The organism is Streptomyces ziwulingensis (assembly GCF_039542605.1).
Lineage (GTDB): Bacteria > Actinomycetota > Actinomycetes > Streptomycetales > Streptomycetaceae > Streptomyces > Streptomyces ziwulingensis.
The window spans coordinates 1-55,511 of record NZ_BAABIG010000038.1 but is presented as its reverse complement, the minus strand read 5'-3'; the positions used below and the strand labels follow the sequence as shown (position 1 = coordinate 55,511).

Genomic DNA, 55,511 nt, shown 5'->3' with positions numbered 1-55,511 from the left:
GGTGACGCGGTCCTGCACCCCGCGGAGATAGCGGTCGACGTCCATCTGCTGGAAGAGCGACCCGGTCGCGGCCGCGCCCAGCTCACGCACCGACACCGCGGGCCCGTCGGGCAGCGCGTCGCCGTAACCACCGGTGAGCAACTGCCACGCGTACGCCACCGCCTGGCAGACGGTGACGAAGGAGCGCACCGCGGAGACCGGCACCTGGGCGGCGGCCCAGGTGAACTTCCCCAGGACGTTGCTGGTGCGGAACCGGTGGGCCGTGCGGTCGGCGTCCTGGAACTCCGTCCGCAACGGCATCAGCACATGCGGCGCGATCTCCAGCATGAGCATGCGGCCCTGCGTGTGGACGCGCACGAAGACGGTGACGACCAGTTCCTCCTCCCAGCCGCCGACGCGCACCCGCAGGAAGTGGCGGCGCTTCTCGGCGCCCTCCTCCACCGCGTGGGTCCGGTGCGTCTCGAAGGCGTCCCGGTCGTAGGGGGCGTCCGCGCGCCGGCTCAGCCCCTCGGCGGGGAGGAACACGCACTCGTCGATCTCCAGCCGGCGCAACCGGTCGCGCACCGGGTGGCCCGCGTACTCCGAGGACAGCCGCAGCCCTTCGAGCAGCGGTCGTACGGTGTCCAGGACCGTCCGGTTGCTCAGCGGCCGGGTGGGGCTCCCGTCGGCGGGACGCATCTCCACGGCGAGGACCCAGGTGTCGTAGGCGCGGCCGGCCCCGCAGAACGGCCGGGCCGCGTGGTACATGATCAGCGGCTCGTGCTGTTCGCGCCGGATACGGTCCCGCACGTACTGGAAGCGCTCGCCGGCCGCGTGTTCCGCCTCGTCGTTCAGGGCGTCCGGGAACCGCCGCGGCGACAGTTCGCCGGCCAGCGCCCGCGCGAACTGGCTGCGCTGGGCGCCCGCGCACAGCGCGACGGCGAGGAACAGCACGAGCGCGAGCCACGCCTGCCCCGCGGTGACGGTGCCGTCGCCGCCCGCCAGCGCCGACGCGGCCGGCAGCGCGGTCCGGATCAAACCCTCGACGTCCGGCCCGCCGTCCGAGGTGGTCCGCACGTCGTCGGTGCCGGAGAACGCGACGAGCAGCGTGGCGGCGAAGAAGACGGCGAACACGACCCGTCCGGACCAGCGGAACAGCAGTGCCGCGAACCGCCTGGCGAACGGCGGACGTTCCTCCGTCCCGCGGACGGCGACACCCCCCGCGAGCAGCAGGCTCGGCAGCAGATAGCCGGCCAGCACCCGGTCGGTCAGCGGCAGCCCGACCACGCACAGCACGACGATCGCCGCGGCCCAGGCCACCTCCAGGCGCCGGGCCCGCAGCGCGTGCGCGAGCACGCGGGCCGCGTCGAAGCCGAGCGAGGGCGCCACCAGGCGCTCCTTGTTGAGGTGGAGTTCCTCGATGACCCGGTCCCGGTACACGGGATCGAGGTAGGTGCCCGCGCACAGCAGCCGGGTGGCCTCACTGGCGTAGGGCGGCATGGACGGATCGGGCGTCGGTGGTACGGCCGGCGGTGGGCCCGAAGGGGCCCACGACGGCTGCTGCGGCACAGTGCTCAACTGTCTCCCCCGAGGTGCCAGGGATGATCCCTGAACGGAACATCCCTGAACCCATCAGCCTAAGACGGCCGCGGGTTCACCGCCGGGCCGCAGCCGGTGAATACGGCATCCGTGCCGCCGATGGGGGAGGCGCCCGGCAGCGGGTGTCGTAGCCGCCCTGCGCCTCCCGCGTCCCCCACGCCGTTCCTCGGCCGGGCCGTCACCGTCACCGCCACCGTCACCGCCACGCGCCGAGCCCTCAGGCACGTATCCCGGCGGCACCGCCCCGCGGCGGCGCGGTCGACGCGCGCAGCACCGGCCGGGCCGGCAGATGCGTCGCGACCGTGCGACGGCGGCCGGCCAGGAGGTCGAGCAGCCGGGTCACGGCGAGCGCCCCGGCCTCCTCCAGCGGTACGTCGAGCGCGGTGACCGGCGGGGTCGTCGCGCTGAGCGTGCTCAGGTCGTCGGCGGCGGCCAGGCTGACGTCCTCGGGCACCCGGCGGCCGGCCACGCCCAGCCCGTGCAGCAGGCCCAGCGCCAGGTAGCTGTTGTAGGCGAGGACGGCGGTGGCCTGCGCCGGGATCGATCCGGCCACCGCGATGCCCGCGTCGAAGGTCGGCGGCAGCGGACCCCGCACCCGCAGCCGGGCCCCGGCCGCCGCGGCCTGCTCGGTCAGCACCGCGCACCGCTGCCGGTCCGCCCACGAGCCCGCCGGACCGGAGACGTAGGCGATCTCGCGGTGCCCCAGCTCCAGCAGATGGCCGAGCAGCTCGGCCAGTCCGGAGGCGGTGTCGGCCACCACGGCGGGCAGCCGGCCCACCTGGCGGTCCACGAGCACCAGGGGACGGGCGCGGAACCGCTCGCGCAGCGCCGTGTCGGACCCCACCGGCGTCACCATGATCAGCCCGTCGGCCTGCTCGGAGAGCCGGTCGGCGAGCGCGGCCTCGCGCGCGGGGTCGTACTCCGAGACGGCCAGCAGCAGATGGCTGTGGGTCTCCTCCGCCGCCCGCTGCGCCCCCATCACCAGCGGCGCGAAGAACGGGTTGGAGAGCGTCGGCACGATCAGACCGATCAGGCCGGTGCGGCCGGTGGTCAGGGCGCGGGCGGCGGCGTTGGGCCGGAAGCCCAGGCGCTCGGCGGCGTCCCGCACCCGCTCCCGCGTCGCCTCCGCGACCAGCTCGGGGCGTTGCAGCGCCCGTGAGGCCGTGGCCTTGGACACCCCCGCCGCCCGTGCCACGTCCATCAGCGTCGCCATCGCCCCGTCCCCTGCCTGGCCTGCCCGCCGAGAAAATCACCGGGTTCTGTTCACTTTCGCATTACGGCATGTCATGATACCTGCAACCCGTTTCTGCAACCGGTTTCAGTACCCGGTTGCAGAGACGGTCTCCAGGCCAGGCGCACCCCCGCCCCCACCGCGCCCGAGCCCGTGCCCGCCCCGCGCCGACGACGCCGCAGGCTGCCCTGCCCGTCCCTCGAACTCCCCGCCGAGGTCACCGTCATGTCCCGTACCGCCCCGCCGACCGGCGAGCAGGCCGACGCCCCGGCGCCGCCGCAGCCCTCGTCACCGATCGAGCGGCTGTTCGGCCTCCGTGGCCGCGGCAGCACCCACCGCACCGAGCTGATGGCCGGCGCCTCGATGTTCATGGCCGCCGCCTACGCGGTCGTCGTCGTCCCCGGCCAGCTCGCCGACGCCGGAGTGCCGCACGGCGCGGCCACCACCGCCGTGATCATCGCGATCGCCCTGGCCACCCTCGCCATGGGCCTGATCGCCAACCTGCCGTTCGTCGTCGCCCCCGGCCTCGGCGGCGTCGCCCTCGTCGCCTTCACCATCGTCGGCCAGGACCACGTGCCCTGGGACACCGCGCTCGGCATGGTCTTCTGGTCCGGCGTGGCCTTCCTGCTGCTCACCCTGTTCGGTATCCGGGACCTGGTCACCCGGCTGATGCCGATGAACCTCAAGTACGCCGTCAGCGGCGGCCTCGGCCTCTACATCGCCCTGATCGGCTTCCGCGACGCCGACCTCGTCGTCGGCAACGCGGACAAGGCGGCGCTCGGCGTCGGCGACCTCTCGCAGCCCGCCGCGCTGCTCGCGCTGGGCGGCGTCCTGGTGCTCACCGCGCTCGCCTCGCGCAAGGTGCCCGGCGCCTTCCTGATCACCATCGCGGCGGTCACGCTGGCCGGCATCCCGCTCGGCGTCACCGAGATCCCGGACAGCCTCTTCGCGGCCCCCGACTCACCCGGCCCGCTCTTCTTCCACATCGACGTCCTCGGCGCGCTCAAGCCCGAGTACTTCCCGTACATCTTCGCGTTCTTCGTCTCCGAGTTCTTCTCCATGACCGGCACCCTGCTCGCCGTCACCGGCCGGGCCGGACTGCTGGACAAGGACGGCAACATCCCCGGCGCCCGCCGCCCCTTCCTCGTCGACTCCGTCTCCGTGATGGGCGGCGCGGCGGTCGGCGCCCCCTCGATGACGGCCTACCTGGAGTCCTCGGCGGGCGCGGACAGCGGCGGCCGCACCGGCCTGGCGTCGGTCTGGGCGGCCTGCGGCTTCGCCCTGCTCCTGCTGGTCACCCCGTTCGCGACGCTGATCCCCTCGGCGGCCACCGCGCCGGTGCTGATCTACATCGGCCTCAACATGCTCGGCGCGCTGAAGAACGTCGACTTCAAGGACCCGACCGACGCGGTGCCCGCGGCCCTGACCGTGGCGACCACGCTGTTCTTCGGCAACTTCGGCACCGGCATCGCGGTCGGCCTCGCGGCCCATGTGCTGGTCAAGACGGTCAGCGGCCGGATCCGCGAGGTGGCCTGGCCACTGTGGATCGTGATGGTCCCGCTCGGCTACTACTTCTACACCCTCGTACCGTGACGTACGCCGCCGCCAAGGAGCGCGACCAGATGAGCGAGCAGCAGCACGACCTGCGGATCAGCGGGGGGCGTGTGGTGTCCACCTTCACCGGCGAGGAGTTCGCCGCCGACGTGCTGGTGACGGGGGAGACGATCAGCGCCGTGCTGCCGCCCGGCACCCCCGCCGAGGCGCGCGAGGAGTACGACGCCACCGGCCTCCTCGTGGTGCCCGGGTTCGTCGACGCCCACATGCACATCGAGAGCGCGTTCCTGACCCCGCGGGAGTTCGCCGAGGTGACGCTGGCCCGGGGCACCACCACGGTCCTCGCCGATCCGCACGAGATCGTCAACGTGGCCGGGCGGGACGCCATGCGCTGGATGATCGAGGCCGGCCGCGGCACCGCGCAGACCCAGCTCTGGGGCGTGCCGTCCTGTGTGCCCGCGCTGGAGGGGCTGGAGCACGCGGGCGCCGCCCTGTCCGCCGAGGACATCGACGAGATGCTGGGCTGGCCGGGCGTGGTGGCGCTGGGCGAGGTGATGGACTACCGGGCGGTCGTCGCCGGGGACGCCCGGATGGCCGCGGTCACCGCCGTGGCGCGCGCCCGCGGGACGATCCTGGACGGCCACTGCCCCAACCTGACCGGCGCGGAACTCAGCGCCTACCTCGCCACCGGCGTCGACTCCGACCACACCAAGAACCGCACCGAGGTGGTCCTGGAGAAGGCCCGCCTGGGCATGACGATGATGCTCCAGGAGAAGTGCCTCGACGCGGAGGTGGCCGCCGCCCTGCTCGCCCTGCCGCAGCTCCCGCCGCTCTGCCTGGTGACGGACGACCTCGCCGCCGACCACATCGTCGCCAAGGGCCACCTGGACCACATCGCCCGCGTCGCGGTCGCGGCCGGTTTCCCGCCGCACGTCGTGCTGCGGGCACTGACCTGGACCCCGGCCCAGCGGCTGCGGCTGCCCGACCGGGGCGTCGTCTCGCCGGGCAAGCGCGCCGACCTGGTACTGCTGCGCGGCCCGCTCGCCGCCTTCGAGCCGGCGCTGGTGCTGGCCGGCGGCAGGGTCGTGGGCCGGGACGGGGCCCCCGTCGCACCGCCGCGGGCCGCCGGTACGGACCCGGACACCGGCTCCCGGCTGGCCGGCCGCGTCGACGTCGAACCGCAGGACGCCGACGGTTTCCGCTGGCGGGTGGAGCTGCCGGACGGCACCCACCGCTTCCGCGCCATGCGGGTCAACCCGCGTGACACCTACACCGAGGCCGCCGAGATCGCACTCCCCGTCTCCGGGGGCGAGGTGGACTGGGAGGGCCGGACCACCCTGGTCCGCGTCCGCAACCGGTACGGCCGCGACGGCGTGGTCTTCGCCCCCCTGCTCGGCCGCGAGCTGGGCGCGGGCGCGGTGGCGACGACGTACGCCCACGACAGCCACAACCTGCTCACGATCGGCACGACGCGCGCGGCGATGGCCGCCGCGGCCGCCACGGTCGTCACCGACGGCGGCGGGGTCGCCGTGGTGCGCGGCGGCGCGGGGGAGACGGTCGCGGCCCGGATGCCGCTGCCGGTCGGCGGCGTCCTGTCGGCCGGCCCCGCCGAGCGGGTCGCCCACGAGGCCCGGACCGTCCGCGCCGCGCTGGAGGAGTGGGGCTGGGACCACCTCAACCCGTTCATGAGCGTCTCGACCCTGACCCTCGCGGTGTCGCCCGCGCTGAAGATCACCGACCGGTCGTTGATCGACGTGACGCGACGGGAGGCGGTGGCGGGGACGGTGGGCTGACCTCTGCACCCCGGGCCGCCCGGTGCCCGCCCGGTGCCCGCCCGGTGCCCGCCCGGCGGTACCCGGCCGCTGTCCGGTGTCCGTCTGCTGGGCGTGAACGCGTAGGCGGCGTGAGGCGTGGTAGGCGTGGGGACGGGTGGGCGCCGGGTCGGAACGAGGGCCCGACACGCCCGATGCGGAATCGGGCAGTCTACCCACCCGTTACGACCCGTATGCGTCCGGCGGCCGGTTTTTCGTCCCCTGAGAGGTTGAAGTTTTGTTGATCTCGGGGCAGTTGACCGCCCGGGCGTCCTACCCTTCAGAGGGTGAAGCAACTGATGTCATTGGAGTCCGAAGCCGCCGCCCCCGGGGAAGCGACGCTGCCCGGCACCCTGCCGGAGGCGCTGCACGCCGAACTCGTCGCGTTCCGTCGCGACCTGCACATGCACCCGGAACTGGGCAACCAGGAGTTCCGCACCACGGCCGCGATCAAGGAGCGGCTGGAGCGGGCGGGGCTGCGCCCGCGCGTACTGCCCGTGGGCACCGGACTCCTCTGTGACATCGGCGTGGGCCCCGGGGGCCCGCCCGCCGAGGGCGTGCTGGCCCTGCGGGCCGACATCGACGCCCTGCCCATCCCCGACACCAAGAACGACTGCGCCTACCGCTCGACCGTGCCGGACCGCGCCCACGCCTGCGGCCACGACGTGCACACCACCGTCGTGCTCGGCGCCGGCCTGGTCCTCGCCGCGCTGCACGAGCGCGGGCTGCTGCCGCACCCGGTCCGGCTGGTCTTCCAGCCCGCCGAGGAGGTGCTGCCCGGCGGCGCCAAGGACGCCATCGAGGGCGGGGCGCTGGACGGGGTGCGGCGCATCCTCGCCGTGCACTGCGACCCCCGGGTGGACGCCGGGCGGATCGGACTGCGGGTGGGCCCCATCACCTCCGCCTGCGACCGGCTGGAGATCGCCCTGGACGGCCCCGGCGGCCACACCGCCCGCCCCCACCTGACCACCGACCTGGTCACCGCCGCCGCCCGGGTCGCCACCGACGCCCCCGCGCTCCTCGCCCGGCGTGTCGACAGTCGCAGCGGGCTCTCCCTGACCTGGGGCCGCATCGAGTCCGGGCACGCCCCGAACGTCATCCCGCAGCACGCCGAGCTGTCCGGGACCGTGCGCTGCCTGAACCTGGACACCTGGCGGCAGGCGCCCGACCTGGTGGTCGCCGCCATCGACGAGGTCGCCAACCTGTACCGCGCCAAGTCCGAGATCACCTACGTCCGGGGCGTCCCGCCGGTCGTCAACGAGGTGACCAGCGTCGAACTGCTCCAGACCGCGATGATCGCGCGGCGCGGCACGGACTCGGTGGAGGCCACCGAGCAGAGCCTGGGCGGCGAGGACTTCTCCTGGTACCTGGAGCGCGTCCCCGGCGCGATGGCCCGCCTCGGCGTCCGCCCACCCGGCGAGCGCGCGGTGCGTGACCTGCACCAGGGCGACTTCGACGTGGACGAGTACGCCATCGCCGTCGGCGTGGAGATGTTCACCGCGGCAGCCCTCCTGGACGACGCGCCCCTCGCCGGCACCCACTGACGCCGGCGAGAGCCCGAGCCGCCGGCCCGGACCACTGACCGCTGTTCTGCCGACAGCGGTCACTCGACCGGCCGCAGCCCCCTGTGCCCGGTCCACGCCCGACACGCCCCGACCATGGCCCTCAGCCGGTCCTCCCCGGGCAGCGGAACCGTTGCGCCTTCGCGGCCTGGGTGTGCCGTCTCATGACATTGGTTCTTCCGCAGCCGCGTTCCGGCATCGTTCCGTCGCGTTCTTCGCCGCCCACGACATCACGCCGATCCGCCGCGTCCACACCGACAACGGCTCCTGCTACCGCTCTCGCGCCTGGGCCGCTGCCCCGGTCGCGACGGGAACGAAGCACAAGCGCACCAGGCCGTACACGCCACGGACAAACGGGAAGGTGGAGAGGTGCAACGGGACACTGGCCCGCGAGTGGGCCTACGTGCGCGCCTACACCTCCGAGCGGGAACGCGGGGCCGCGCTCGCTTCCGGCTCGGGGTACTTCGATGGCAGGCCCGGACGTCCGGACGCCCAGGTGAACGGAGCACGTCCGCGCCCCGGCCCGCGCACCCCTTTCCACCCCTTCGAACCACTGGTTCACCAGCACGTAACCAACCCCCGGCACGAATGGGTAACGGCGCCGAGGAACCCCGTTCCCAGGAGTGTCTACGCGCGTTAATGTGCGCCGAACCGAGCGCCCGCTGCGGGGTGTTGGAGAATGGGGAACTTCGGATGCGTCGGATTTCGAGACTGACCCGCGCCGCGGTGGGGGTCGCGTCGCTCGCCCTCGCCGCCACCGCCTGCGGCGGCACCAGCAGCGAGGACGGTGGCGGCAGCGACGGCGGCGGGGGCGGGAGCAAGGACGCCAAGGGTCTGGCCCTCGCCTACGACATCGGCGGCAGGGGCGACCAGTCCTTCAACGACGCCGCCTTCGCCGGCCTGGAGCAGGCGAAGAAGGAGTACGGCTACGAGACGGCCGACATCGAGCCCACCGAGGGCGAGACCGACGCCGACAAGGAGCAGCGGCTCGCCTCGCTGGCCAAGCAGGGCTACAACCCGGTGATCGGCGTCGGTTTCGCCTACGGCCCCGCGATGGAGGCGGTGGCCGCGAAGTACCCGAAGACCACCTTCGGCATCGTGGACTCCGTGGTCGAGGGCGACAACGTCGCCTCCCTGGTCTTCGCCGAGAACGAGGCGTCCTACCTCGCCGGCGTCGCCGCCGCCAAGGCCACCAAGACCAGGACGGTCGGCTTCGTCGGCGGCGTCGACGTCCCGCTGATCCACAAGTTCGAGGCGGGTTACGAGCAGGGCGTCAAGGACACCGACCCGGACGTCGAGGTGATCGGGCAGTACCTGACCCAGACCGCCGAGGAGGGCGGCTTCTCCAGCCCGGACAAGGGCAAGGCCGCCGCCGAAGGGCAGATCGAGAAGAAGGCCGACGTCGTCTACCAGGCGGCCGGCCTCTCCGGGCAGGGCGTGATCGAGGCCGCCGCCGAGGCCGGGGTCTGGGCGATCGGCGTCGACTCCGACCAGTACGAGCAGGAAGCCCTCGCCAAGTACAAGGACTCCATTCTCACCTCGGCGCTGAAGGACATCGACGGCGCGGTGTTCGCGCTGGCCGAGTCGGTCGAGAGCGGCAAGCCGCTGACCGGCACCAAGACCTTCGACCTGAAGTCGGACGGGGTCGGCCTGGCGGCCAGCAACCCGAAGTTCGCCGAGGTCCCGGGCGTGACCGACGCCGTGGCCAAGGCCAAGGAGGGCATCGTCTCCGGCTCCATCAAGGTCCGGACGGAGTAGCCGTAACGACTCACCGCGGCGGGCGGGCGCCACCGGCTCCCGCCCGCCGCGGCGTACCCTCGAAACGCCGTACGCGCGTCACTCACCGCCACCCTCCGTTCGCAACCGGCAAGGGTTGCGCACACCTGCGGCGCCACGTTGGGCACGGGCGGATAACAAGAAGGACAGAAGGGGTTTTCAGGCAGGTCTACGCGCGTTAATCTGCGGCGAAGCCAGCGCCGTAGCCGAACCCCCGTCCGGCGCTTGTACGACAGGAGCACCACACATGCGCCGGATTTCCCGGATCACGGTCGCAGGCGCAGCGACCGCGTCCCTGGCCCTCGCCCTCGCCGCCTGCGGTGGTACCTCGACCTCCTCCGGCTCCTCGGAGTCCAAGGACGCCAAGGGCCTCGCCATCGCCTACGACGTCGGTGGCAAGGGCGACCAGTCCTTCAACGACGCCGCCTTCGCCGGCCTGGAGCAGGCGAAGAAGGAGTTCGGCTACGAGACGGCCGACGTCGAGCCGACCGAGGGCGAGACCGACGCCGACAAGCAGCAGCGCCTGGAGTCCCTGGCCAAGCAGGGCCACAACCCCGTGATCGGCATCGGCTACGCGTACGCCGCCGCCATCAAGGGCGCCGCGGCGAAGTACCCCGACACCACCTTCGGCATCGTGGACGACTCCACGATCGAGGCGAAGAACGTCGCCGACCTGGTCTTCTCCGAGGAGGAGGCGTCCTACCTGGCCGGTGTCGCCGCCGCCAAGAGCACCAAGACCGACGTGATCGGCTTCGTGGGCGGCGTGGACGTCCCGCTGATCCACAAGTTCCAGGCCGGTTTCGAGCAGGGCGCCAAGGACACGAACCCCAAGGTCAAGGTCCTCTCCCAGTACCTGACGCAGACCGCCGAGGAAGGCGGCTTCGCCAGCCCCGACAAGGGCAAGACGGCCGCCGAGGGCCAGATCGAGAAGAAGGCCGACGTCGTCTACGCGGCCGCCGGTCTCTCCGGTCAGGGCGTCATCGAGGCCGCCGCCGCCAACAAGGTGTGGGCGATCGGCGTCGACTCCGACCAGTACCAGCAGGCCGCCCTCGCCAAGTACAAGGACTCGATCCTCACCTCGGCGATGAAGGGTGTGGCCAAGTCGGTCTACACGCTCGCGAAGTCGGTCGAGGACGGCAAGCCCGAGACCGGTATCGTTCGGGGCGATCTGAAGAGCGGCGAGGTCAGCCTGTCGGACTCGAACCCGAAGTTCGCGGACGACGCAGCCCTCCAGGAAGCCATCAAGACGGCCAAGGAGAAGATCGTCAGCGGCGACATCAAGGTCAAGAGCGACTGACCGAGCAGCACCAGCCGATCCGCGTGCCAACGCGGTCGCGCCACCGTTCGGCGGGGTACGGGGAGGACGCCTCCCCGTACCCCGCCGGAGCAGGTACGCCACCGCTTCCCATGCCGTAGGGGCGCTACGCGCGTAGACGACCCCCGTCCCCAGGAGCGTGCGCCATCAACGCGTCCAGCAGCCCTCCGGCCGGAGCGGCGGGTGGTCAGGCGACCGCCGTCGAACTCGCCGGCATCACCAAGCGTTTCCCCGGAGTCGTCGCCAACCACGACATCCACCTCACCGTCCGCCGGGGCACCGTGCACGCCCTGGTCGGGGAGAACGGCGCCGGCAAGTCGACGCTGATGAAGATCCTCTACGGCATGCAGAAGCCGGACGAGGGCACCATCGCGGTCGACGGCGAGCAGGTGGCCTTCTCCTCGCCGGCCGACGCCATCGGCCGCGGCATCGGCATGGTCCACCAGCACTTCATGCTCGCCGACAACCTCACGGTCCTGGAGAACGTGGTCCTCGGCAGCGAGAAGCTGTACGGCATCGGCGGCCGGGCCCGCCGCCGGATCAAGGAGATCTCCGAGCGCTACGGCCTCGACGTCCGCCCCGACCTGCTGGTCGAGGAACTCGGCGTCGCCGCCCGTCAGCGCGTGGAGATCCTCAAGGTCCTCTACCGCGGCGCCCGCACCCTCATCCTGGACGAGCCGACGGCCGTCCTGGTCCCGCAGGAGGTCGACGCGCTCTTCGACAACCTGCGCGAGCTGAAGTCCGAGGGCCTCTCCGTCATCTTCATCTCCCACAAGCTCGGCGAGGTCCTCTCCGTCGCGGACGACATCACCGTCATCCGGCGCGGGACGACGGTGGGCACGGCCGTCCCGTCCGAGACGAGCCCGCGCCAGCTCGCCGAGATGATGGTCGGCAGCGAACTGCCCACCCCGGAGACGGCCGAGTCCACGGTCACCGACCGCCCGGTCGTCACGGTGGAGAAGCTGCGCCTGGCGGCCCCCGGCGGCAAGGCCCTCCTGGACGACGTCACGTTCACCATCCACGCGGGCGAGATCCTCGGCATCGCGGGCGTGGAGGGCAACGGCCAGACCGAACTGGTCGACGCGCTCATCGGCCTGCGCGCCCCCGACTCCGGCACGATCCGCCTCGCCGAGGAGGAGATCACCGGCTGGACCACCCGCAGGCGCCGCGAGCGGGGCGTCGGCCACATCCCCGAGGACCGCCACCGCCACGGCCTGCTCCTGGAGGCACCCCTCTGGGAGAACCGCATCCTCGGCCACGTCACCGAGCAGCCCAACGCCAAGGGCGTCTGGCTGGCCCCCAAGGCCGCCCAGGAGGACACCCGCCGGATCGTGGCGAAGTACGACGTCCGCACCCCCGGCATCGACGTCACCGCCGCCTCCCTGTCCGGCGGCAACCAGCAGAAGCTGATCGTCGGCCGCGAGATGAGCCACCGGCCGCGCTTCCTGATCGCCGCCCACCCCACCCGCGGTGTGGACGTCGGCGCGCAGGCCGCCATCTGGGACCACATCCGCGAGGCCCGCCGCGAGGGCCTGGCGGTGCTGCTGATCTCCGCCGACCTGGACGAGCTGATCGGCCTCTCCGACACCCTGCGCGTGATCTACGACGGAAAGCTGGTCGCGGACGCCGACCCGGCCGCCGTCACCCCCGAGGAGCTGGGCACCGCGATGACCGGCGCCGCCACCGGCCACCTGGAGCACGAAGAGACCCCCGCTGACGGCCCGGGTACGGAAGACGAGGCCCGCTGATGAAGAAGTTCGACAAGGAGCGCGTGCTCCTCGCGGTGGCCGGGCCGGTCATCGCGCTCGCCGTGGCCTTCGTGCTCAGCGCGATCGTCCTGATCGCCTCGGGCAAGAACCCCGTCGAGCCGTTCGCCCTGATGTTCGAGCAGGCCGGGTTCTCCGACATCCAGGTCCTGATCGTCAACCAGGCGTCGATGTACTACATCGCCGCCCTCGCGGTCGCCATCGGCTTCCGGATGAACCTGTTCAACATCGGCGTCGACGGCCAGTACCAGCTCGCCGCCATGATGACCGCGATCGTCGGCGCCCACGCGAACCTGCCGGCCGTCCTCCAGGTCCCGCTGCTCCTGCTCACCGCCGTCTGCACCGGCGCCTTCTGGTCCGGCATCGCCGGTGTCCTCAAGGTCACCCGGGGCGTCAGCGAGGTGGTCGCGACGATCATGCTCAACGCCATCGCCACCTCCGTCATCGGCTACCTGTGGCTGCCCGACGTCTTCGGCGTCAAGATCGGCAACAACAACACCACCGGCGAGATGCACGACTCCGGCCTGATCCCCGGCCTCGACATGGGCGCGGCCGGCGAGGTCTACGGCCTGGTCTTCCTCGCCGTCCTGCTCGGCATCGGCTACTGGGTCGTCCTCAACCGCACCCGCTTCGGCTTCGACCTGCGCGCCTCCGGCGCCTCCGAGTCGGCCGCCGCGGCCAGCGGCGTCAACCCCAAGCGCATGGTCCTCACCGCCATGCTGATCTCCGGCGGCCTGGCCGGCCTCGCGGGCCTGCCGATCCTGCTCGGCGACACCCACACCTACAGCCTCAACTTCCCCACCGGCATCGGCTTCCTCGGCATCGGCATCGCCCTCCTCGGCCGTAACAGCCCGGTCGGCATCGCCTTCGCCGCCCTGCTCTGGGCGTGGCTCGACAAGGCCAGCCCCGAGCTGGACTTCCACGGCTACGACAAGGAGATCGCCGTCATCATGCAGGGCCTGATCGTGCTCTCGGTCGTCGTCTCCTACGAGGCCGTCCGCGAATGGGGCCTGCGCCGCCAGCAGCGCCGGGTCGGCGCGGAGCTGGCCGCCGGTCACGTCCTGGGCGCCACCGACAACTCCACGAAGGAGGTGGCCGGCCGATGACCACCGTGACCGACCTCAACCAGCCCACGCTGCAGCCCGCCGCGCCCACCGGCCGCCGCCTCTCGCTGCCCGTGCTCCTGCTGGTCATCGCCGGCGCCCTGGCGCTGACCTCGCTGGTCCGCATCATCACCGGCGCCGACGGCATCACCAACGTCAGCCAGATGTCCACCGCCCTCCAGCTCGCCGTGCCCATCGGCCTCGCGGGCCTCGGCGGACTGTGGGCCGAGCGGGCGGGCGTCGTCAACATCGGCCTCGAAGGCATGATGATCCTCGGCACCTGGTTCGGCGCCTGGGCCGGCTTCCAGTGGGGCCCCTGGACCGGCGTCCTGGTCGGCATCATCGGCGGCGCCCTCGGCGGCCTGCTGCACGCGATCGTCACGATCACCTTCAACGTCAACCACATCGTCTCCGGTGTGGCCATCAACATCCTCGCCCTCGGCGCCACCCGCTACCTCGCCCCGCTCGCCTTCGAGGGCCACCCGGGCGGCTCCGCCAAGCAGTCCCCGCCGGTCGACTCCCTCGGCCACTTCACCATCCCCGGCCTCTCGGACGGGCTGAAGTCGCTCAACGAGCACGGCTGGTTCCTGGTCTCGGACCTCGCCGGCCTGCTCGGCGGCCTGGTCACCGACGTCTCCTGGCTGACCCTGATCGCCGTCGCCCTGATCCCCGCCACCTGGTGGATCCTGTGGCGCACGCCCTTCGGCCTGCGCCTGCGCTCCTGCGGCGAGAACCCGGTCGCCGCCGAGTCCCTCGGCGTCAACGTCTACAAGTACAAGTACCTCGCCGTGATCATCTCCGGCGGTCTGGCCGGCCTCGGCGGTGTCTTCCTCTCCCTGGTCGCCAACCCCTTCTACCTGGAGGGCCAGACCAGCGGCCGCGGCTACATCGGCCTCGCGGCGATGATCTTCGGCAACTGGATGCCGGGCGGCCTCGCCATCGGCGCCGGCCTCTTCGGCTACACCGACAGCCTCAACCTGCGCGGCGGCTCCGCCAACGTGCACGCCCTGCTGCTGCTCGGCGCGCTCCTGCTGCTCGCGGGCGCGATCTGGCTGGTGGTCCGAAGGAAGTACGTCAAGGCCGCGATCACCCTGGTCGTCGGCGCCCTCGTCTTCGCCTGGTACGCCGGCACCGACGAGGTCCCCAACCAGGTCGTCTCGGCCACGCCCTACGTCGTCACCCTCGTCGTCCTCGCCCTGTCCGCGCAGCGCCTGCGGATGCCGAAGGCGGACGGCATGCCGTACCGCAAGGGACAGGGCAAGTGACCGCGCCCGACACCGCCGCGCTCGACTGGGAGGCGCTGCTCACGTCCGCCCGGGACGCCATGTCCCGGGCGTACGCCCCCTACTCGGGATACCCGGTCGGCGCCGCCGCCCTCGTCGACGACGGCCGCACGGTCACCGGCTGCAACGTGGAGAACGCCAGCTACGGCATCGGCCTGTGCGCCGAGTGCGGACTGGTCTCCCAGTTGCAGGTGACCGGCGGCGGCCGGCTCACCCACTTCGTCTGTGTGGACGGCCGCGGCGAGGTGCTCGTCCCCTGCGGCCGCTGCCGCCAGCTCCTCTACGAGTTCGGCGGCCCCGACCTGCTGCTGCGCACCCCCGCGGGCGACCTGCCGCTGTCCGACATGCTCCCCCAGGCCTTCGGCCCCGACCACCTCACCAAGTAGCACCGGACCAAGCAACCCGGAAGGGAACGCCGGCCATGGCCATGGACGTCATCTCCGTCATCCGCACCAAGCGGGACCGCGGACCACTCAGCGACGAGCAGATCGACTGGGTCATCGACGCGTACACCCGCGGGGAGGTGGCCGACGAGCAGATGTCCGCGCTCGCGATGGCCATCCTGCTCAACGGCATGGACCGCCGCGAGATCGCCCGCTGGACGGCCGCGATGATCGCCTCGGGGGAGCGGATGGACTTCTCCGCCCTCTCCCGCCCGACCGCCGACAAGCACTCCACCGGCGGCGTCGGCGACAAGATCACCCTGCCGCTCGCGCCGCTGGTCGCCGCGTGCGGCGCGGCCGTCCCGCAGCTCTCCGGCCGCGGCCTCGGCCACACCGGCGGCACCCTGGACAAGCTGGAGTCCATCCCCGGCTGGCGCGCCCTGCTCTCCAACGAGGAGATGCTGGACGTGCTGGACAGCACCGGCGCGGTGATCTGCGCGGCCGGCGACGGCCTCGCCCCCGCCGACAAGAAGCTCTACGCCCTGCGCGACGTGACGGGCACGGTGGAGGCGATCCCGCTCATCGCCTCCTCGATCATGTCCAAGAAGATCGCCGAGGGCACCGGGTCGCTGGTCCTGGACGTCAAGGTCGGCTCCGGCGCCTTCATGAAGACGATGGAGGACGCCCGCGAACTGGCCTCCACGATGGTCGGCCTCGGCACCGACCAGGGTGTGACGACGGTCGCGCTCCTCACCGACATGGCCACTCCGCTCGGCCTGACCGCGGGCAACGCCCTGGAGATCCGCGAGTCCGTGCGGGTCCTGGCCGGCGGCGGCCCGTCCGACGTGGTCGAACTGACCCTCGCCCTGGCCCGCGAGATGCTCGACGCGGCCGGCCTCAAGGACGCCGACCCGGCGAAGGCCCTCGCCGACGGCTCCGCGATGGACGTCTGGCGCCGCATGATCAGGGCCCAGGGCGGCGACCCGGACGCCGCCCTGCCCACCTCGAAGGAACAGCACGTGGTCAAGGCGCCCTCGTCGGGTGTGCTGACCCGGCTGGACGCCTACGACATCGGCGTCGCCGCCTGGCGCCTGGGCGCGGGCCGGGCCCGCAAGGAGGACCCGGTCCAGGCGGCCGCGGGCATCGAACTCCACGCCAAGCCCGGCGACGGGGTCACCGCCGGCCAGCCCCTCCTGACCCTCCACACCGACACGCCCGACCGCTTCGAGTACGCCCTGGACGCGGTACGCGACGCCTACGACATCGCCGCGCCGGGCACGCACTTCACCGCCCCGCCGGTGGTGCTGGAACGCATCGCCTGACCAGGGGTTTCAGGTAAGGATGAACGGGACCGGTGGACCTGCGCCGGTCCCGTTCGGCCTGCTGGGAGATCATCGAAGTAATCGTCACCGTGGCGCCGCCGCCGTCCCCTCCCGGATCTCGCCCCGATCGACTGACGGAACCTCACCCCAGTACCGCCGCCACCCCCACCAGCACCGGTACCGCCGCCACCGTCGACACCAGGACCACGTCGCGGGCCAGGCGTTCGCCCACGCGGTACTGGCCGGCGTAGGTGTACATGTTCTGCGCGGTCGGCAGGGCCGAGGTCACCACCACGTCCAGCAGGTGCGCGCCGCGCAGGCCGAAGACCCCGGCCGCCAGCACCCAGGCGACGGCCGGCTGGCCCACCGACTTCAGGACCACCGCCAGCAGCACCGGGGCGCGGTCCGGGCCCCGGAACGGCATCGCGCTGCCGCACAGGGAGATGCCGAAGGCCATCAGGACCGCCGGTACGGACATGTTGCCGATGAGCGTCAGCGGGTCCAGGACCGGGGCGGGGACCCGCAGCCCGGACGCGGCCACCGCGACGCCGGCGAGCGAGCCGACGGCTATCGGGTTCCGCAGCGGGGTCAGCAGCTTCCGCCACAGCGGGCCCGTGCGTCCGGCGCCGCCGCTCAGGTCCAGGACGGTCAGTCCGACCGGCGCGAGGAAGACGAGCTGGAACAGCAGTACCGGCGCCACCAGCGAGGCGTCGCCCAGTACGTACACGGCGATCGGGATGCCGAGGTTGCCGGAGTTGACGTAACCGGAGCACAGGGCGCCGATCGTGGTGCGGCCCACGCCCCAGCGCCGGGCGGCGCCGACGGCGACGAAGACACCGGCCACCGCGAACGTGCTGAGCGCGGTGACCAGGAGCCTGCTGGAGAAGACCACCGACAGGTCGGCCCGCGCGAGCGTGGTGAACAGCAGTGCCGGCGAGGCCACGTGGAAGGCGAGCTTCGTCAGCACCTCACGCCCCTGCGGGCCGAGGTGGCCGCCCCGCCCGAGCAGGTAACCGACGCCGATCACGACCGCGATCACGGCGAAGCCGGTCAGCACCCCCTGCACGGCACCCCCCGGGCGGGGCGGCGGGCAGCGGGCAGCGCGACGGGAGGGGATGCGTGGGGCATACACCAAACCCTCTGCTGCGAAGCCCGCGCAGGTCAAGGCAGGGTGACGGCGCCCACAACAGCGTCCGCGCCGCCGCGGCGTTACGGCCGGGGCCGGTCCGCGAACACCCACCGGTTGCCCGCCAGCGCGTCGTTCGGCTCGGGCAGCGGCCCCCGTCCGTGCCGGCGGCTGAACTCGAAGGGGGTGTGGACCGAGGTGGACCAGCCCCGGCCGGCCAGCGCGCCCGCGGAGTCCGGCCTCGGGTCGCTGTCGAACAGGCGGAGCAGGTCGATGCCGAGCTGGCGCCTGGTCGAGGTGTAGAGCGGGCTGTCACGGTAGGCCAGCAGGTCCTTCTCCAGCTTGACCTCGTACCCCAGCGCGCTCCCCGCCGCGCTCAACCGGTCGACCGTGTCGAGGAGACGCGTCTCGGTGGCGGTCGGCAGATAGAACAGCAGCCCCTCGGCCAGCCAGACGGTCGGCGCGGCCGGGTCGAAGCCGGCCCCGGTCAGCGCTCCGGCCCAGTCGCCGCGCAGATCGCACGGGAGCGGTACCCGCCTCGCCTTCGGGACGTCCGGCAGCCCGTCGAGCACCTGGTGTTTGAACGCCAGCACACCCTCCCGGTCGATCTCGTAGATCACGCAGTCCGGTGGCCAGTCGAGCCGGAAGGCCCGCGCGTCCAGCCCCGCCCCGAGCAGCACCACCTGGCGGGCGCCGCCCGCGTGCGCCGACCGGAGGAGGAAGTCGTCGAGGACCCGCGTCCGCAGCCCGAAGTACCGCGCGAACCTGCCCCACAGCGGGTTCGCGTCCCCGTCCGGCACCTGCTGGATGCGGACCGGCCAGGTCGCGGAGGCGGGTGCGGCGCGTACGAAGTGTTCCGCGTAGACGTCCCGCGCCAGGCTGTCGGGGCGGTAGGTCTCGATCGCCCGTGCGGCGGCGACCAGGAGAGCGGTCAGGCCCACGCCTCCTTCCACCCCGTCCACACCGGCGTTCTGGTGTGCCGCGTAGACCATGTGTGCTCCCTCGATGATGAAGGGCGGCGTCATCGCCTGCCGCCCGTAGGTTCGGGAATGAGGACCGGTTTGACCACGCGGCCCGCGTCGCAGTCCTGTTCGGCCTCGTTGACACAGGCGAGCGGGTACGTACGGATGAGTCGGTCGAAGGGGAACAGCCCGGCCCGCCACAGCGCGAGCAGCCGGGGGATCAGCAGCCCCGGCACGGCGTCCCCTTCGCAGAGGTGGGAGATCCGCCGGCCCCGGTCCAGCGCCCCCGGTTCGATCGGCAGCGCGGTGTGCAGCCGTGCCACCAGGCCGAGCAGGCCGGTCGGGCGCAGGGCCCGCAGCGCGTCGTTGATGAGTGCGGCGGAGCCCGTGGTGTCCAGCGCGTACCGCGCCCCGCCGTCCGTCAGCCGCCTGATGCGGTCGGGCAGCCCGGCCGGGCCGGCGTACAGGGGGACCGCGTGGAAGCGTTCGGCGAGGGCCAGCCGTGCGGGGTGCCGGTCGACGGCCACGGTCACCGCCCCGGCGGCGCCGGCCGCCATCACCGCGGCCAGCCCCACCGCGCCCGCGCCGAGGACCACGACGGTGTCCCCGGGGCCGGCGCCGAAGGAGTGCAGGACCGCCCCGGCGCCGGTCAGGAAGCCGCAGCCGAGCGGTCCGAGCAGTTCCACGGGGAGCGAGGGGTCGACCCGGACGGCGTTGCGGGCCGGGACCACCGCGTACTCGGCGAACGCGGACTGGCCGAACCAGCGCGGGGCCAGCGCGCCCCCGGCCGCGTCGGTGAACCGCGCCGCCCCCTGCGCGCGCCCGCCGAAGAGGTTGAGCGAGGCGAAGGAGTCACAGTAGGCGGGGGCCGCGGCCAGGCAGCTCCGGCAGCGGCCGCAGGAGTCGTAGCTCAGCACGACGTGGTCACCGACGCTCAGGCCGGTGTCCGGGCCGCCCGTCTCCACCACCACCCCGGCCCCCTCGTGGCCGAGCACCGCCGGCAGCGGGGAGCGGCCCGCCGAACGCCGTACCGCGAGATCGGTCCGGCACATCCCGCACCCCGCGATCCTGACCAGGATCTCGCCGGCGGCCGGGCCCCCGTCGAGGATCACCTCCTCGACGGCGAACCGCTCCTCGTACGAGCGCAGTACCGCCGCGTCGAACCTCACTGTCACGCCCTCTCGTCCGGTGGCGGTACGGCTCTCCCCGACGCCGGCGACGGTGGGCGACCGAGCCGGCGGTCCGGCGCTCAGCTCGCGGCGGCGACGGTGGCCGCGTGCTCCCGGGCGTGCCGGTCCAACTCGGCCCGGAAGGCGGCCACCAGGTGCGGGCGGATCCGTCCGGCGGTGCGGTCGCCGCCCTCGCAGACGGCCCCGCGCACCCCCACGATGTCCGTGCCGATACGGGTGAGCACGCCGAGGTCCCCCGCCTTGACGCTGCCCGCCAGGGCGGCGAGCAGACCGGCCCCGTGGGCCAGCCGGACGAACTCCGCGCAGAGGTCGGGCGGTACGTGGTCGAACAGCCGCGTCCCGTCCTTGACCGCGGTGTCGAGCATCGCCGCGTCGGAGCCGGAGCGGCGGGCGATGTCGGGCAGCGCGAGCGGGTTGACGCACCCGACCCGGTGGGCGTCGGCGTACCCCGAGGCGACGACGAACGCGTCCGGCCGGTGGTCCTTCACCGCCCGGACCACCCCGCGCATGACCTCGACGGCCTGCTCGGGCGTCGTGCATCCGTAGAGGCCGACCTTGACGTAGGTGGCTCCGGAGACGGCCGCGCCGAGCGCCGCCTGCGCCACCGTGCCGGGCTTGTACGGTACGTCCCCCACGGTGGCGGAGAGCGGCTTGTCCGCGGGGATCGCGTCGCGGATCTCCCTGATGACCCAGGGGAAGTTCGCGCCGAGCGAGCCTTCGTCGGGCTTCTTGACATCGACGATGTCGAGGTGCTCAGCCGCCTTCGCGCAGTCGAGGGCCTCCTCGACACTGTCGGGCGAGATGAGAAGCAACAACGTGCGTTCCTTCCACCGGGTGCCCGCCCGCCGGGCGGCAGGGCATCCGGAATCCTCGGGATCACGTGCGGTCCGCACATCATTTCCGCGCCCCACGCCCCTCGGCAGAGCGCGCACGCCACCGACCGGGTCACGGTGACGACAGGTTCACGCCCCCGCAGTGCGCCGCACGCGCCGCCGCTGACAGGGAGTTTCCGGCCGAAGTTCCCTTGATCCTCCTATTTTAGGACATTGGATCATTATTCAGAATGTGAAGCATCTTATATAAATGTAGGCTGATGAAGCATCAGTTGAGGAAACTTCCTTCACTGTGCACACCGAAAGGCACCTCATGCGCATCACGCGCGCCAACACCCTCCACCGGACCCTCCTGATCTCCGCGGTCGCCGTTCTCGGCCTCGCCGCCACCCCGGCTCTCGCCTCCGCGCCCGCCCAGAGCGAAGCGGGCAACGCCCGGACCCACAGCAGCCTCGGTCTCCTCGGCCTGCCCGGCGCCAACGGCGCGGGCGGCACCGGAACCAGCGGCGGTGTCGGTGGCCTCGGCGGCGTCGGCGGCGCCGCGGGTGCCAACGGCAACGGCGGCAACGGCGGTGTCGGCGGCAACGCCACCGGCATGGCGAGCATCGGCGGGGCCGGCGGCAACGGCGGCGCCGGAGGCGGCAACGGCAACGGCGGCCTCGGCGGCTCCGGTGGCGCCGCCTCGCTCGGCGGCAAGGGCGGCAAGGGCGGCGTGGGCGGTGCCGGCAACGCCGGTACCGGCATCAACGGCGGCCCGGGCGGCAAGGGCGGCACCTCCACGGCCGGCGGCGGTCACGCGGGCGGGGCCGGCGGAGCCGGCGGCGCGGCCAGCGCGGTCTGCGCGGGCAAGCCCGGCGGCAACGGCACCAACGCCACGTCCACCGCACCCGGCGTCGCCGGCGTCACCGGCGCGGCGGGCAACACCACCCTCCCCTGCTGAGCGGATCACCCCGCGAGGACCCGGCTTCGGTCCTCCGCTCCCGCCCCCGCTCCGGCCGCCGCGAAAGCGGGGACCGGAGCGGGAGCGGTCACCCAGCAGGAACAGGCAGTACGCCATTCTGAGAGGGACGTCATGCGACGTATCCGCACCATCCCGGTCGTAGCCGGGGCAGTCACCCTGGCCGCCGCCACCACCGTGCTGCTCCCGGCCTCCGCCCACGCGGCCGTGGCCTGCACCGAGACCGCGCTCATCGCCGCCGTCAACTCCGCGAACGCCGCCGGCGGGGGCGACGTCGTCCTCGCGTCGGGCTGCACGTACACCCTCACCGCACCCCACAGCAGCGACGGCGACGGTCCCAACGGCCTCCCGGTCATCACCACCGCCATCACACTGACCGGCGACAACAACATCATCACCCGCTCGACGACGCTGCTCGCCCCCCTCTTCCGCATCGCCAAGGTCGCCGGCGGCGGCAACCTCACCCTCAAGGGCAACGTCACCCTCAGCAACGGCAGGACCACCACGGACGGCGGCGGCATCCTCAATTACGGCGCCGTGACCCTCACCGCCGGCGCGCTCACCGGCAACACCGCCCTGGGCAAGGGCGGCGGACTCGCCAACCGGGACATCGCCGCCCCCACCACGGGAGCGACGGCGACCCTCACGGGCAGCACCGTCTCCGGCAACACCGCCGGCGGCCGGGGCGGCGGCATCTACAACGGTCTGCGCGGCACGCTGACGACCACCAGCAGTTTCGTCAACGGCGCCAACAACGGCTCCCAGGGCGGCGGCATCGCGGCCGTCGACTCCACGGCGACCACGCTGACCAGCACCCCCGTCAGCGCCAACAAGGCTCTCCTCAACGCCGGGGGGATCTACCGCCAGAACGGCACCATGACGATCACCACGTCCCCCACCGGCGGCAACACCCCCACCAACTGCACCGGCAGTTCCCCCGCCGTCCCCGGCTGCGTCGGCTGACGCCTCCTGTCGGGCCGTCAGAACGGCAGCTCCCGGGGCCCATACGGCTATTGGCGTGACCACGAGCATCGACAAAGCCGTATGTAAGCATGGAAAAGGTATGGGTGTCCGTATTATCGCCCTAATCCGTATTTCCGGTATGCAACGAAGGAGTGGTCATGGGCCTGCCCATCATCGGCGGTTTGGTCGACAGCGTGGTCGGTATCGTTCTCGGCGCGGTGGCCGGCATCGCGCCTCAGCTCGGAGCCCTGCTGGCGGGCCTGGTGTGAGTGGGCCGATACCGAGGCCGCCCTTCCCCCCGACCACCGCGGACACCGACCGGCTGACCGGCCGGTGTCCGCGGCACAAGGCTCCGGCGCCGTCGACCGAGGCGTCCGAGGCCGCAACTCACGGACGCCGGAGCCTCGTTGCCGTCTTCGAACGGTCGAGTGCGCACGAACGCGGTTCAGCCCCTCCGCTCTCCACCGGTCCCGGTCAGGCATCTGGTCGCGCCGGCGCCAGGCCGAGAACATCGCCCAGTTCGGGGCGCGGCACCGGTGAATCAGGCTCCGGCCCGCCCCGGCACAGTGCTCTCCCCCCGCAGCGCCGCGGCGACCCGGTCGGTGAAGTGCGCTGCGTCCAGGTCGATCCGGCGCAGCCCGACGCGGTCCGAGTGATGGACGACGACCACCTCGTCGGCTCGAAGGCCCAGCTCCGGAGTGGTCGCCCGGGCCGCCTCGACCGCGCGACGTAGTTCCGACGACTCCATACCGTCCTCCCGGACCCGCTGTTATCGTGCGCCGATGTCACCGATCAGGCAGGTCCAAGTCACCTTCGACTGCGCGGCACCCGAGCGCCTGGCTCGATTCTGGTGCGAGGTGCTGGGATATGCCGTATCGCCGCCACCGGCGGGGTTCGCCACCTGGGACGACTTCGACCGCTCCCGGCCCGCTGAGGAGCAGGGCTCATGGTTCGCCTGCGGCGATCCCTCGGGGGTGGGCCCGCGACTGTTCTTCCAACGCGTCCCCGAAGGCAAGGTCGTCAAGAACCGGGTCCACCTCGACGTGCGGGTCGGCACCGGGCTCGTGGGCGAGAAGCGCCTCGCCGCGCTCGAAGCGGAGTGCGCCCGGCTGCTCCCGCTCGGCGCGGTACGCGAGCGACTGCTGTACGACGGCAACGACGCGTGCATCGTGATGCGGGACATCGAGGGCAACGAGTTCTGCCTCGACTGAGCACCTGCCCCGAGCGGGCGGGGCGGGCAGTGACAGCCCGTGAAGGGTCTGTGCAGGTCGCCGCGGCCCCGGGTGGGACCGATGAGTTCCGGAGGATGGGGCGGTCTACCGGTCGTGGATGCCGTGACACACGCCGTGCTCGTGCTGCCGGGGCCCGTCTCGAAGGAGGCCGTGCCCCGGTTCTGTGACGAGGTGCGCGCGCTGCTGGAGGCCACCCGGGCCGGGGTGGTCGTCTGTGACGTCGGGGGGCTGGGGCCGCCGGGCCTCGCCGCGGTGGAGCTGCTGGCGCGGCTCCAGCTCACCGCGCGGCGGTGCGGGGGCCGGATCCGGCTGCGCGACCCCACGCCGGGCCTACTGTCCTTCCTCGATCTGGTCGGTCTCCGCTTCGAGACGGAGCGGCAGCCCGAACAGCGGGAACCACCGGGCGGTGTCGAGGAAGCAGTGGAACCCGGTGATGCGGCCGTCTGAGAGCTCCAGCACCTGGACCGCCCAGGGCGTGAAGCCGCCCTGCTCGGGGTCGGGCTTGTAGTGCGCGAAGCCCGGCAGGCCGTTGGCCTGGACCGGCAGCAGCCGGGAACCGGCGCAGGAGGCGCCGATCGTCGTCATGAACCCCGTGATGTCCGCCGGGCCGGCCAGCCACAGGTCGAACGGCGGCATCGTCATGACCGCGTCCTCGTGCAGCAGGGCGGTCAGGGCCGTCATGTCGTACCCCTCGAAGGCGGCCACGTACCGCTCCAGGAGTTTCCGCTGCTCCTCGTCGAGCGGGTCCGACACCGCCCCCGCGGGCTCCTGCCCGGCCCGCTCCGCGAGGGTCGCGCGGGCCCGCTGGAGGGCGCTGTTCACGCTCGCCACCGAGGTGTCGAGCAGCTCGGCGACCTCGCTCGCCCGCCAGGCCAGTACCTCGCGCAGGATGAGCACCGCCCGCTGCTTGGGCGGGAGCTGCTGGAGGGCGGCCATGAAGGCGAGCCGCACCGACTCCTTGGCGACCGCCGCCTCCGCCGGGTCGTCGGTCGTGGGCAGCGCGCGGGCGTCCGGCATCGGCTCCAGCCAGGTGTTGTCCGGCCGGGGCGCCAGGGCCGCCTGGGCCAGCGGCGTCGACTCCGACAGGTCCATGGGACGGGCCCGCTTGTTGCCCGCGGCCAGCATGTCCAGGCACACGTTGGTCGCGATGCGGTAGAGCCAGGAGCGGAGGCTGGAGCGGCCCTCGAACTTCTCGTGGTTCCGCCAGGCCCGCACCAGCGTGTCCTGCACCGCGTCCTCGGCCTCGAAGGAGGAGCCGAGCATCCGGTAGCAGTACCCGGTCAGCTCGACCCGGTGCCTCTCCAGCGCGGAGTCCAGCTCCGCGGTCGCCGTGCCGTCGGTCATCGTCCACCCACCCCTGTGGCCGTCACGCGGTGCGCGTCTTCGCGCCCCACACTTCGGAAGCTACCGCAGCCCACTGACACTGGCCCGGTCAGTGGGAAAATCCGCAGGTGAGGGGGAGGGGCGCGCGACCCGTCGGGGGGAGGTGGGGCGGCTCAAGGCGGCTCAAGGCGGCAAGGCGGCTCAAGGCGGCTCAGGCCGCGACGGCGACCGCCGCGGCCTGCCGGCGCGCCGCGCGGGTGCCGAGCAGCGTGATCGACACGACCCCCGCCATCGCCAGCAGCCCGACCCACACCGTCCCGCCCCAGCCTCCGGCGTGGAAGGCGACCGCGCCGACCGTGCTGCCGACGCTGGAGCCGATGTAGTAAGCGGACTGGTACAGGGCGGACGCCTGCGCGCGGCCCTTAGTCGCGGTCCTGCTGACCGCCGAGGAGGCCACCGCGTGCCCCGCGAAGAAACCGCCCGTGATGAGGACCAGGCCGAGCAGGATCAGCGGCAGGGAGTTGGCGAGGGACAGCAGCAGACCGGCCGCGGTGAGACCGCCGGCGAGGTACAGCGCCCCGCGCCGCCCCAGCCGGCCCTGGAGCCGGCCCGCCGTCGACGCCGACACCGTGCCGACCAGGTAGACCAGGAAGATCGAGCCGACGACGCCCTGCGGCAGCGAGAACGGGGCCTCGGTCAGGCGGTAGCCGATCACCGTGTAGACGCCGCCGAACACCGTCATGAACAGCGCGCCGATCGCGTACAGGCGGCGCAGCAGCGGGTTCGCCAGGTGGTCGCGGACGGTGCCGGCCAGCGCCCGCGGGCGCAGTGAGCCCGGCGTGAAGTGCCGCGGCTTCGGCAGCAGCAGCCGGAACGCCACCGCACAGGCCACCGCGACCACGCCGATCACGCCGACGGCCGGCCGCCAGCCCCACTCCTGGGCGATCCAGCCGGTGATGACCCGGCCGCTCATCCCGCCGACGCTGTTGCCCGCCACGAACAGGCCGATCGCCGTGACCAGCGCCTTCGGGCTGACCTCCTCGGCTAGGTAGGCCGTCGCCGAGGCCGGCAGGCCCGCCAGCGCGGCGCCCTGCACCGCCCGCAGCGCCACCAGCGCGGTGAGCGAGGGCGCGAAAGGCACCAGCAGCCCGACGGTCACCGCGACCGCGAGCGACGCCGTCATGACCGTACGCCGTCCGAACCGTTCCGACAGGGCGCTCATCGGCAGGACGAACACCGCCAGGCCGCCGGTCGCGGCGGCCACCGTCCAGCTCGCGTCGCCGGCCGTGACGCCCAGGTCGCCGGAGATCAGCGGCAGCAGCGCCTGGGTGGAGTAGAGCAGGGCGAAGGTCGCCACACCCGCGAGGAAGAGGGCCAGGCTCATCCGGCGGTAGCCGGGGCCGCCCGGGGTCATCCGCGGGCCGGCCGCAGAGGCGGCGGCGGACGGACCGGAGGAGGCGGTGGGACCGGTGGGAGCGGCGGGAGCGGAGACGGATGCAGCGGAGACGGATGCAGCGGCGCCCACGGTGGTGGACGCCCCGGTATCGGCGGGAGTCATGACGCGAACGTACGGAGCCGTCACTCATCCGTCCAATGCATGGAACGTCCATAATCGTTCCCATGGCGCATCAGCGAAGCTCAGAGCCGTGGCGGTCACGCGACAGTGACAGAGGCAGTGACACAGAAGACATCGTCGCGCTGCTCGCGCCACGCCTCGCGCACTTCGCCGGCGTCGCCCGCACCGAGCACGTCACCCGCGCCGCGCAGGAGATGAACGTCCCCCAGTCGACCCTCTCGCGCGCCCTGGTCCGCCTCGAACAGGACCTGGGCGTCGACCTGTTCGCCCGGCGCGGCCGCACGCTCTCCCTGACCCCCGCCGGACGCACCTTCCTCGCCTCCGTCGAACGCGCCCTCGCCGAGATCGAGCGAGCCGCCGACGAGGTCCGCGCCGACGCCGACCGCGCCACCGGCAAGGTCGCCTTCGGGTTCCTGCACACCATGGGCGCCGAGACCGTACCCGGCCTGCTGCACGCCTTCCGCGCCGACCACCCCCGGGTCCGCTTCAGCCTGGTGCAGAACTACGGCGAGGCCATGCTGGAACGCCTGCGCGCGGGCGAACTCGACCTCTGCCTCACCTCCCCGGTGCCGGACGCGCCCGACCTGGCCGCCCGCCGCCTGGACGAGCAGAAACTGCGGCTGGTCGTCCCCGCCGACCACCGGCTCGCCGCCCGCCGCCGGATCAAGCTCGCCGAGGCCGCCGACGAGAACTTCGTGACCCTGGAACCGGGCTACGGGCTGCGCCGCATCACCGACGACCTGTGCAAGGAGGCCGGCTTCCGGCCCAAGGTCGCCTTCGAGGGCGAGGAGGCGGAGACCCTGCGGGGACTGGTCGCGGCCGGGCTCGGCGTCGCCCTCCTCCCGCCGCCCACCGTCCCGCGCCCCGGGGTCGTCGAACTGGCGGTCACGGCGCCGCGCGCGGCCCGCGAGATCGGCGTCGCCTGGCTCGCGGGCCGCGCGGACACACCGCCGGTGGCCGCCTTCAAGAAGTTCCTGCTGTCGAGGAGGGGCAACCTGCTGCCCTAGGGCCTGTCCGACCGGTACCCGTCCGGCGGTCCTACCGCAACGTCTTCCCGAAGCCGACGGCCAACGGCATCCGCAGCCCCAGCGGCGGCGGAGCCGCCAGCGCGTCCTCCAGCGGACGGGCGAACGCCTGACCGAACAGCGCGCCCAGTACGAAGTCCTGCACCAGCGCCGCGACTTCCTCGCGGTAGTGGTGCAGCCCGTGCCCGTCGGAGTGCACCTCGAACCGGCACACGTCCCGGTTCGCCTTCTTCGCCCGCGCCGCCAGCCGGAACGACAGCTCCGGATCGCTGCGTCCGTCGTTCGTGCCGTGCACGATCAGCACCCGCCGCCCGGCGAGCTGCCGTACCGGTTCGGGCGGCGCGGCCAGATCGTCGGCCGGCAGCCACGGGGCGATCGCCAGCACCGAGTTGACGGCCTCGTGGCCGGCCGCCCGCAGCGCCGCCCGGCCGCCCATGTCCACGCCGGCCAGGCAGACCGGGACGTCGCCGTAGCGCCGCAGCGCCTCGTCGGCGGCCCACTCGGCGTCCCGCGCGAGCCGGGCCTCGCTGCCGTTCCAGCCCCGGTAGCGGTAGTGCACGACGTGGGTGGCCAGGCCCTCGTCGCGGCCGGCCCGCGCCAGGCGCCGTCCCCACGCGCGGACGGAGGCGGTCGCCAGGAGCGGGGAGGGTCTGCGTCCGGAGATCTCGTCACCGCCGGGGAGCAGCAGCGCCACCCCGCTCACCGCCGTCGGCTCCGGACCGAGCGCTCGTCCCAGCCGGGCCCTGCGCACCGGTGTCGCTTGCTGTGCCATGGCAGAACAGTCTCAGAAGTGCGGGTGTACGCGATCCGTCCGTGCGGTCACCGTTGCGTATCGACCGGTTCGTGCACCACGTAGGTGCGCGGCCGGAGCCGGCGGCCCGGCGACCGGTGGCGAAACCGGGTGATCTACGCGCGTAGCAGCTAGAGTGCGCAGATGACGAGCCAGACCAGCGGGACCCCCGCGAACTCCCCCGCGCCGGACCAGATCCGCCGGGCGCCCAAGGTGCTGCTCCACGACCACCTCGACGGCGGCCTGCGCCCCGGCACGATCGTCGAACTCGCCGACGCGTGCGGCTATCCGCGGCTTCCGGAGACCGACCCCGGCAAGCTCGGCGCCTGGTTCGGCCGGGCCGCCGACTCCGGTTCGCTGGAGCGGTACCTGGAGACCTTCTCGCACACCGTCGCGGTGCTGCAGACCCGCGACGCGCTGTTCCGGGTGGCCGCCGAGTGCGCCGAGGACCTCGCCGCGGACGGGGTCGTCTACGCCGAGGTGCGCTACGCCCCCGAGCAGCACCTGGCGGGCGGGCTCAGCCTCGAAGAGGTGGTCGAGGCCGTCGACGCGGGGTTCCGGGAAGGGGAGCGGCGCGCGCGGGAGAACGGGCACCGCATCCGCGTCGGCGCCCTGCTGACCGCCATGCGGCACGCCGCCCGCTCCCTGGAGATCGCCGAACTCGCCGACCGTCACCGGGACCTGGGCGTCGTCGGTTTCGACATCGCCGGCGCCGAGGCCGGCCACCCGCCCACCCGGCACCTCGACGCCTTCGAGTACCTGAAGCGGGCCAACAACCACTTCACCATCCACGCCGGTGAGGCGTTCGGGCTGCCGTCGATCTGGCAGGCGCTGCAGTGGTGCGGCGCCGACCGGCTCGGGCACGGGGTGCGGATCATCGACGACATCGAGGTGCGCGCGGACGGCTCGGCGCGGCTCGGGCGGCTCGCCTCGTACGTGCGCGACAAGCGGATCCCGCTGGAGCTGTGCCCCAGCTCCAACCTCCAGACCGGCGCGGCATCCTCGTACGCGGACCATCCGATCGGGCTGCTGCGGAAGCTGAATTTCCGGGCGACCGTCAATACCGACAATCGTCTGATGTCCCACACCAGTATGAGCCGGGAATTCGAGCACCTGGTCGACGCGTTCGGTTATACGCTCGACGACATGCAGTGGTTCTCCGTCAATGCGATGAAATCAGCGTTCATTCCTTTCGATGAACGACTAGCCATGATCAACGACGTGATCAAGCCCGGATATGCCGGGCTGAAGTCCGAATGGCTGTTCCAGTAGACCGCCTCCACCAGGGGTGATGCGGACGGGATGGTGGAGTGCGGGGGAATCCGTAGCCGTATTCGCCGGCGATCGTTCGCCATTCGTTCGCATTTCGATGTTTGCGGCGGACGACGCCGTGTGTTTACGGTCGAGGACCGCTCACATCCCCGACTCCCCGTTTCGAGGAAGCATTTCATGAAGCAGTCTGCTGCCAAGACCCTCGGTGTCGCCGCTCTCGGTGCCGCCTTCGCCGCCGCCGGCGCGGGTGCGGCCACCGCGGCTCCGGGTGTCCCGGACGCCGCCCAGACCCTGGGCGGCCTCACCAGGACGCTCCCCACCGAGACCGTCACCCAGGCACTGCCGGGCGGCGCCGCCCACGTACTGGGGCAGGGCCAGCGTGCCGCCGGCACCGGCCTGACCGCCGCCCAGCCGGTCGTCGAGCAGCTCGTGGCCGAGCAGCTCGCCAACGGCCCCACCGGGCCGCTCGGCGGACTGCTCGGCGGACTGCCGGTGCAGGGCGGCCTGCCGCTGAACGGCGTCCCGGTCGCCTGAGTCACGTCACTCCGCGCCCGCCTCGACGCGCCGAAGGGGCGCACCCGGTTGCTTTGGGTGCGCCCCTCGTCCGTGCCGGCCGGTCGTCCGTGCCGGCCGTGGCTACCAGGCCGTCCGGGTGGCCTTCCCCTCCGAGGGGAAGAGGACCCACAGCGCCAGGTAGAGCAGGAACTGCGGGCCGGGCAGCAGGCACGAGACGAGGAAGATCACGCGCATCGTGGTCGCGGAGGTGCCGAAGCGCCGTGCCAGCGCGGCACACACTCCGCCGATCACGCGGCCGTCGGTGGGGCGGGCGAGGCGGGACATCGCGACTCCTTCATGAGCGTCGGCCGGAGGAGACCGAGTGACCCCCTCCGCTGACTTCAAAGCTACGGAAGGCGAAGGGGACGAAGCGTCGCTCTACGGGGCGATCCCGACCCTGGGAATCGTCGGGGTACGCCCCTGAGACGGCTCCTGCTCCTGCTGGGGGAGGTCGGCGCGCTGCCACCGCTGGGATCTGCGGCGGAGCCGGGCCCGCCCGGCGGGGACCACGGCGAGGTGCGCCAGGGCCACGCCCGCGGTGTTCAGCAGCAGCGAGTCGACGTCCGCCCGCTGGCCGGGCACCCCGGTCTGGAGCAGTTCGATGCCCAGCGACAGCAGCGCGCCCGCGGTCACGGTGCGCAGCAGCGAGGCGAGCGGGGAGACGACGGTGCGGCCGTTCGCCATCGGCAGCAGCACGCCCAGCGGGGCCAGCAGCGCCAGCCCCCCGCCGATGCACCGGACCGCCTCCGGCCAGCCCAGGACCACGTCACCGCGGATGCCCTCGAAGGGGCGCAGATTGGCCGGCATCACCCAGGGCACGTCCAGCGGACGCAGCGTGAGCCAGGCGACGAACACGAGGTGGGCGACCAGGAGGACACCCCCCGTCGCCCGGATGCGGAACGCGGCGCTGCCGCCGATGGAGCCTAGACGCTGCACGCCCCCGAAGACGCGGCGTTCCGCGCGCGTGGTTCCGGGTTCCATGGCCGGCGGGTGAGTCCTGCGCCACACGCCCGGCGGCCCGGCCGGTCAGCCCCCGGCGACCGTGCTCGACGGCGGTTCGTTGCTCCCCGGGCGGGCCCGGACCTCGTCCGTGCAGGCGTACCGGCGCGGCGCCCGCTCGCCCGGTCCGCCCAGGACCACCGAGCCGTCGCCCTCGGCCGCCGCCGAGTCGGAGAAGGTGCACACGATCTGGGCCAGGGCGTACGAGGTGAGGTCGCCCGGCGCGGTGCTCAGCCGCAGGGTGTCCTCGGGGTCGCCGGGGCGCGGCCCCACGACCGACGCGCCGGCCCGTACGTCCGTGGTGTACCCGGCCTCCCGCTCCGCGGCCGACGGCCCCGCGGCGAGCTGGTCCAGCAGGCCCTGGGCCACCAGTATCCGCCGCGCCGCGTCCGCGGTGCCGTCCGGCACCCGCACCGTCCGGTCCACCGCCGCCAGGGAGGAGCCGCACAGCAGGAACGCCTGTACGGCGATGCCCGGCGCGGGCGGTGGCGACGCGTCCGGCTCGGCGGGCGAGCAGCGCACCCGCGAGGGCGCGGGCCCGAACTCCGTCGGCACCTCCGTGGCCCGGATACCGCACCCGGTGAGCAGCACGGCCAGCACGGGGAGTGCCAGCAGGCGGCGTACGGTCATCAGGACTGTCCCTTCGCGTCCTTGCCGTTGTCGGAGCCCTCGGCGTCCGGGTCCTCGGGGCCCGGCTCGGTCAGCGCGGGATCGTCCTGCGGCAGCCGCAGGGTGAACACCGCGCCGCCGTCGGGGGAGTTGGCCGCGGTGATCTCACCGCCGTGGATGTGCGCGTTGGCCAGGGCGATGGACAGGCCGAGGCCGCTGCCCTCGGAGCGTGGCCGGGAAGCGCTCGCCTTGTAGAAGCGGTCGAAGACGTGCGGCAGGACGTCCTCGGGGATGCCGGGCCCGTGGTCGCGCACCGCGATGACCACCTCCGGGTTCTCCTCGTTCACCGCCGTCACCGACACCCGTACCGGCGACCCGCCGTGCTTGAGCGCGTTGCCGATCAGGTTGGCCAGGATCACGTCCAGGCGGCGCGGGTCCACCTGGGCGTGGATACCGCGCTCGGCGTCCAGCTCGACGGCGTCCAGCCACGCCCGCGCGTCGATGCAGGCGGTGATCTGGTCGGCGAGGTCCACGTCGTCGAGGACCAGCCGGGCGGTGCCCGCGTCGAAGCGGGTGACCTCCATCAGGTTCTCGACCAGGTCGTTCAGCCGCCGGGTCTCGCTGACCACCAGCCGGACGGCGGGCTCGATCATCGGGTCGAAACCACCGCCCTCGAACTCCAGTTCGTCCTCCAGCACCTCGGTGACGGCCGTGATCGCCGTCAGCGGGGTCCGCAGCTCGTGGCTCATGTCGGCCACGAAACGCCGTGAGGAGGACTCCCGCGCGGCCATGTCCGCCACGCGTTTCTCCAGTGCCTCGGCCGCGCTGTTGAACGTCCGCGAGAGATCGGCCAGTTCGTCGGTGCCGGAGACCCTCAGCCGGGTGTCCAGCTTGCCCTCGCCGAGCCGGCGGGCGGCCACTCCGAGCCGGTGCACCGGCTTGAGCACGGTGGTCGCCAGCGCCTGCGCGAGCAGCGCGGAGCCGATCAGCGCCAGTCCGGTCGCGATCCCCAGCGACCAGGCCAGCGAGTTGAGGTCCTTCGCCTCCGGCTCCAGCGACTTGAGCAGGTAACCGGTCGGACCGCCGCCCGTGACCCGGGCGCCGGCCACCAGGTACGGGGTGTCGTCCTCCACCATCCGCTGCCAGTACAGGTGGTAGGCGTGACTGTTGGCGGCCGTCACCTGCTGCCTGCGGTTCACCGCCGTACGCAGGGAGGCGGGCACGTCCGACAGCGAGAAGCCGCCGAGGCCGCCGGAACTGCCGTACACGGTCCGGCCGTCCGCGTCCCGGGCCACCAGCAGCACGGCGAAGCGCTGGCCGCTGTCGGCCATCTGGCCCGCGGTGTACTGCAACTCGTCCTGCGTGGGCGCCGCGGACAGCGAACCCGCCCGGTTCTGCATCTCCTGCTCGAAGTCGCGCAGCACGGCGTCCTGGGCGCGGGTGAGCACCGCCTCGCGGTTCAGCCAGTACGCGATGCCGGACGCGGAGACGGCGGCGGTGAGCGCCACCAGGCCGAAGACGACGACCAGGCGGAGCCGCAGGCTGGTGAGGCGCAGCCGCGACCAGACCCCCTTGCGCGTCACTGAGGCGGGTCCAGCCGGTAGCCCACGCCGCGCACGGTACGGATCAGGGTGGGCGAGGACGGCACGTCCTCGATCTTGGCGCGCAGCCGCTGCACGCAGGCGTCCACCAGCCGCGAGTCACCGAGGTAGTCGTGCTCCCACACCAGCCGCAGCAACTGCTGCCGGGACAGCGCCTGCCCCGGGCGCCGGCTCAGTTCGAGCAGCAGGCGCAGCTCGGTCGGGGTGAGCTGGAGGTCCTCGCCGTTCTTGGTGACGGTCATCGCCGACCGGTCGATGATCAGGCCGCCGAAGGTCGCCGAGTCGGTGGACTCCCGCTCCCCGCGCCGCAGCACGGCCCGGATCCGGGCGTCCAGCACCCGCCCCTGCACGGGTTTGACGACATAGTCGTCGGCGCCCGACTCCAGGCCGACGACCACGTCGATGTCGTCGCTCCGGGCGGTCAGCAGGATGATCGGAAGCTGGTCGGTGCGCCGGATGCGCCGGCACACCTCGAAACCGTCGATGCCGGGCAGCATCACGTCCAGCACGATCAGATCCGGCCGCTGCTCGCGCAGCAGCTTCAGACCGTCCTCACCGCTGGCAGCGGTCGCCACTCGGTGGCCCTGGCGCGTCAGAGAGAGCTCCAGGGCCGTACGGATGGCGTCGTCGTCCTCGATCAGCAACAGGGAAGGCACGGGCTCATTCTGGCCCATGGAGGGCGTGCGGTTCGACCCGCGGGCCGGGTTGAGGGCGTTCCCCGCCGACGGGCCCTGTGAAGGAACTGTGCCGGGACCCGCACAGGGCGCTGTGACAGGTCTGTGACAGACGGCGGACACGGCCATGAAGTGCCCCCGGCAGGATTCACGTCACCAGCAACACCGCAGGCCGGAACACCGGTGGTCCACGACGGGGGGCGCGAGATGAACATGCTGCACGGAAGCACCAGCGCAGTGGTCACGCGTCTGCATGACGTGCACATACACCGGGGCTCCGAGAAGTCCGGTGCGGTGAGCGGGCGGGGGCGGGGGTGCGCTCGCGGGGCCGGGCGCCAGTACAACGGTCACGTCTCGGTGGCCGACGCCCGCCCGGCGGAGACGTACGGGGGTACGTCGAACGGGGAGGACGAGGGGGAGCGGCGCTCCTCGTCGGAGGCGGAGTTCACCGCCTACGTCCAGGAGCGCCGCGCCTCCCTGTACGCCACCGCCTACCACCTCACCGGTGACCGCTTCGAGGCCGAGGACCTGCTGCAGAGCGCGCTGTTCTCGACCTACCGGGCGTGGGACCGGATCACCGACAAGGCGGCGGTCGGCGGTTATCTGCGCCGCACCATGACCAACCTGCACATCAGCGCCTGGCGGCGCCGCAAGCTCAACGAGTACCCGACCGAGGAACTGCCGGAGACGCCCGGCGACTCGGACGCGATGCGCGGCACGGAGTTGCGCACGGTCCTGTGGCAGGCGCTGATCCGGCTGCCCGAACTCCAGCGCACCATGCTGGTCCTGCGCTACTACGAGGGCCGTACGGACCCGGAGATCGCGGACATCCTCGACATCAGTGTCGGCACGGTGAAGTCCAGCATCTGGCGCTCGCTGCGCCGGCTGCGCGAGGACGAGGTCCTCAGCTTCGGCCGGGACCGGGAAGACGCCTTCGGCGAACTGGTCGCCTGAAGGGGACGGAAAAAAAGTTCGGGCCCGGGTGTATCACGGGGGATGCTCCGGGCTCTTACTCACACGGGGGAAGCACCACGGGGGAAAACGGGGGGGAGCACGGGGGAACGGGGGGAACGGGGGAGGGGGAACGGGGGAGCACAAAGGAAGCGGGACTGGAGGGCCGGGGGGTCCGTCCAGTCCCGCTTCTCGTGGTGCTTCTCCGTACTTCTCCGTACTTCTTCGGGTCCGCCGCCGTTCGCCGTTTACCGTCCGGCGCCGGTCCCCTGCCGGACGGCCCTCTGCCGGACGGCCCCCTGCCGGACCGTCAGACCGCCGTACGCGCGGGTGTGCCGGAGCGGCCCGCCGCCGCGGCGGCCAGCCGGCCCATCGCCTCGTCCCGGTCGCAGGCGTGCGCGCCCAGGGCCGTCTGCCGGGCGACGATCGACCGCTCCTCGCGCATCAGCCGCCAGCCCCGGCGCAGCAGGAACGGGAGCGACTTGCGGCCCTCGCGCAGATCGCGCAGGAAGCGGCGGCGGAACGTGGCGAGCGGACCGCGGCTCAGGCAGAGCGCGTCGGCCAGCACGCCCAGCTCCCGGCAGCGCGTCACGATCTCGGCCGCGAAGATGCCCTCCGCGACGAAGAGCGGGGTCCGCCCGATGTCGAGCCGCTCCTCGCCGGTGCGGGCGCTCAGCGCGATGTCGTAGACGGGGACGGCCGTACGGCCCGTGCGGCACAGGTCGGTGATCGCGGCGAGGGCCGCGTCCGCGTCCCACGAGCCGGGGTGGTCCCAGTCGATGTCCGCGCTGCCGGCGACGAGGGGGAGCGCCGGGTCGGCCGCTGCCTTGTAGAAGTCGTCGAGCCGGAGGACCGGGAGACCGGAACGGGCGGCGAGAAGGGACTTGCCGGAGCCGGAAGGGCCGCAGAGCAGCACGACTCGCGTCGGTATGGGCGGATGGGAGGTCACGGGAAACCAGTGTGCGGCATCCGCCGGCCGCTGTACGACCCCGCGGGTCGACTTTGGAGTGCGCGTCACACGTCAACTACGCTGCGCGTCGAACCGATTACACTGTGCGGTAGTCCCGTGGTACTCCGGAGCAAGAGGTGGCAGCAGCGATGGCCCGACACGCGTCCCCGAACCCGACCGCCCAACGTGCCCTGATCGCCCTCGCGACCGCCGGGGTGGCGCTGGGAGCAGGCGCGGCGACGGCCTCGGCCCAGGGCGGTGACACCCTCGCCGGGGTCGGGCACACCCGGCCCACCTCGCTGGGGAACATCGACCCGCAGGCCGGGCTGGAGGCGGTGACCGGCATGGTCGGCTACGTCACGGGACCCGTCGCGGGCCTCAAGCCCAACCCGCTGGCCGGCACCGGCGTCGACCCGCTCGACAACGGCGTCGGCACGAAGGTGGCCGACTTCCAGCCGCTGACGTCGACCGCGCTGACCGGGCCGGTGGCGCAGGCCCAGTCGATCGGTTCACTGCCGGTGGTGGGATCGCTGATGAGCGCCCTGAGCGGCTGACGCCCCAGCCGTAGCCCCAGCCGTAGACGAAGAGCCGCGCCTTCCCCGGACGGAGGGGGGCGCGGCTCTCCGCGCGTTCGGTACGGCTACGGCTCAGTACGACGAGCCGGACGCGCCCAGCGCGCCCGTCGGGTGCCAGACCGTCTTCGTCTCCAGGAAGGCCGTCATGCGGTCCGTCCCCGGGGTCGCCGACCAGTCGTCCACAGGCTGTGGACGAAGGACGCGCTTGAGGTTGTCGGCCGCGGCGATCTCCAGCTCCTTAGCCAGTTCCTCGCCGGCGCCCGCGAGGTCGATCGCGTTGACGTCCTGGTGGGCGGCGAGCGGGGCGGCGATCTCCGCCGTGCGGCCGGAGAGCAGGTTGACCACTCCGCCGGGCAGGTCGGAGGTGGCCAGCACCTCGCCGAGGGAGAGGGCCGGGAGCGGGGAGTTCTCGCTCGTGATCACGACCGCCGTGTTGCCGGTGGCGATCACCGGGGCGAGTACCGAGACCAGACCGAGGAAGGACGACTCCTGCGGGGCGAGGACGGCGACCACGCCGGTCGGCTCCGGGGAGGAGAGGTTGAGGAAGGGGCCCGCGACCGGGTTGCCGCCGCCCACCACCTGGGCGATCTTGTCGGTCCAGCCCGCGTACCAGACCCAGCGGTCGATCGCCGCGTCGACCCGCACGGCCGCCTTGGACCTGGACAGTCCCTCGGCGTCGGCGACCTCCTGCGCGAACTGGCCCTTGCGGCCCTCCAGCATCTCCGCGATCCGGTAGAGGACCTGGCCGCGGTTGTACGCCGTCGCCCCCGACCAGCCGCCGAACGCCTTGCGGGCGGCGACCACCGCGTCCCGGGCGTCCTTGCGGGAGGACAGCGGCGCGTTCGCCAGCCACTTGCCCTTAGCGTCGCTCACCTCGAACACCCGGCCGCTCTCGGAACGCGGGAACTTGCCCCCGACGTACAGCTTGTAGGTCTTGAAGACGGACAGTCGGGTCACTTCAGACATCGAGGTACGCCTCCAGGCCGTGGCGGCCGCCCTCGCGGCCGAAGCCCGACTCCTTGTACCCGCCGAACGGCGAGGCCGGGTCGAACTTGTTGAACGTGTTGGACCAGATCACGCCCGCGCGCAGCTTGTTCGCGACCGCCAGGATGCGCGAGCCCTTCTCCGTCCAGATGCCGGCGGAGAGGCCGTACGGGGTGTTGTTGGCCTTGGCGACGGCCTCGTCGGGGGTGCGGAAGGTGAGCACCGACAGCACCGGGCCGAAGATCTCGTCACGGGCCACGGTGTGGGCCTGGGTGACCCCGGTGAACAGCGTCGGCGGGAACCAGAAGCCCGAGGCGGGCAGTTCGCACGCCGGGGACCAGCGCGCGGCGCCCTCGGCCTCGCCCCGGTCGGCCAGCGCGGTGATCCGGGCGAGCTGCTCGGCGGAGTTGATGGCGCCGATGTCGGTGTTCTTGTCCAGCGGGTCGCCCAGGCGCAGGGTCGACAGGCGGGACTTGAGCGCGTCCAGCAGCTCGTCGTGCAGCGACTCCTGGACCAGCAGGCGCGAGCCCGCGCAGCAGACCTGACCCTGGTTGAAGAAGATGCCGCTGACGATGCCCTCGACGGCCTGGTCCACGGGGGCGTCGTCGAAGACGATGTTGGCGCCCTTGCCGCCCAGCTCCAGGGTGAGCTTCTTGCGGGTGCCCGCCACCGTGCGGGCGATCTCCTTGCCGACGGCCGTGGAACCGGTGAAGGCGACCTTGTTCACGTCGGGGTGGGCGACCAGCGCGGCGCCGGTGCGGCCGGCGCCGGTGACGATGTTGACCACGCCCCGCGGCAGCCCCGCCTGCCGGCAGACGTCCGCGAAGAAGAGCGCGGAGAGGGGGGTCGTCTCGGCGGGCTTGAGCACCACCGTGTTGCCGGTCGCCAGCGCCGGAGCGATCTTCCAGGCCAGCATCAGCAGGGGGAAGTTCCAGGGGATGACCTGGGCGGCGACGCCCAGCGGCCGCGGGTGCGCCCCGAACCCGGCGTGCTCCAGCTTGTCCGCCCAGCCCGCGTGGTAGAAGAAGTGCGCGGCGACCAGGGGCAGGTCCGCGTCGCGGGTCTCCTTGATGGGCTTGCCGTTGTCCAGGGTCTCCAGGACGGCCAGCTCGCGGGAGCGCTCCTGGATGATGCGGGCGATGCGGAAGAGGTACTTCGCGCGCTCCGCGCCGGGCAGCGCGGACCACCCCTCGAACGCCTTGCGGGCGGCCCGCACCGCGCGGTCGACGTCCTCCGCACCGGCCTCGGCGACCTCGGCGAGGACCTCCTCGGTGGCGGGGGAGACGGTCTTGAAGACCTTGCCGCCGGCCGCCTCGGCGAACTCGCCGTCGATGAACAGGCCGTAGGAAGGGGCGATGTCGACGACCGAGCGGGACTCGGGCGCCGGTGCGTACTCGAATACGGATGCCATGTCGATCAGTCCACCGTCACGTAGTCGGGGCCGGAGTAGCGGCCCGTGGCCAGCTTCTGGCGCTGCATCAGCAGGTCGTTCAGGAGTGAGGAGGCGCCGAAGCGGAACCAGTGGTTGTCCAGCCAGTCCCCGCCCGCGGTCTCGTTGACCAGGACCAGGAACTTGACCGCGTCCTTCGCGGTGCGGATGCCGCCGGCCGGCTTCACCCCGACCTGGACGCCGGTCTGCGCGCGGAAGTCGCGCACCGCCTGGAGCATCAGCAGGGTGTTGGCCGGGGTCGCGTTCACCGCGACCTTGCCGGTCGAGGTCTTGATGAAGTCGGCGCCCGCCAGCATGCCGAGCCAGCTCGCGCGGCGGATGTTGTCGTACGTCGACAGCTCGCCGGTCTCGAAGATGACCTTCAGCCGGGCCGCGTCGCCGCAGGTCTCGCGGACGGCGACGATCTCCTCGTACACCTTCAGATAGTGCCCGGCGAGAAACGCGCCGCGGTCGATGACCATGTCGACCTCGTCGGCGCCGGCCGCCACGGCCTCGCGCACGTCGGCCAGTTTCACGGCACGGGAGGCGCGGCCGGCCGGGAAGGCGGTGGCGACCGAGGCGACCTTGACGCCGGAACCGGCGACCGCTTCCCTGGCGGCGGGCACCATGTCCGGATAGACGCAGACCGCGGCCGCCGACGGGGTGGCGGGGTCGGTCGGGTCCGGGTGGACCGCCTTGGCGCCGAGCGCCCGGACCTTGCCCGGGGTGTCCGCGCCCTCCAGCGTCGTCAGGTCGACCATGGAGATGGCGAGGTCGAGGGCGTACGCCTTCGCGGTGGTCTTGATCGAACGGGTGCCGAGCGAGGCGGCGCGCGCCTCCAGACCGACCGTGTCCACGCCCGGCAGCCCGTGCAGGAAGCGGCGCAGTGTCGTGTCGGACGCGGTGACGTCCCCGAGGCCGTGCGCTTGCCTCGGGCCGGACGCGGAGGCGGCGGGTGCGGCGGATGCAGTGGTGGGCATGGTCACCAGGCGAGCATATCTACGCGCGTAGCGGCTGTACAGCCCTCGGTATTCGTCGCGGGCGCGGCGTATGTCCCGCTCTCCGTCGCTCTCCGCCGGGCGGCCCGCGCGCGTGCCGTGGCCGGGGGGTCGGGCACAATCGGCTGTATGACCACCCCGGAGCACCCGTCCCCGCCGCCGCCTGCGGCCCCCTCGGTCAAGGACCGTGTCTACCGCTCGCCCGCGGGCATCGCCGGCGGCGTGCTGCTGCTCGCCATCGTCTGCTGGCTCGGCATCGACGCCGTGGTGGCGGGCGAGGGCCGCACGCCGTGGCTCGCCCTCGCCGCGCTGCTGCTCGTGGTGCCGCCGGTGGTCGCCTTCACCCTGCGGCCGGCCGTGTTCGCGGGCGGGGACCGGCTGCGGGTCCGCAACCCGCTGCGGGTCGTCACGCTGCCCTGGGGCTCGATCGCCGCGCTGCGCTCCGGTTACTCCAACGAGGTCGTCACCGGGCCCGGCGCCAAGTACCAGCTCTGGGCGATCCCCGTCTCGCTGCGCGGCCGCAAGAAGGCGGCCCGGCGCGAGGCGCGGCGCGGCGTGGGGGACGGGCCGGGGCGGGGCCGCGGCGGGCTCGGCGGCGGGCGCTCGGGCAGTGCCCTCGGATTCGGGTTCGGCGGCGGCCGGGCCACCGCCGAGGCGGCGGACGAGCCGCTGCGGGCCGAGACCGACAAGGTGATGGACGAACTGCGCGGGCTGTGGGACGCGCGGCGGGAAGCGGAGACCGCGCAGGGCGAGCCCGGGGTGCGCTGGGCGTACGAGATCCTGGCGCCGGCGGCGGCCGGGGCGGTACTGCTGGCGGTGCTGCTCGCACTGGGGTGAGCCGCGGCCGGGCCGGTCCCGGGGAGCCCGCTGCTGTGCCTGGACGCCTCTGGTTCGGTGCCGGGCGTGGATGCCTCTGGTTCGGTGCCGGGCACGCCTCGGGGGCGGGTCCTGCCGTCCGGGCGCGGTGGCCCGGCGGCAGATCGCCACTGGGGGGATCTCACTCCGGTCGGGTGGCGGGCCGGACACCTGGGTTCGGCTGTCCGGTTCGGGTCCGCACCGGGTCCGCCCCGGCCGGCGGTCGGTTCAGAGGCCGGCTGCCGTCGCGAGGTCCCGCTTGAGTGCCGCCAGGCGCTGTGCCGCGTCGGCGCGGGCCGCGGGAAGGTCGGTGCGGGCGGCGACCGGGACGACGACCTCCAGGTAGCACTTGAGCTTCGGTTCCGTGCCGCTGGGGCGGACGATCACCCGGGCACCGTCGAGGGTGTAGCGCAGGCCGTCGGTCGGAGGGAGACCGGCGGTGCCCTGCGTCAGGTCCTCGGCCCGGGTGACCGGCAGGCCCGCGAGGGCGGCCGGCGGGTGCTCGCGCAGCCTGCGCATCGCGTCCGCGATCACCGAGAGGTCCTCGACGCGGGCCGAGAGCTGGTCGGTGGCGTGCAGACCGTGCTCGATCGCGAGGTCGTCCAGGAGGTCGAGGAGGGTGCGACCCTCCTCCTTGAGGACGGAGGCCAGCTCGGTGACGAGGAGCGCCGCGGTGATGCCGTCCTTGTCACGGACGCCGTCGGGGTCGACGCAGTAGCCGAGGGCCTCCTCGTAGCCGTAGCGCAGGCCCTCGGCGCGGGCGATCCACTTGAAGCCGGTGAGGGTCTCGGTGTGGGGCAGGCCCGCCCTCCCGGCGATGCGGCCGAGGAGGGACGAGGAGACGATCGACTCCGCGAACGTGCCGCGGGCCTCGCGGGCGACCAGGTGGGCGGCGAGCAGTGCGCCGACCTCGTCGCCGCGGAGCATGCGCCAGTCGGCGCCGTCCCGGACCGCCACGGCGAGGCGGTCCGCGTCGGGGTCGTTGGCGAGCACGAGGTCGGGGGCGGGGTCGCAGGCGCGGGCCTCGGCGAAGGCGAGGTCCATCGCACCGGGCTCCTCCGGGTTGGGGAAGGCGACGGTGGGGAAGTCCGGGTCGGGGTCGGCCTGTTCGGCGACGAGGACCGGCTCCGGGAAGCCGGCCCGCGCGAAGGCGGCGAGCAGGACGTCCTTTCCGACGCCGTGCATCGCGGTGTAGACGGTGCGGGCGGTGCGGGGGGAGCCGGGGGCGAGGACGGCGTCCGTACGGGTGAGGTAGGCGTCCAGGACCGTGTCGTCGAGGGTCTCCCAGCCGGTGGTGGGGCGGGGGACGTCGTGCAGGGACCGTACGGCGTCGATCTCGGCGGCGATGCCGGTGTCCGCGGGCGGGACGATCTGCGAACCGTCGCCGAGGTACACCTTGTAGCCGTTGTCGCGGGGCGGGTTGTGGCTGGCGGTGACCTCCACGCCCGCGACGGCGCCCAGGTGACGGACGGCGAAGGCGAGGACCGGGGTGGGCAGGGGGCGCGGGAGGACGGCGGCGCGCAGGCCGGCGCCGGTGACGACGGCGGCGGTGTCCGCGGCGAAGTCGGCGGACTTGTGGCGGGCGTCGTAGCCGATGACGACGAGGCCGGCCGCGCCGGTCCCGTGCGGGGTCCCCTGCTTCTTCAGGTACGCGGCGAGACCGGCGGCGGCGCGGATGACGACGGCGCGGTTCATGCGCAGGGGGCCGGCGCCGAGTTCACCGCGGAGGCCGGCGGTGCCGAACTGGAGGGTGCCGCGGAAGCGCGCGGCGAGTTCGGTGAGATCCCCGGTGTCGATGAGGCGGGCGAGTTCGGCGCGGGTGTCCGGGTCGGGGTCCTCGGCCAGCCATGCCTTCGCCCGTGCGGTGAGGTCGTCGTCGTGCACTTGGGTCAGCCTCTCGTGGTGGTGAGCGGTTCATGCCTGCGGCGGCCGGCGGCTGTTCGGGTCGGGTGCGGGCTCACACCCCGCACCCCCGTACCCGGACCCACCCCGGTCCGGTACGGGCTCCGCGCCTGCGTCGGTCAGATGCGGTCCAGTACCCGGGTCAGCAGGGAACCCATGCGGGTGGCGGAGTCGCGGCCCGCCTGGAGGACCTCCTCGTGGTTCAGGGGTTCGCCGGTCATGCCGGCGGCGAGGTTGGTGACCAGGGAGATGCCCAGCACCTCCGCGCCCGCCTCGCGCGCGGCGATCGCTTCCAGGACCGTCGACATGCCGACCAGGTCCGCGCCGATGACGCGGGCCATGCGGATCTCGGCCGGGGTCTCGTAGTGCGGGCCGGGGAACTGGGCGTAGACGCCCTCCTCCAGCGTGGCGTCGACCTCCTTGCACAGCGCGCGCAGGCGCGGGGAGTACAGGTCGGTGAGGTCGACGAAGTTCGCGCCGACGATGGGGGAGGTGGCGGTGAGGTTGATGTGGTCGCTGATCAGGACCGGCTGGCCGGGGCGCATGCCCTCGCGCAGGCCGCCGCAGCCGTTGGTCAGGACCACGGTCTTGGTGCCGGCGGCGACGGCGGTGCGGACGCCGTGGGCGACGGAGGCGACGCCGTGGCCCTCGTAGTAATGGGTGCGGCCCAGGAAGACCAGGGCGCGCCGGTCGCCGATGCGGTACGAGCGGACCCGGCCGCCGTGGCCCTCCACCGCCGGCTTCGGGAAGCCGGGCAGGTCGGTGACCTTGAACTCGGTCTCGGGAGCGCCGAGGGCGTCCACCGCCGGCGCCCAGCCGGAGCCCATCACGAGGGCGACGTCGTGGGTCTCGGCGCCCGTGAGCTGGCGCAGGCGGGCCGCGGCGGCGTCGGCGGCGGCCCGCGGATTCTGGGGGTGGGCGCCCTGGATGTCGTCCGGAAGAAGAGATGCGTTCACGCGGATGAGGGTAGCGGCTCCCGGCCTACGCGCGTAGATGATGACGGGGCGGGATCGGGATTGTTGCGTGGTCGTTTCGGACCGGCGCCGCTCAGCAGGGGCGTTTGCGCAGTTCCATGACGTAGTCGTGGGGGGCGCCCGCCGACTCCGCGGCGTCCGCCAGCTCGCCCAGGTAGCGGGCCGAGGGGAGGCCGCCCTCGTAGGCGTTCAGGACGTAGGTCCAGGCCCCCTCCTCGCCCTCCAGGGTGTGCGCCCGCATCCGGGTGCGGCGGTAGATGTCCAGGCCCGTACCCTCCCAGCGGTCGAGCGCGTCCTCGTCCATCGGGGCGATGTCGTAGAGCGCGACGAAGACCTGGGAGAGCGGGTCCTCGACCAGCGTCGCCAGGGCGCCCTCCCAGCCCAGGTGCTCGCCGCCGAAGGTCAGCCGCCATCCGTTCAGCCACCCGGTGGCGCGCAGCGGCGAGTGCGGGGCGCGGCGGGACATCAGCCGCGCGTCGAGGTTGCCGGCGTACGCGGCGTAGAGCGACATGGGGGAAGGGTACGGCAGGCGGCACGGGCGTCACTCGGGTAACAGGTGGGCCCCCGGGGCGGTCGCCGGCCGGGGCGTGCGGGACAATGGAGGACGTGACTCGGATCGTGATCATCGGTGGCGGACCCGGCGGATATGAAGCGGCGCTGGTCGCCGCACAGCTCGGCGCGGAGGTGACCGTCGTCGACTGCGACGGTCTGGGCGGGGCGTCGGTGCTGACCGACTGCGTGCCGTCGAAGACCCTCATCGCCACGGCCGAGGTGATGACCACCTTCGATTCCTCGTACGAGGAGCTGGGCATCATCGTCGCCGACGACACCCCCCACATCGAACAGGCCGCCCGGGTGGTGGGCGTGGACCTGGGCAAGGTCAACCGGCGGGTGAAGCGGCTGGCGCTGGCCCAGTCGCACGACATCACCGCCTCCGTGACGCGCGCCGGCGCCCGGGTCATGCGCGGGCGCGGGCGCCTGGAGGGCATGCAGGGCCTCGACGGGTCCCGGAAGGTCGTCGTGCGGGCCGCCGACGGGAGCGAGGAGACGCTCACGGCGGACGCCGTGCTCATCGCGACCGGCGGGCATCCGCGCGAGCTGCCCGACGCCCGGCCGGACGGGGAGCGCATCCTCAACTGGACCCAGGTGTACGACCTGGACGAGCTGCCCGAGGAACTGATCGTGGTCGGGTCGGGTGTCACCGGCGCCGAGTTCGCGGGCGCCTACCAGGCGCTCGGGTCGCGGGTGACGCTGGTGTCCTCGCGGGACCGCGTGCTGCCCGGTGAGGACCCGGACGCGGCGGCCGTGCTGGAGGACGTCTTCCGGCGGCGCGGGATGAACGTGATGGCGCGCTCGCGGGCCGAGTCCGCCAAGCGGGTCGGGGACCGGGTGGAGGTGACGCTCGCCGACGGGCGGGTGATCACCGGGTCGCACTGTCTGATGGCCGTCGGCGCCATCCCCAACACCGAGGGCATGGGGCTGGAGGAGGCCGGGGTCAGGCTCAAGGACTCCGGGCACATCAAGACCGACAAGGTCTCGCGCACCTCGTCCCCCGGCGTGTACGCCGCCGGTGACGTCACCGGCGTCTTCGCGCTGGCCTCGGTCGCCGCCATGCAGGGGCGGATCGCCATGTACCACTTCCTGGGCGACGCGGTCACCCCGCTGAACCTCAAGACCGTCTCCTCCAACGTCTTCACCGACCCCGAGATCGCCACCGTGGGGTACTCGCAGGCCGACGTCGACGCCGGGAAGATCGACGCCCGGGTGGTCAAGCTGCCGCTGCTGCGCAACCCGCGCGCCAAGATGCAGGGCATCCGGGACGGGTTCGTCAAGATCTTCTGCCGGCCCGGGACCGGGATCGTGGTGGGCGGGGTGGTCGTGGCGCCGCGCGCCTCGGAACTGATTCATCCCATCTCGATCGCCGTCGACAACAACCTGACGGTCGAACAGATCGCGAACGCCTTCACCGTCTACCCGTCGCTGTCGGGGTCGATCGCCGAGGTCGCGCGGCAACTGCACACGCGCAAGTCGGGGGCGGAGGGCTGACGTCCGCAGGGGTCCGTCGCTGGTCACGGGGGGTGGGGGAGTGCGCCGGTGGCGTGGGTGGGGTGGCTGAGGTGCCTATACCACTCGGTGGCCCGCGGTGCGAACAACTTCTGTTATTCGGCGCAAACTGCTGAAAGCAGACGGTCAGTCGCGTTACTGTCAGTTTCGTGTTCGCTGCAGAACGTCGCCAATTGATCCTCGAAATGGTGCGAGCCAACGGAGCCGTGTCGCTTCGTGAACTCGCCCGCGTCGTCCAGACCTCCGAAGTGACCGTACGGCGGGACGTGCGCGCACTGGAGGCAGAAGGACTCCTCGACCGCCGGCATGGCGGTGCGGTACTGCCGGGCGGTTTCACGCGGGAGTCCGGCTTTCCGCAGAAGTCTCATCTCGCGACCGCCGAGAAGACGGCCGTCGCCGACCTCGCCGCGGGCCTCGTCGAAGAGGGCGAGGCCATCGTGGTCGGGGCGGGGACGACCACGCAGGAGCTGGCCCGCCGGCTCGCGCGGGTCCCCGGCCTCACCGTCGTCACCAACTCGCTGCTGGTCGCCCAGGCGCTGGCCCATGCCAACCGGGTGGAAGTGGTGATGACCGGCGGGACCCTCCGGGGGTCCAACTACGCCCTGGTCGGCAGCGGTGCCGAGCAGTCCCTCCAGGGGCTGCGGGTGTCCAAGGCATTCCTGTCGGGCAGCGGACTGACCGCGGAGCGGGGGCTGTCCACCTCCAACATGCTGGCGGCCTCCGTCGACCGGGCGCTGGTACAGGCCGCCGCCGAGGTCGTCGTCCTCGCCGACCACACCAAACTCGGCGCGGACACCATGTTCCAGACCGTGCCGACAGACCTCATCACCCGGCTGGTCACGGACGAGCCCCCGGGCCACGACGACCGTGCGGCCACCGAACTCCAGGCCCTCGCCGACCAGGGCGTGCAGATCGCCGTGGCGGGTGGGCCGGGGGGAGCGCCGGGCCCGGGAAACGCCGGCGGTGAGGCCGGGCCGGGACGTCAGCAACGCCGGGACGTACCGGTCCCCGGACCGCGCCGTCAGGTGCCCGGCGCGGGCCCGGGACTCCGGGCCGCCGCGGCCCTCGGTGACCAGGGCGGCGGGGCGGAACAGCGGTCCCGGGTGGCCGACCTGCGGCGGCGCTGAGCCGCCGACCCCTTCACGGGCGCGGGCGCGGGTACGCGTACGGGCGCGGGTCGCGCGAGGGGTACGGCGGGTGCCGCGCGGGTACGGCGGGTGCCGCCGGCCGGACGACGGCAGGGCGCCCGGCGGTCCGCCGAAGCGGTCCACCGGGCGCCCGGGACGTCGTACCGGCGCGGGTGTCAGTCCTTGATCTCGCAGATCGGCGCGCCCGAGGTGAGGGACCCGCCGATCTCGGCGGTCAGGCCCTTGACCGTGCCCGACCGGTGGGCGTTGAGCGGCTGTTCCATCTTCATGGCCTCCAGGACGACGATCAGGTCGCCCTCCTTCACCTCCTGGCCCTCCTCCACCGCGACCTTCACGATCGTGCCCTGCATGGGCGAGGCGAGGGTGTCGCCGGAGGCGGCCGAGCCGGACTTCTTCGCCGCCCGGCGCTTGGGCTTGGCGCCCGCCGCGAGGCCGGTGCGGGCCAGGGACATGCCGAGCGAGGTCGGCAGTGAGACCTCAAGGCGCTTGCCGCCGACCTCGACGACGACCGTCTCGCGGCCGGACTCCTCGTCCGCGTCGGTGTCGGCCGGCGCCGCGAACGGCTTGATCTCGTTGACGAACTCCGTCTCGATCCAGCGGGTGTGGACCGTGAACGGGTCGGCGGAGCCGGTCAGTTCCGGCGCGAACGCCGGGTCCCGGACCACCGCGCGGTGGAACGGGATGGCGGTGGCCATGCCCTCGACGGTGAACTCGTCCAGCGCGCGGGCGGCCCGCTGAAGGGCCTCCTGGCGGGTGCGGCCGGTCACGATCAGCTTGGCGAGGAGGGAGTCCCAGGCCGGGCCGATGACGCTGCCGGACTCCACGCCCGCGTCCAGCCGGACACCGGGGCCCGACGGCGGGGCGAAGGTGGTGACGGTGCCGGGGGCCGGGAGGAAACCCCGGCCGGGGTCCTCGCCGTTGATCCGGAACTCGAAGGAGTGACCGCGCAGCACCGGGTCGCCGTAACCGAGTTCCTCGCCGTCGGCGATCCGGAACATCTCGCGCACCAGGTCGATGCCGGCGACCTCCTCGGTCACCGGGTGCTCCACCTGGAGACGGGTGTTGACCTCCAGGAAGGAGATCGTGCCGTCCATGCCGACCAGGAACTCGACCGTGCCGGCGCCGACGTAGCCGGCCTCCTTCAGGATCGCCTTGGAGGACGCGTACAGCTCCCGCCGCTGCGCGTCCGACAGGAAGGGGGCCGGGGCCTCCTCCACCAGTTTCTGGTGGCGGCGCTGCAGCGAGCAGTCGCGGGTGGAGACGACGACCACGTTGCCGTGGGTGTCGGCCAGACACTGGGTCTCCACGTGGCGGGGCTTGTCGAGGTAGCGCTCGACGAAGCACTCGCCGCGGCCGAAGGCCGCCACCGCCTCGCGGACGGCCGAGTCGTACAGCTCCGGGACCTCTTCGAGGGTGCGGGCCACCTTCAGGCCGCGCCCGCCGCCGCCGAACGCCGCCTTGATGGCGATCGGCAGGCCGTGCTCCTCGGCGAAGGCGACGACCTCGTCCGCGCCGGAGACCGGGTCGGGGGTGCCCGCGACCAGCGGGGCGCCCGCGCGCTGCGCGATGTGCCGGGCGGCGACCTTGTCGCCCAGGTCGCGGATGGCCTGCGGCGGCGGACCGATCCACACCAGATCCGCGTCCAGCACCGCCTGCGCGAACTCGGCGTTCTCCGACAGGAATCCATAGCCGGGGTGGACGGCGTCCGCCCCCGACTCGCGGGCCGCGTTCAGGACCTTGTCGATGTCCAGATAACTGGTGGCCGGGGTGTCACCGCCCAGGGCGAACGCCTCATCCGCGGCGCGGACATGCAGAGCGTCCCGGTCCGGGTCGGCGTAGACGGCCACGCTCGCGATCCCGGCATCCCGGCAGGCCCGGGCCACGCGGACAGCGATTTCGCCACGGTTGGCGATGAGCACCTTGCGCACGATTGAGGCTCCCTCCTTGAAACAAGCCGAGTTTAGGGACTGCCGACACGACACTTCGACCCGTCCCCAATGGTGACCTTGCCCACACGGAGCGTGATACGAGGCCCGCTCGACCGCAAAAGTCCATGTCGCACCGCGGTACGCAGTACTCCTCCCGGAAACCCTAGCCCCCGGATGTGGTCAAGGTCTCTGTGAGAGCGTGCTGCGCCCCACTCCGTTTCTTTGTGGAGTCCCTACGAATGGCCCAACGAATCTTTGCCCTCCGCAGAGCCCTTGTCCGCAGGTTTACTCGTTAGTAGCGTTCGCGATGCCTCGAACGTACTCGGGGTAACCGAAGTCTTGCTCGACAGTGCGCGAAAGTGGGTGGGGGCCGGTGGTGCGCAGGCCGGTGGCATGGGTGGTGACGGTGCTGCTCCTCGCCGAGGCGCTGGGCGTCGCGGCGCTCAACTGGTTCCTCGGGATCGTCGTCGACCGGCAGCGGATGTCGCTGGCCGGTCTCGACCCGGACGCGGTGTCCGTCTCCTCGAAGGTCGGCGCCGTCGTCTTCGGTCTCTACTTCGCGCTGTGCGCCCTGGTCGCGCTGCTGGTGGCGGTGCGCGACCGGCCGCCCTCCGTGCTCGGCCGGGTCCTGCTGATCAGCGCGGCCGTGGTGCACGGCGTGCTCGGCGCGGTGAGCTGGGGGCTGGTCGGCCCCCTCGCCTTCCTGTTCATGATCCTCGTCCTCGGGCTCATCGTGCTGCTGCTGGTGACCTACGAGACCCCGAGGGGGCCGGTGGCCGGGGAACCCGCGGGCGGCCCGGATGGCGGGCACGGCGCCGGTACTCCGGTCAGTCCGCCGCCGGCGCCCACAACTCCGTGATGCCCACGCCCAGTTCGGCGAGGAGGCGGCGTACGAGGGGCAGGCTGATGCCGATCACATTGCCGTGGTCGCCCTCGATGCCGTCGAGGAACGGGGCCGAGCGGCCGTCCAGGGTGAACGCACCGGCGACGTGGAGCGGCTCACCGGAGGCGACGTAGGCGGCGACCTCCTCGTCGGTCGGCCGGCCGAAGCGGACGACCGTGGCGGCGGTCGCCGAGACATGGCGGCCGGAGGCGGTGTCCCAGACGCAGTGGCCGGTCTGGAGCGTGCCGGCCCGGCCGCGCATCGCCTTCCAGCGCGCGGTGGCCTCCTCGGCGTCGGCGGGCTTGCCCAGGGCCCGGCCGTCGAGGTCCAGCACCGAGTCGCAGCCGATCACCAGGGCGCCGCCGGCCTCGGGGCGGGCGGCCACCACGGACGCCTTGGCCTCGGCGAGCGCGAGGGCCAGCGCCGCGGGCGTGGGGGCGGTGACGGCGTCCTCGTCGACGCCGCTCACGATGACCTCGGGGGCGAGACCGGCCTGCCGGAGCAGGCCAAGCCGGGCGGGGGACTGGGAGGCGAGGACGAGGCGGCGGCGGGGCGTGGCAGTCATGCGGCCAGGTTAGCCACGGGGGCGCCGCCGGCTCGCCGCAGGGCGGCTCACCGCCGGCTGTTGCCTCCCGGCCGTCTCATCTCACGCCGATGACGAACATGGTCACGATCATGGCCAGGGCCACGAGCAGGCCCAGCCGCCGCAGCATCCGCTGGGTGTCGCGCAGTTCCTTCGGGGGCTCGTTCTCGGGGTCGGACCACAACATGCCACCAGCGTGCCCGGTGCGCGAGGGAGGGCGCCTGAGTAGGAGTACTCAAATCGGCGCCCCGGATTCCGCTACCGTGCGCCCGCGCGGCGGGAGCCCGGTGACGGCCGGCCCCGCAGGCCGGCTGCCGCTCAGCCCGGCCAGAAGGTGCGGGTCCAGGACGTCGGACCCGGGTGGGGCAGGCGGGCGGACGCGATGCGGGCGGGGTCGGCCCACGCGTCCCTGGGGTCCTCCGCGCCGGACGACGGCTCGGCCGCCGTCGCCGCGGCGCGGGCTCGGACCACCGCCAGGGCGGCGGCCAGCTCCTCCGGGGTCGGGTTGCCCCGTACGACCTTGATCACAGCGGCTCCTTCGCCAGGCTCACAGGTGTCATCACAGGTGTCAGCGGGTCAGAGAGGGATGTTGCCGTGCTTCTTCGGCGGGAGGGACTCCCGCTTGGTGCGTAGCTGACGCAGGCCGCGCACGAGGTGGGCGCGGGTGTCGGAGGGCAGGATCACCGCGTCGAGGTAACCGCGCTCGGCCGCCGTGTAGGGGTTGAGGAGGGCGTCCTCGTACTCCCGCATCAGGCGGGCGCGGGTCGCCGCTCCCTCCCCCTCCCCGGCGGAGTCCGCGTCGGCGATGGTGCGGCGGTGCAGGATGTTGACCGCGCCCTGGGCGCCCATGACGGCGATCTGGGCGGTGGGCCAGGCGAGGTTCAGGTCGGCGCCCAGGTGCTTGGAGCCCATGACGTCGTACGCGCCGCCGAACGCCTTGCGGGTGATGACCGTGATCAGGGGGACGGTGGCCTCGGCGTAGGCGTAGATCAGCTTGGCGCCGCGGCGGATGATGCCGTCGTGCTCCTGGTCGACGCCGGGCAGGAAGCCGGGGACGTCCACGAAGGTGATCACCGGGACGTTGAAGGCGTCGCAGGTCCGCACGAAGCGGGCCGCCTTCTCCGAGGCGGTGATGTCCAGACAGCCCGCGAACTGCATCGGCTGGTTGGCGACGACGCCGACCGGGCGGCCCTCCACGCGGCCGAAGCCGGTCAGGATGTTCGGCGCGAACAGCGCCTGCGTCTCGAAGAACTCGGCGTCGTCCAGGACGTGCTCGATCACCGTGTGCATGTCGTAGGGCTGGTTCGCCGAGTCCGGGACGAGGACGTCCAGCTCGCGGTCCTCGTCGGTGACGGTGAGGTCCGCCTCCTCCGGGAAGGCCGGGGCCTCGGAGAGGTTGTTGGACGGCAGGTACGACAGCAACTGCTTGACGTACTCGATGGCGTCCTTCTCGTCGCCCGCCATGTGGTGCGCCACGCCCGAGGTGGAGTTGTGGGTACGGGCGCCGCCCAGCTCCTCGAAGCCGACGTCCTCGCCGGTGACCGTCTTGATGACGTCCGGCCCGGTGATGAACATGTGCGAGGTCTGGTCGACCATCACCGTGAAGTCGGTGATCGCGGGGGAGTAGACCGCGCCGCCCGCGCACGGGCCGACCACCAGGCTGATCTGCGGGATGACGCCGGAGGCGTGGGTGTTGCGGCGGAAGATCTCGCCGTACGCGCCGAGCGAGGCCACGCCCTCCTGGATCCGGGCGCCGCCGGAGTCGTTGATGCCGATGACCGGGCAGCCGGTCTTCAGCGCGAAGTCCATCACCTTGACGATCTTCTGGCCGTAGACCTCGCCGAGCGCCCCGCCGAAGACGGTGAAGTCCTGGGAGAAGACGGCGACCGGGCGGCCGTCGACCGTGCCGTAGCCGGTGACCACGCCGTCTCCGTAGGGCCGGTTGTCCGCCAGGCCGAAGTTGGTGGAGCGGTGCCGGGCGAACTCGTCCAGTTCGACGAAGGAGCCCTCGTCGAGCAGCAGGCCGACGCGTTCACGGGCCGTCAGCTTGCCCTTGGCGTGCTGCTTCTCGACGGCCCGCTGCGAACCGGCGTGCGTCGCCTCCTCGATACGGCGTCGCAGATCCGCGAGCTTGCCCGCGGTCGTGTGGGTGTCGGGCTGCTGCTCTTCCGGCTCGGACATCGGGATGCGGCTCCCTGCCTGCTCAAAAGGGGGGACGGTTACTCAGCCGTAGCGTAGTGGGGTGCCTACCGATCGGCAGTGCGGCGTTTCCCACACCTAGGGTGGCTTGCATGACGCCGCGAGATGACTCCGACGGGAACGGCAGCCGATGGTCCGACCTGGACCGGCCGCCGCTCAACACCGCCGCGCTGCGGCGCGGGCTGCTGCGGGAGGGCGGGCTGTGGCGGCGGGTGGACGTGGTGCGGAGCACCGGCTCCACCAACTCCGACCTGGTGGCGCGGGCCGTCGCCGGGGAAGCCGGTGAGGGGGCCGTCCTCATCGCCGAGGAGCAGACCGCGGCCCGGGGCCGCCTCGACCGGCGGTGGACCGCACCGGCCCGCTCCGGTCTCTTCTTCTCCGTCCTGCTCCGGCCCGCCGAGGTGCCGGTGGCCCGCTGGGGCTGGCTGCCGCTGCTGACCGGCGTCGCGGTGGCGACCGGGCTGTCGCGCACCGCCGGTGTCGACACCGCTCTGAAGTGGCCGAACGACGTACTCGTCACCGTCGGCGGCGAGGAGCGCAAGGCCGGCGGCATCCTCGCCGAGCGGGCGGGCGAGGACGGCGTGGTGATCGGCGTCGGCGTCAACGTCACCCTGCGCGAGCACGAGCTGCCCGTCCCGCGGGCCGGCTCCCTGGCCCTGGCCGGCGCGGCCGGCACCGACCGCGACCCGCTGCTGCGCGGCGTGCTGCGCTCCCTTGAGGAGTGGTACGGGCGCTGGCGCGCGGCCGGGGGCGACCCCGGTCCCTCCGGGGTGCAGGAGGCGTACGCGGCCGGCTGCGCCACCCTCGGCCGCACGGTACGGGCGGAGCTGCCGGGCGGGCGGTCCCTCGTGGGCGAGGCGGTGGCCCTGGACGGGGACGGGCGGCTGGTGCTGGCCACGGCCGACGGGGTGCAGGAGCCGGTGGGCGCGGGGGACATCGTCCACCTGCGGCCCGCGTGAGGGAACCGGCCCGTGTGCGGGAACCGGCCCGTGTGCGGGAACCGGCCCGCGTGCGGGAACCGGCCCGCGTGCGGGAGGAGGCGGCCGGGGTGCCGGGGCCGCGGGGATGCGGCTCGCGGGAGTGAGCTGGCCCACAGTTAACGTAAAGTTGGGGCCGGTCGATACCTGGTCGCGGCAGATCGGAAGGGCAGCAGGCGTGAGCGTCGACGACACGGGCTCCGGCGCGGACGGGGACGGCCGGGTGCACCCCGAGCCCGCCCCCGATGCCGCCGATCCCGGCGAGGACCCGCTCGCGCTCCGCCTCGAAGGGCTGATCCTGGGCGCCGAGCGGCGTTACACCCCCTTCCAGGCAGCCCGCAGCGCCGGTGTCTCCATGGAGCTGGCCTCCCGTTTCTGGCGGGCGATGGGCTTCGCCGACATCGGCCAGGCCCGGGCGCTCACCGAGGCCGACGTACTGGCCCTGCGGCGCCTCGCCGGTCTGGTGGAGGCGGGGCTGCTCAGCGAGGCCATGGCGGTGCAGGTGGCGCGGTCCACCGGGCAGACCACCGCCCGGTTGGCCGAGTGGCAGATCGACTCCTTCCTGGAAGGGCTGACCGAGCCCCCGGAACCCGGCATGACCCGTACCGAGGTCACGTATCCGCTGATCGAACTGCTCCTGCCCGAGCTGGAGGAGTTCCTGATCTACGTCTGGCGGCGCCAGCTCGCCGCCGCGACCGGCCGGGTGGTGCAGGCCGGTGACGACGAGGAGATGGTCGACCGGCGGCTCGCCGTCGGCTTCGCCGACCTGGTCGGCTTCACCCGGCTCACCCGCCGGATGGAGGAGGAGGAACTCGGCGAACTGGTCGAGGCGTTCGAGACCACCGCCGCCGACCTCATCGCGGCCCGCGGCGGCCGCCTGGTCAAGACGCTCGGCGACGAGGTCCTCTTCGCCGCCGACGACGCGGGCACCGCGGCCGAGATCGCCCTCCGGCTGATCGAGACGATGGCGAACGACGAGACGATGCCGGAGCTGCGGGTCGGCATGGCCTTCGGCACGGTGACCACCCGGATGGGCGATGTCTTCGGCACCACCGTCAACCTGGCCTCCCGGCTCACCTCGATAGCTCCCCGCGACGCCGTCCTGGTCGACACCGCCTTCGCCGAGGAGCTGATCCGCACCCGCGACGCCCCCGCCTCCGAGGCGGAGGCCGTGGAGGAGGCGGCGGCCGCCGAGAAGGAGGGCGAGGAGCCGCCGGCGTACCGCTTCGGGCTCCAGCCGATGTGGCAGCGGCCGGTCCGCGGACTCGGTGTGGTCGAGCCGTGGCTGATGACGCGGCGCGGCGAGGAGCCGTAGGGCCGTCCACGCCCACCCACGCCCACCCACGCCCTTTTCCGTCCGCGGCTTCCCTCCGCGGCTTCCGTTCCCGGCTTCCGTTCCCGGCTCCAGTCCGCGGCTTCCGTCCCGGCTTCAGTCCCGGCCGCCGCCGGGCAGGTCAAGGCAGAGGTCGATCAGCGGCAGGCACAGGCCGGAGCTTCGGCGGGCGGCGGGGGCCGGTCCGGCCGGGGACGGCCGGGTGGTGCTCGGCGCGGGAGCTGGTGCGGAGGCGCCGGTGTGCGGCGGGCGGGTGGCGGCGGAGGAACTCGCCGCGACGGGTGGCCCCCCGGGCCGGTGCGGCGCGCCGACGGCCCCGTCGGGCCGGGCGGTGGCGTCCGAGGCGCCCGGGTGCGGCGCGGGCCGCGGGCCCCGGGCGCTCGCGGCCGGGTTCGGGGACCCGGCGG

General features: G+C 72.9%; 52 protein-coding genes and 2 pseudogenes (1 of these 54 running past the window's edge). 26 read left to right on the top strand and 28 right to left on the bottom strand.

The window, feature by feature from the left end:
* Together ABEB00_RS19565 and ABEB00_RS19560 are read right to left on the bottom strand one after the other, a co-directional pair.
* Nucleotides 1–1,479, bottom strand: the 5' portion of a protein-coding gene (locus tag ABEB00_RS19565) for a hypothetical protein (protein ID WP_345621147.1). 198 nt of this gene lie to the left of the window's left edge; the window shows 1,479 of its 1,677 coding nt (coding positions 1–1,479); it begins with the start codon at nucleotides 1,477–1,479; the stop codon falls past the left edge of the window.
* 316 nt (nucleotides 1,480–1,795) lie between these two features.
* A complete protein-coding gene (locus ABEB00_RS19560) occupies nucleotides 1,796–2,791 on the bottom strand; it encodes a LacI family DNA-binding transcriptional regulator (protein ID WP_345621146.1) in 996 nt (331 codons plus the stop codon).
* Nucleotides 2,792–2,962: 171 nt separating this feature from the next.
* On the opposite strand from ABEB00_RS19560, the gene ABEB00_RS19555 reads away from it, so the two are divergent.
* From ABEB00_RS19555 to ABEB00_RS19505, 11 genes and pseudogenes are all read left to right on the top strand, one after another.
* Entirely contained in the window at nucleotides 2,963–4,402 is a 1,440-nt protein-coding gene (locus tag ABEB00_RS19555) for an NCS2 family permease (protein WP_345621145.1), read from the top strand.
* Complete coding sequence (locus ABEB00_RS19550; RefSeq protein ID WP_345621144.1) at nucleotides 4,399–6,156, top strand: adenine deaminase C-terminal domain-containing protein; 1,758 nt, start codon at nucleotides 4,399–4,401, stop codon at nucleotides 6,154–6,156. The genes ABEB00_RS19555 and ABEB00_RS19550 overlap by 4 nt, the downstream gene beginning before the upstream one ends.
* Before the next feature lie 317 nt (nucleotides 6,157–6,473).
* On the top strand, nucleotides 6,474–7,718 hold the full coding sequence (locus tag ABEB00_RS19545) for a M20 family metallopeptidase (RefSeq protein WP_345621184.1): 1,245 nt from the start codon (nucleotides 6,474–6,476) through the stop codon (nucleotides 7,716–7,718).
* Between the two features lie 196 nt (nucleotides 7,719–7,914).
* Nucleotides 7,915–8,175 (top strand): annotated as a pseudogene (locus ABEB00_RS19540) (integrase core domain-containing protein); the annotation flags it as partial.
* A 254-nt stretch (nucleotides 8,176–8,429) separates the two neighbouring features.
* The gene (locus tag ABEB00_RS19535; protein ID WP_345621142.1) at nucleotides 8,430–9,494 is read left to right on the top strand and encodes a BMP family lipoprotein; all 1,065 of its coding nucleotides are present in this window, start codon (nucleotides 8,430–8,432) and stop codon (nucleotides 9,492–9,494) included.
* Between the two features lie 265 nt (nucleotides 9,495–9,759).
* Nucleotides 9,760–10,809 carry a BMP family lipoprotein gene (locus ABEB00_RS19530; RefSeq protein WP_345621141.1) on the top strand — a complete coding sequence of 350 codons (1,050 nt, stop codon included), beginning with the start codon at nucleotides 9,760–9,762 and terminating at the stop codon, nucleotides 10,807–10,809.
* Nucleotides 10,810–10,973: 164 nt separating this feature from the next.
* Nucleotides 10,974–12,575 carry an ABC transporter ATP-binding protein gene (locus tag ABEB00_RS19525; RefSeq protein ID WP_345621182.1) on the top strand — a complete coding sequence of 534 codons (1,602 nt, stop codon included), beginning with the start codon at nucleotides 10,974–10,976 and terminating at the stop codon, nucleotides 12,573–12,575.
* On the top strand, nucleotides 12,575–13,699 hold the full coding sequence (locus tag ABEB00_RS19520; protein ID WP_345621140.1) for an ABC transporter permease: 1,125 nt from the start codon (nucleotides 12,575–12,577) through the stop codon (nucleotides 13,697–13,699). Before ABEB00_RS19525 ends, ABEB00_RS19520 begins: the two co-directional genes overlap by 1 nt.
* Entirely contained in the window at nucleotides 13,696–14,961 is a 1,266-nt protein-coding gene (locus tag ABEB00_RS19515) for an ABC transporter permease (RefSeq protein WP_345621139.1), read from the top strand. Before ABEB00_RS19520 ends, ABEB00_RS19515 begins: the two co-directional genes overlap by 4 nt.
* Nucleotides 14,958–15,365: a cytidine deaminase gene (locus tag ABEB00_RS19510; RefSeq protein ID WP_345621137.1), complete on the top strand. Its 408-nt coding sequence runs from the start codon at nucleotides 14,958–14,960 to the stop codon at nucleotides 15,363–15,365. The genes ABEB00_RS19515 and ABEB00_RS19510 overlap by 4 nt, the downstream gene beginning before the upstream one ends.
* A 41-nt stretch (nucleotides 15,366–15,406) precedes the next feature.
* A complete protein-coding gene (locus ABEB00_RS19505; protein ID WP_345621181.1) occupies nucleotides 15,407–16,684 on the top strand; it encodes a thymidine phosphorylase in 1,278 nt (425 codons plus the stop codon).
* Between the two features lie 142 nt (nucleotides 16,685–16,826).
* Here the strand turns inward: ABEB00_RS19505 and ABEB00_RS19500 are convergent, their stop codons facing one another.
* From ABEB00_RS19500 to ABEB00_RS19485, 4 genes are all read right to left on the bottom strand, one after another.
* Entirely contained in the window at nucleotides 16,827–17,750 is a 924-nt protein-coding gene (locus ABEB00_RS19500; RefSeq protein ID WP_345621135.1) for an AEC family transporter, read from the bottom strand.
* 143 nt (nucleotides 17,751–17,893) lie between these two features.
* A complete protein-coding gene (locus tag ABEB00_RS19495) occupies nucleotides 17,894–18,802 on the bottom strand; it encodes a class I SAM-dependent methyltransferase (protein ID WP_345621134.1) in 909 nt (302 codons plus the stop codon).
* A gap of 29 nt (nucleotides 18,803–18,831) precedes the next feature.
* Nucleotides 18,832–19,941 carry an NAD(P)-dependent alcohol dehydrogenase gene (locus ABEB00_RS19490; RefSeq protein ID WP_345621180.1) on the bottom strand — a complete coding sequence of 370 codons (1,110 nt, stop codon included), beginning with the start codon at nucleotides 19,939–19,941 and terminating at the stop codon, nucleotides 18,832–18,834.
* 80 nt (nucleotides 19,942–20,021) lie between these two features.
* Nucleotides 20,022–20,777, bottom strand: coding sequence for a (5-formylfuran-3-yl)methyl phosphate synthase (locus ABEB00_RS19485; RefSeq protein WP_345621133.1), 756 nt, complete (start codon nucleotides 20,775–20,777; stop codon nucleotides 20,022–20,024).
* Nucleotides 20,778–21,108: 331 nt separating this feature from the next.
* On the opposite strand from ABEB00_RS19485, the gene ABEB00_RS19480 reads away from it, so the two are divergent.
* Nucleotides 21,109–21,735 (top strand): hypothetical protein, encoded by a 627-nt coding sequence (locus ABEB00_RS19480; RefSeq protein ID WP_345621132.1) that lies wholly within the window; start codon nucleotides 21,109–21,111, stop codon nucleotides 21,733–21,735.
* 132 nt (nucleotides 21,736–21,867) lie between these two features.
* Nucleotides 21,868–22,716: a right-handed parallel beta-helix repeat-containing protein gene (locus ABEB00_RS19475; protein ID WP_345621131.1), complete on the top strand. Its 849-nt coding sequence runs from the start codon at nucleotides 21,868–21,870 to the stop codon at nucleotides 22,714–22,716.
* Between the two features lie 541 nt (nucleotides 22,717–23,257).
* On the opposite strand, the gene ABEB00_RS19470 is transcribed toward ABEB00_RS19475, so the two are convergent.
* Nucleotides 23,258–23,464 carry a hypothetical protein gene (locus tag ABEB00_RS19470; RefSeq protein ID WP_425586527.1) on the bottom strand — a complete coding sequence of 69 codons (207 nt, stop codon included), beginning with the start codon at nucleotides 23,462–23,464 and terminating at the stop codon, nucleotides 23,258–23,260.
* 34 nt (nucleotides 23,465–23,498) lie between these two features.
* On the opposite strand from ABEB00_RS19470, the gene ABEB00_RS19465 reads away from it, so the two are divergent.
* Nucleotides 23,499–23,927: a VOC family protein gene (locus ABEB00_RS19465; RefSeq protein WP_345621130.1), complete on the top strand. Its 429-nt coding sequence runs from the start codon at nucleotides 23,499–23,501 to the stop codon at nucleotides 23,925–23,927.
* Nucleotides 23,928–24,008: 81 nt separating this feature from the next.
* Complete coding sequence (locus ABEB00_RS19460) at nucleotides 24,009–24,395, top strand: STAS domain-containing protein (protein WP_345621128.1); 387 nt, start codon at nucleotides 24,009–24,011, stop codon at nucleotides 24,393–24,395.
* Here ABEB00_RS19460 and ABEB00_RS19455 read toward each other — a convergent pair.
* Entirely contained in the window at nucleotides 24,279–25,292 is a 1,014-nt protein-coding gene (locus tag ABEB00_RS19455; protein ID WP_345621126.1) for a sigma-70 family RNA polymerase sigma factor, read from the bottom strand. The two genes, ABEB00_RS19460 and ABEB00_RS19455, sit on opposite strands and share 117 nt — an antisense overlap.
* A 190-nt stretch (nucleotides 25,293–25,482) precedes the next feature.
* Nucleotides 25,483–26,829: an MFS transporter gene (locus ABEB00_RS19450; protein WP_345621125.1), complete on the bottom strand. Its 1,347-nt coding sequence runs from the start codon at nucleotides 26,827–26,829 to the stop codon at nucleotides 25,483–25,485.
* Between the two features lie 62 nt (nucleotides 26,830–26,891).
* Here ABEB00_RS19450 and ABEB00_RS19445 point away from each other — a divergent pair, with 62 nt between their 5' ends.
* Nucleotides 26,892–27,854 carry a LysR family transcriptional regulator gene (locus tag ABEB00_RS19445; protein WP_345621124.1) on the top strand — a complete coding sequence of 321 codons (963 nt, stop codon included), beginning with the start codon at nucleotides 26,892–26,894 and terminating at the stop codon, nucleotides 27,852–27,854.
* A 31-nt stretch (nucleotides 27,855–27,885) separates the two neighbouring features.
* On the opposite strand, the gene ABEB00_RS19440 is transcribed toward ABEB00_RS19445, so the two are convergent.
* Nucleotides 27,886–28,644 (bottom strand): dienelactone hydrolase family protein, encoded by a 759-nt coding sequence (locus ABEB00_RS19440; RefSeq protein ID WP_345621123.1) that lies wholly within the window; start codon nucleotides 28,642–28,644, stop codon nucleotides 27,886–27,888.
* A 162-nt stretch (nucleotides 28,645–28,806) separates the two neighbouring features.
* Between ABEB00_RS19440 and ABEB00_RS19435 the strand changes: the two genes are divergently transcribed.
* Both ABEB00_RS19435 and ABEB00_RS19430 read left to right on the top strand, forming a co-directional pair.
* On the top strand, nucleotides 28,807–29,934 hold the full coding sequence (locus tag ABEB00_RS19435; RefSeq protein ID WP_345621122.1) for an adenosine deaminase: 1,128 nt from the start codon (nucleotides 28,807–28,809) through the stop codon (nucleotides 29,932–29,934).
* Nucleotides 29,935–30,111: 177 nt separating this feature from the next.
* A complete protein-coding gene (locus tag ABEB00_RS19430; RefSeq protein ID WP_345621121.1) occupies nucleotides 30,112–30,468 on the top strand; it encodes an ATP-binding protein in 357 nt (118 codons plus the stop codon).
* Between the two features lie 102 nt (nucleotides 30,469–30,570).
* Here ABEB00_RS19430 and ABEB00_RS19425 read toward each other — a convergent pair whose 3' ends face one another.
* From ABEB00_RS19425 to afsQ1, 5 genes are all read right to left on the bottom strand, one after another.
* Nucleotides 30,571–30,774 carry a PspC domain-containing protein gene (locus tag ABEB00_RS19425; RefSeq protein WP_345621120.1) on the bottom strand — a complete coding sequence of 68 codons (204 nt, stop codon included), beginning with the start codon at nucleotides 30,772–30,774 and terminating at the stop codon, nucleotides 30,571–30,573.
* A 93-nt stretch (nucleotides 30,775–30,867) separates the two neighbouring features.
* Nucleotides 30,868–31,425: a VanZ family protein gene (locus ABEB00_RS19420; protein ID WP_345621179.1), complete on the bottom strand. Its 558-nt coding sequence runs from the start codon at nucleotides 31,423–31,425 to the stop codon at nucleotides 30,868–30,870.
* Nucleotides 31,426–31,515: 90 nt separating this feature from the next.
* A complete protein-coding gene (locus tag ABEB00_RS19415; RefSeq protein ID WP_345621119.1) occupies nucleotides 31,516–32,118 on the bottom strand; it encodes a hypothetical protein in 603 nt (200 codons plus the stop codon).
* Nucleotides 32,118–33,680, bottom strand: coding sequence for an ATP-binding protein (locus tag ABEB00_RS19410; protein WP_345621118.1), 1,563 nt, complete (start codon nucleotides 33,678–33,680; stop codon nucleotides 32,118–32,120). The genes ABEB00_RS19415 and ABEB00_RS19410 overlap by 1 nt, the downstream gene beginning before the upstream one ends.
* The gene (gene afsQ1 / locus ABEB00_RS19405) at nucleotides 33,677–34,354 is read right to left on the bottom strand and encodes a two-component system response regulator AfsQ1 (protein WP_345621117.1); all 678 of its coding nucleotides are present in this window, start codon (nucleotides 34,352–34,354) and stop codon (nucleotides 33,677–33,679) included. Before afsQ1 ends, ABEB00_RS19410 begins: the two co-directional genes overlap by 4 nt.
* A gap of 225 nt (nucleotides 34,355–34,579) precedes the next feature.
* On the opposite strand from afsQ1, the gene ABEB00_RS19400 reads away from it, so the two are divergent.
* Nucleotides 34,580–35,326: a SigE family RNA polymerase sigma factor gene (locus ABEB00_RS19400; RefSeq protein ID WP_345621116.1), complete on the top strand. Its 747-nt coding sequence runs from the start codon at nucleotides 34,580–34,582 to the stop codon at nucleotides 35,324–35,326.
* Nucleotides 35,327–35,633: 307 nt separating this feature from the next.
* Here the strand turns inward: ABEB00_RS19400 and ABEB00_RS19395 are convergent, their stop codons facing one another.
* A complete protein-coding gene (locus ABEB00_RS19395) occupies nucleotides 35,634–36,272 on the bottom strand; it encodes a uridine kinase (protein ID WP_345621115.1) in 639 nt (212 codons plus the stop codon).
* A 149-nt stretch (nucleotides 36,273–36,421) separates the two neighbouring features.
* On the opposite strand from ABEB00_RS19395, the gene ABEB00_RS19390 reads away from it, so the two are divergent.
* Entirely contained in the window at nucleotides 36,422–36,826 is a 405-nt protein-coding gene (locus ABEB00_RS19390) for a hypothetical protein (RefSeq protein WP_345621114.1), read from the top strand.
* A gap of 93 nt (nucleotides 36,827–36,919) precedes the next feature.
* On the opposite strand, the gene ABEB00_RS19385 is transcribed toward ABEB00_RS19390, so the two are convergent.
* The 3 genes from ABEB00_RS19385 to deoC are packed head-to-tail and all read right to left on the bottom strand — an operon-like array spanning nucleotide 36,920 to nucleotide 40,240.
* The gene (locus ABEB00_RS19385) at nucleotides 36,920–37,813 is read right to left on the bottom strand and encodes an aldehyde dehydrogenase family protein (RefSeq protein WP_345621113.1); all 894 of its coding nucleotides are present in this window, start codon (nucleotides 37,811–37,813) and stop codon (nucleotides 36,920–36,922) included.
* A complete protein-coding gene (locus tag ABEB00_RS19380; RefSeq protein WP_345621112.1) occupies nucleotides 37,806–39,242 on the bottom strand; it encodes an aldehyde dehydrogenase family protein in 1,437 nt (478 codons plus the stop codon). The genes ABEB00_RS19385 and ABEB00_RS19380 overlap by 8 nt, the downstream gene beginning before the upstream one ends.
* A 5-nt stretch (nucleotides 39,243–39,247) precedes the next feature.
* Nucleotides 39,248–40,240 (bottom strand): deoxyribose-phosphate aldolase, encoded by a 993-nt coding sequence (gene deoC, locus ABEB00_RS19375; protein ID WP_345621178.1) that lies wholly within the window; start codon nucleotides 40,238–40,240, stop codon nucleotides 39,248–39,250.
* Between the two features lie 147 nt (nucleotides 40,241–40,387).
* Here deoC and ABEB00_RS19370 point away from each other — a divergent pair, with 147 nt between their 5' ends.
* On the top strand, nucleotides 40,388–41,095 hold the full coding sequence (locus ABEB00_RS19370) for a PH domain-containing protein (RefSeq protein WP_345621111.1): 708 nt from the start codon (nucleotides 40,388–40,390) through the stop codon (nucleotides 41,093–41,095).
* 246 nt (nucleotides 41,096–41,341) lie between these two features.
* Here the strand turns inward: ABEB00_RS19370 and ABEB00_RS19365 are convergent, their stop codons facing one another.
* The 3 genes from ABEB00_RS19365 to ABEB00_RS19355 all read right to left on the bottom strand — a co-directional run bounded on the left by ABEB00_RS19365 (nucleotide 41,342) and on the right by ABEB00_RS19355 (nucleotide 44,500).
* The gene (locus tag ABEB00_RS19365; RefSeq protein WP_425586529.1) at nucleotides 41,342–43,006 is read right to left on the bottom strand and encodes a phospho-sugar mutase; all 1,665 of its coding nucleotides are present in this window, start codon (nucleotides 43,004–43,006) and stop codon (nucleotides 41,342–41,344) included.
* A 128-nt stretch (nucleotides 43,007–43,134) separates the two neighbouring features.
* Nucleotides 43,135–43,971: a purine-nucleoside phosphorylase gene (locus tag ABEB00_RS19360; RefSeq protein ID WP_345621109.1), complete on the bottom strand. Its 837-nt coding sequence runs from the start codon at nucleotides 43,969–43,971 to the stop codon at nucleotides 43,135–43,137.
* Nucleotides 43,972–44,062: 91 nt separating this feature from the next.
* Nucleotides 44,063–44,500, bottom strand: a complete 438-nt coding sequence (locus ABEB00_RS19355) for a gamma-glutamylcyclotransferase family protein (RefSeq protein WP_345621108.1) — start codon at nucleotides 44,498–44,500, stop codon at nucleotides 44,063–44,065.
* Nucleotides 44,501–44,586: 86 nt separating this feature from the next.
* On the opposite strand from ABEB00_RS19355, the gene ABEB00_RS19350 reads away from it, so the two are divergent.
* Together ABEB00_RS19350 and ABEB00_RS19345 are read left to right on the top strand one after the other, a co-directional pair.
* A complete protein-coding gene (locus tag ABEB00_RS19350) occupies nucleotides 44,587–46,035 on the top strand; it encodes an NAD(P)H-quinone dehydrogenase (RefSeq protein WP_345621106.1) in 1,449 nt (482 codons plus the stop codon).
* Nucleotides 46,036–46,202: 167 nt separating this feature from the next.
* Complete coding sequence (locus ABEB00_RS19345; RefSeq protein WP_345621104.1) at nucleotides 46,203–47,180, top strand: DeoR/GlpR family DNA-binding transcription regulator; 978 nt, start codon at nucleotides 46,203–46,205, stop codon at nucleotides 47,178–47,180.
* Nucleotides 47,181–47,356: 176 nt separating this feature from the next.
* Here ABEB00_RS19345 and ABEB00_RS19340 read toward each other — a convergent pair whose 3' ends face one another.
* Nucleotides 47,357–49,129 (bottom strand): acetyl/propionyl/methylcrotonyl-CoA carboxylase subunit alpha, encoded by a 1,773-nt coding sequence (locus ABEB00_RS19340; RefSeq protein WP_345621103.1) that lies wholly within the window; start codon nucleotides 49,127–49,129, stop codon nucleotides 47,357–47,359.
* A 373-nt stretch (nucleotides 49,130–49,502) separates the two neighbouring features.
* On the opposite strand from ABEB00_RS19340, the gene ABEB00_RS19335 reads away from it, so the two are divergent.
* Complete coding sequence (locus ABEB00_RS19335; protein ID WP_345621102.1) at nucleotides 49,503–49,988, top strand: hypothetical protein; 486 nt, start codon at nucleotides 49,503–49,505, stop codon at nucleotides 49,986–49,988.
* Here ABEB00_RS19335 and ABEB00_RS19330 read toward each other — a convergent pair.
* The 4 genes from ABEB00_RS19330 to ABEB00_RS19315 form a co-directional block, all read right to left on the bottom strand.
* Nucleotides 49,957–50,577, bottom strand: a complete 621-nt coding sequence (locus ABEB00_RS19330) for a Maf family protein (protein ID WP_345621101.1) — start codon at nucleotides 50,575–50,577, stop codon at nucleotides 49,957–49,959. The genes ABEB00_RS19335 and ABEB00_RS19330 overlap by 32 nt on opposite strands.
* A gap of 76 nt (nucleotides 50,578–50,653) precedes the next feature.
* Nucleotides 50,654–50,782, bottom strand: coding sequence for a morphogenic membrane protein MmpB (gene mmpB / locus ABEB00_RS19325; protein ID WP_345621099.1), 129 nt, complete (start codon nucleotides 50,780–50,782; stop codon nucleotides 50,654–50,656).
* A 131-nt stretch (nucleotides 50,783–50,913) separates the two neighbouring features.
* Complete coding sequence (locus ABEB00_RS19320) at nucleotides 50,914–51,123, bottom strand: acyl-CoA carboxylase epsilon subunit (RefSeq protein ID WP_345621098.1); 210 nt, start codon at nucleotides 51,121–51,123, stop codon at nucleotides 50,914–50,916.
* A gap of 48 nt (nucleotides 51,124–51,171) precedes the next feature.
* The gene (locus ABEB00_RS19315; RefSeq protein ID WP_345621096.1) at nucleotides 51,172–52,776 is read right to left on the bottom strand and encodes an acyl-CoA carboxylase subunit beta; all 1,605 of its coding nucleotides are present in this window, start codon (nucleotides 52,774–52,776) and stop codon (nucleotides 51,172–51,174) included.
* A gap of 110 nt (nucleotides 52,777–52,886) precedes the next feature.
* On the opposite strand from ABEB00_RS19315, the gene ABEB00_RS19310 reads away from it, so the two are divergent.
* The gene (locus ABEB00_RS19310; RefSeq protein ID WP_345621094.1) at nucleotides 52,887–53,753 is read left to right on the top strand and encodes a biotin--[acetyl-CoA-carboxylase] ligase; all 867 of its coding nucleotides are present in this window, start codon (nucleotides 52,887–52,889) and stop codon (nucleotides 53,751–53,753) included.
* Nucleotides 53,754–53,949: 196 nt separating this feature from the next.
* A complete protein-coding gene (locus ABEB00_RS19305) occupies nucleotides 53,950–55,086 on the top strand; it encodes an adenylate/guanylate cyclase domain-containing protein (RefSeq protein ID WP_345621093.1) in 1,137 nt (378 codons plus the stop codon).
* Nucleotides 55,087–55,200: 114 nt separating this feature from the next.
* Here the strand turns inward: ABEB00_RS19305 and ABEB00_RS19300 are convergent.
* Nucleotides 55,201–55,511, bottom strand: a pseudogene (locus tag ABEB00_RS19300) (hypothetical protein); the annotation flags it as partial.

What these genes read in the sequence shown, in the direction of transcription:
- ABEB00_RS19560 (WP_345621146.1), bottom strand. Translation starts at nt 2,791, where the DNA reads ATGGCGACGCTGATGGACGTGGCACGGGCGGCGGGGGTGTCCAAGGCC.
- ABEB00_RS19545 (WP_345621184.1), top strand. Translation starts at nt 6,474, where the DNA reads ATGTCATTGGAGTCCGAAGCCGCCGCCCCCGGGGAAGCGACGCTGCCC.
- ABEB00_RS19535 (WP_345621142.1), top strand. Translation starts at nt 8,430, where the DNA reads ATGCGTCGGATTTCGAGACTGACCCGCGCCGCGGTGGGGGTCGCGTCG.
- ABEB00_RS19530 (WP_345621141.1), top strand. Translation starts at nt 9,760, where the DNA reads ATGCGCCGGATTTCCCGGATCACGGTCGCAGGCGCAGCGACCGCGTCC.
- ABEB00_RS19520 (WP_345621140.1), top strand. Translation starts at nt 12,575, where the DNA reads ATGAAGAAGTTCGACAAGGAGCGCGTGCTCCTCGCGGTGGCCGGGCCG.
- ABEB00_RS19515 (WP_345621139.1), top strand. Translation starts at nt 13,696, where the DNA reads ATGACCACCGTGACCGACCTCAACCAGCCCACGCTGCAGCCCGCCGCG.
- ABEB00_RS19505 (WP_345621181.1), top strand. Translation starts at nt 15,407, where the DNA reads ATGGACGTCATCTCCGTCATCCGCACCAAGCGGGACCGCGGACCACTC.
- ABEB00_RS19495 (WP_345621134.1), bottom strand. Translation starts at nt 18,802, where the DNA reads ATGGTCTACGCGGCACACCAGAACGCCGGTGTGGACGGGGTGGAAGGA.
- ABEB00_RS19480 (WP_345621132.1), top strand. Translation starts at nt 21,109, where the DNA reads ATGCGCATCACGCGCGCCAACACCCTCCACCGGACCCTCCTGATCTCC.
- ABEB00_RS19475 (WP_345621131.1), top strand. Translation starts at nt 21,868, where the DNA reads ATGCGACGTATCCGCACCATCCCGGTCGTAGCCGGGGCAGTCACCCTG.
- ABEB00_RS19470 (WP_425586527.1), bottom strand. Translation starts at nt 23,464, where the DNA reads ATGGAGTCGTCGGAACTACGTCGCGCGGTCGAGGCGGCCCGGGCGACC.
- ABEB00_RS19465 (WP_345621130.1), top strand. Translation starts at nt 23,499, where the DNA reads ATGTCACCGATCAGGCAGGTCCAAGTCACCTTCGACTGCGCGGCACCC.
- ABEB00_RS19460 (WP_345621128.1), top strand. Translation starts at nt 24,009, where the DNA reads ATGAGTTCCGGAGGATGGGGCGGTCTACCGGTCGTGGATGCCGTGACA.
- ABEB00_RS19455 (WP_345621126.1), bottom strand. Translation starts at nt 25,292, where the DNA reads ATGACCGACGGCACGGCGACCGCGGAGCTGGACTCCGCGCTGGAGAGG.
- ABEB00_RS19450 (WP_345621125.1), bottom strand. Translation starts at nt 26,829, where the DNA reads ATGACTCCCGCCGATACCGGGGCGTCCACCACCGTGGGCGCCGCTGCA.
- ABEB00_RS19445 (WP_345621124.1), top strand. Translation starts at nt 26,892, where the DNA reads ATGGCGCATCAGCGAAGCTCAGAGCCGTGGCGGTCACGCGACAGTGAC.
- ABEB00_RS19440 (WP_345621123.1), bottom strand. Translation starts at nt 28,644, where the DNA reads ATGGCACAGCAAGCGACACCGGTGCGCAGGGCCCGGCTGGGACGAGCG.
- ABEB00_RS19435 (WP_345621122.1), top strand. Translation starts at nt 28,807, where the DNA reads ATGACGAGCCAGACCAGCGGGACCCCCGCGAACTCCCCCGCGCCGGAC.
- ABEB00_RS19430 (WP_345621121.1), top strand. Translation starts at nt 30,112, where the DNA reads ATGAAGCAGTCTGCTGCCAAGACCCTCGGTGTCGCCGCTCTCGGTGCC.
- ABEB00_RS19425 (WP_345621120.1), bottom strand. Translation starts at nt 30,774, where the DNA reads ATGTCCCGCCTCGCCCGCCCCACCGACGGCCGCGTGATCGGCGGAGTG.
- ABEB00_RS19415 (WP_345621119.1), bottom strand. Translation starts at nt 32,118, where the DNA reads ATGACCGTACGCCGCCTGCTGGCACTCCCCGTGCTGGCCGTGCTGCTC.
- ABEB00_RS19400 (WP_345621116.1), top strand. Translation starts at nt 34,580, where the DNA reads ATGAACATGCTGCACGGAAGCACCAGCGCAGTGGTCACGCGTCTGCAT.
- ABEB00_RS19390 (WP_345621114.1), top strand. Translation starts at nt 36,422, where the DNA reads ATGGCCCGACACGCGTCCCCGAACCCGACCGCCCAACGTGCCCTGATC.
- ABEB00_RS19385 (WP_345621113.1), bottom strand. Translation starts at nt 37,813, where the DNA reads ATGTCTGAAGTGACCCGACTGTCCGTCTTCAAGACCTACAAGCTGTAC.
- ABEB00_RS19380 (WP_345621112.1), bottom strand. Translation starts at nt 39,242, where the DNA reads ATGGCATCCGTATTCGAGTACGCACCGGCGCCCGAGTCCCGCTCGGTC.
- deoC (WP_345621178.1), bottom strand. Translation starts at nt 40,240, where the DNA reads ATGCCCACCACTGCATCCGCCGCACCCGCCGCCTCCGCGTCCGGCCCG.
- ABEB00_RS19370 (WP_345621111.1), top strand. Translation starts at nt 40,388, where the DNA reads ATGACCACCCCGGAGCACCCGTCCCCGCCGCCGCCTGCGGCCCCCTCG.
- ABEB00_RS19355 (WP_345621108.1), bottom strand. Translation starts at nt 44,500, where the DNA reads ATGTCGCTCTACGCCGCGTACGCCGGCAACCTCGACGCGCGGCTGATG.
- ABEB00_RS19350 (WP_345621106.1), top strand. Translation starts at nt 44,587, where the DNA reads ATGGAGGACGTGACTCGGATCGTGATCATCGGTGGCGGACCCGGCGGA.
- ABEB00_RS19330 (WP_345621101.1), bottom strand. Translation starts at nt 50,577, where the DNA reads ATGACTGCCACGCCCCGCCGCCGCCTCGTCCTCGCCTCCCAGTCCCCC.
- mmpB (WP_345621099.1), bottom strand. Translation starts at nt 50,782, where the DNA reads ATGTTGTGGTCCGACCCCGAGAACGAGCCCCCGAAGGAACTGCGCGAC.
- ABEB00_RS19315 (WP_345621096.1), bottom strand. Translation starts at nt 52,776, where the DNA reads ATGTCCGAGCCGGAAGAGCAGCAGCCCGACACCCACACGACCGCGGGC.
- ABEB00_RS19310 (WP_345621094.1), top strand. Translation starts at nt 52,887, where the DNA reads ATGACGCCGCGAGATGACTCCGACGGGAACGGCAGCCGATGGTCCGAC.